Origin of the sequence: Brevundimonas sp., from assembly GCF_032055285.1 — a bacterium.
Lineage (GTDB): Bacteria > Pseudomonadota > Alphaproteobacteria > Caulobacterales > Caulobacteraceae > Brevundimonas.
In genome coordinates this window covers 1-56,548 of sequence record NZ_DAMBRE010000001.1, presented here as the reverse complement: position 1 = coordinate 56,548, position 56,548 = coordinate 1, and the positions used below count along the sequence as shown (strand labels likewise).

The following is a 56,548-nucleotide window of genomic DNA, read 5'->3' as shown; positions in this document are numbered from 1 at the left end:
CTCCGATCCTGCTGCTGGACGAGGCCACCAGCGCTCTGGACGCCGAGAACGAGCGTCTGGTGCAGGCGGCGCTGGATCAGGCCATGGAGGCGCGCACCACCCTGGTTATCGCTCACCGTCTGGCCACCGTCCTGCGGGCCGACCGCATCGTCGTCATGGACGGCGGCAAGGTGGTCGAAGAAGGCACCCACGCCGAACTGACGGCCAAGGGCGGGCTCTATGCGCGTCTGGCGCAACTGCAGTTCCAGGGGACGTAGGCTAAGTCTTTCCTTCCCACTTTGTGGGGAGGGGGACCGCGAAGCGGTGGAGGGGCCGGCGCCAGCCTTAGCGGCCCCTCCGTCTCGACGGCTTCGCCGCCGATCCACCTCCCCATTTCATGGGGAGGAGAGGCGCGGGGTCAGCGCGCACCGACCGCCGCGCCTGGAAAGTCGCTGAACACGGCGTCGACGCCGAGGGCGTAGAAGGCCTTCAGATAGCCGCTCAGGTCGCCGTGGTCGGCGGGGGCGTCGCCTTGGCGGCGTTCCAGAGGCAGGAAGGCGTTTTCGGCGCGCAAGGTCCAGACCACGACCTTGAGCCCCGCTGCGTGGGCGTCCTCGACCAGCGCGGTTGGGGCTAGGCTGCGGGCCATGTCGTCGCGCGGCAGGATCATCCCGGTCTCGACACCGACCGCGTCGGCGTAGGCGGCGACGGCGCGCAGGCCCTCAGACGTGGCCATGGCGGCGTAGGTCAGGTCGGGGCGGTCGGCGGGGCCGCCGGAGAGGCTCATCAACTGCAAGAGGGGGGCGTCGATGCGGGCGCTCAGCCTTTGCAGCGGGCCGACCTCGAAGCACTGGATCAGGATCGGGGCGTCGGGGCCGGTCAGGCCATGCTGCGTCAGCGCGGCGACGAAGGTGTCCTCCATCGGCAGGCCGATGCCGGCGAAATAGGAGGGGTGCTTCAGTTCGGGCGCGATGCCGATGATGCGGCCGGTGCGGGCGGCGGCGTCGCGGGCGATGGCGACCACTTCGTCGAAGGTCAAGATGGCCTCTTGGCCGTCCCAAGCCGTGTTGTTCGGGCGCAGCAGGGGCAGGCGCTCGCGCGCGCGAAGGGTCTTCAGCTCGGCCAGAGTGAAGTCTTCGGTGAACCAGCCGGTGGTCGGGACGCCGTCGATTGTCTTGGTGGTGCGGCGGGCGGCGAACTCGGGCCGTCCGGCCACATCGGTCGTGCCGCCGATCTCGTTCTCGTGGCGGACGACGAACTGGCCGTCGAGGGTCATGACCAGGTCGGGTTCGATGACATCCGCGCCCTGTTCGATGGCCAGAATATAGGCCGAGGCCGTGTGCTCGGGCCGCTCGCCGGAGGCGCCGCGATGAGCGATGACTTGAGGGGCGGGCGCAGACATGGCCGGGGTTCCGCTGAGGAGGAGGGCGGCGCTCAGGATGAGGCGGATCATGCGCTGAGGGTAGGGGGCGGACGTGACGCGCGTGTGATTTCTCCCTCCTCTTGCATGGGGAGGGTGGTCGTCGCGAAGCTGCGAGCGGGTGGGGTGGGCCAGGCAAGCAAAAGGCGGCGGGTCAATGACCGCGCCGCCCCCACCCGGCTTCGCCTGACGGCTCAGCCACCCTCCCCATGAAGGGGAGGGAGATCTTTGAGTTATGCCGCTTGCAGGATCTTGCGCAGTTGCGGCTGCAATTCCGGGTTGGCGGCGACGATCTGTTTGCCGTTCTTCGGGTCGCCGTCGATGTCGATGGTGGTGACCACGCCACCGGCTTCGGTGACGAACAGGATGCCCGCCGCCACGTCCCACGGCTGCAGGTTCCGCTCGAAGAAGGCGTCGTAGCGGCCCGCGGCGACCCAGGCGAAGTCCAGCGAGGCGGCGCCCAGGCGGCGGATGCCGGCGACGCGCTGGCCCACAGCGTGGATGTCCTTGATCGACTGGGCGTGGCCCGACTTGCCGATGAAGGGCAGGCCAGTCGCGATCAGGCTTTCGGACATGTCGCGACGGCCCGAGACGCGGATGCGCTGGTCGTTCAGATAGCAGCCCTTGCCCTTTTCGGCCCAGAACAGCTCGTTCATCACCGGGTTGTAGGTGACGCCGGCGACGATCTCGGACGAGCCGTCGGGATGTTTGCGCTCCAGGCCCACCGTGATGGCGAAGTGGGGCATGGCGTGCATGAAGTTGGTGGTGCCGTCGATCGGGTCGACGATCCAAGTGTGCGACTTGTCGGTGCCTTCGACCAGACCGCGTTCCTCGCCGAGGAAGCCGTAGCCGGGGCGGGCCTTCATCAACAGTTCGTAGAGGGTGTCTTCGGCCTTCAGGTCGGCGGCTGTGACGAAGTCGCCGGGCCCTTTGCGCGAAACCTGAAGCTGGGCGACTTCGCCGAAATCGCGGAGCATGGGGCGGGCGGTCTTGCGCACCGCGCTGATGATGACCTGAACGAGAGCAGAGGCGAGGGCCATGGGGTTCTCCTGGTCCGGCTGTCCTTGAAGGCCCTTTTGGCCCGGAGAGACGGAGAAGCAAAAGGGGCGCGGACCATCCGCGCCCCTGTAGGCTGTTATAGCGCCCGACCTTGGCCGGGGAAGACGGCGTTTGTTAGTCCGCGCGACGGACGTATTCGCCCGAGGTGGTGTCGACGATGATGCGCTCGCCGGCCGACATGTAGGGCGGGATCATGATGCGCACGCCGTTGGAGGCGATGGCGGGCTTGTAGGAGGACGAGGCCGTCTGGCCCTTCACGGTGGGCTCGGTCTCGGCGACTTCCAGGGTGACCTGTTCCGGCAATTCCAGGCCGATCGGACGGTCTTCGTGCATCTCGATGACGACCTTCATGCCCTCTTGCAGGTAGGGGATGCGTTCGTCGCCGACCCAGTCCTTCTGCAGTTCGATCTGCTCGTAGGTGGCGTCATCCATGAAGACCAGGCTGTCGCCGTTGTCGAACAGGTAGGAGAAGTCCTTCTGTTCCAGGGTGACGCGCTCGACCTTGTCTTCCGAGCGGAAGCGTTCGTTCAGCTTGTTGCCGGTCTCGAGGTTCTTGGCCTCGACGTTGGCGAAGGCGCCGCCCTTGCCGGGCTTGACGTGGCTGGCCTTGGTGACGACCCACAGGCCGCCGTTGTGCTGCAGGACCATGCCGGGCTTGATGGTGTTGCCGTTGATTTTCATAGAAACCGCTGGATGTGAGGGCAGGGGGCGGCCCGGCCGCTTCACAGGCGGGCGCGCGAAATCGCGGCGAGCCGTAGAGGAACAGCGGAAAAAGGGCAATGGGGGCGCTGATCGCCGGTCTGCGGATCAGTGCAGGGTCGGCCTGTCGCGAAGCCGGGCCTCGGCCCGGTTGGCCAGGCGGACGCCCATGCCGGTCGGCGAGGCCAGCTTGCCGGCGCCGGGGTCCAGCTTGCGCGCCTCGTGGGCGAAGGCGGCGGCCAGACCGGCCGAGGATATGGCCGCCAGGACCTGGGTCGTCAGGCGCGTCGGACGCACGGCCAGCCAGACGGCGCTGACAGTCTGGGCGGCGAGCCAGAGGGCCATGGCGCTGCGCCGCTCGGGGCGGGCCGGGGCGTTCCATACGCGCACGGCGGACAGGGTGGTGGCCGAGAACATAGCGGGCAGGATCAGGCTGATCGGGCCGCGCGGTCGTTCGGTGATCGGGGCGTCGCCGCCCAGCGGCTGCAGGGCTCGGCGCGGCTGGGGGCGGATCAGCTTTGAGGCCGCGGTCGTGGCCGCCAGGGCGAATCCGGCGGTCAGGGCCAGGCCCAGCCCGACATGAGTCCAGCTACGCCCCTCGGCGTTGAGAAGGCCGGAGGCCTGATCGCGGGCGGCGTCGAGGGCGTTTTCGAAGGACATGGCGGCTCCTGCAAAGGGTCAGGAAATCAAGTCGCGCGCCCCCAAGGCGGTTCCGTCAGTCCGCCTCGTCGCCGCCGGGAGGCTCCAGGTCGGTCGGGTCCAGGTCGTAGTCCAGCAGGTCGCCAGGGCGGCAGCCCAGGGCGGCGCACAGCCGGGCCAGGGTGCGAAAGCGGATGCCCTTCACCTTGCCGGATCTGAACAAGGAAAGTTGGGTCTCGCTGAGCCCGACCTGGGCGGCCAGGTCGCGGGCCTTGATGCCCCTGGCGACGATCAGGGCGTCCAGGGTGACGCGAACGGCCATCAGACCATCTCGTCCAGTTCGGCCTGAACCTCGCTGGCCTGATCGACGACCCGGCCCAGCAGAAACAGGGCGCCGCCGATCATGCCCAGGGTCATCCCCGCCACGTCGAAATGCAGATAGCCGCCCTCCGTGGAGCCGATCAGGCGCAACAGGTTGGTGACGACAAAGACGCTGATCACGCCGCCGAAGCCGAGGGCCAGACCGACCCGGCGCAGGGTCGCGGCCAGGGTTGGTTGTATCAGTCGTCCCTTGGCCAGTTGTCCCATGCCCGCGCCGATCGACCAGACGCCGAACAGGTAGCAGAGGGTTGGGGTGATCCAGATCACGGAGGCGATGACCTCGCGTCCGCTGACCAGGTCGGGGGTGCGCGCCGACAGCACAAGGGGGGCGATCAGACCGCTCCCGGCCAGCAGCAGCCCCACGCTGGCCACCATGAAGACCGCCAGCCAGCGGTACTGACCGCACAGGCGACGGAAACGATCGATGTCTCGGGTCATGCCAGTCTCCAATTCTGACGTTTCTTTAATCTTGACTTAAAGATCGTGCCTTCGCAACTTTATCTAAGAGTTAAATGGAGGCGGCGATGGCCGGTACGGTTGAGACGGAGGGGCTGACGCGGCGCTTCGGCGCGCGGATGGCGGTGGACGGGGTGTCGATGACCGTGCCGGATCAGGCGGTCTATGGCTTCCTGGGGCGTAACGGCGCGGGCAAGACGACGACGTTGAAGATGCTGCTGGGATTGATCCGCCCGACGGCGGGGTCGGCGCGGATCGGCGGCGTCGATGTGGCGCGCGACCGCATGGGGGCGGCGCGCAAGGTCGGGGTGCTGCTGGAGGCGCACGGCTTTTATGGAAACCTGACCGGGCGCGAGAATCTGGATCTCAGCCGTCGCCTGCTGGGGCTGCCGACGTCAGAGATCGACCGTGTGCTCGGCGTGGTCGAGATGCGGGCCGACGCCGGACGGCGGGTCGCGGGCTATTCCCTGGGGATGAGGCAGAGGCTGGGGTTGGCGCGGGCCATGCTGGGCGCGCCGCCGGTTCTGATGCTGGACGAACCGACCAACGGCCTCGATCCCGACGGGATCGCCGAGATGCGCAAGTTCCTGCGCGATCTGCCTGCCCGCACCGGGGTCACGGTTCTGCTGTCCAGCCACCTGCTGGGCGAGATCGAGCAGATCGCCACCCATGTGGGGGTGATCCATCAGGGGCGGCTGGTGCTGGAGGGCGAACTGGCGGCGCTGAAGGCGGCGGGAGCGCCCGAAATCCATTTGCGGGTGGACGATCATGATCGCGCGGCGGCGGTGCTGGCCGGGCACGACCTAGCCGTGACCCGGACCGCCGAGGGCCTCAGCGTGCGGCTGCTCGTGGGGCAGGACCATGATGCCGTGACGGCGCGCCTGAACCGGGCCCTGGTCGAGCAGGGAGTCGCTGTCTTCTCCGTCGGCGCGCGCGCTCATTCGCTGGAGGCGCTTTACCGCCAGGTCACAGAAACCGTTCACCCCCTGCCGGAGGCCGCGTGATGCTGACCGTTCTGTCTGTCGAGGTTCGCAAGCTGAACCGTTCGCTGGCCCTGCTGCTGGCTGTCGCCGCGCCCAGCCTGATCGCCGTCTTCGCCTTCTTCATGATGCTGCGGGCCAAGCAGCCCTCGCCCTGGGAGATGTGGATGGGGACGGGCTCGGCCATCTGGGCCTACTTCATGATGCCGATGGGCGTCACGGCCCTGACCGCCCTGGTGGCGCACATGGAGCATGGGCCGAAGTCCTGGGATCACCTGCGCGCACTGCCGATCCCGCGCTGGAGCCTGTACGCGGCCAAGGCGGTCTGCGTGATAGGCCTGGTGCTGCTGATGAGCGCGGGCGTGTTGGCGCTGACGGCGGCCTCGGTGTCGCTGGCGGCGCAGATCAAACCCGCCGTCGCGCCGACGGGAGCCTTCGACTTGGCGAACTACGCCAGGATGCTGGGGCTGATGGCGGTGGCGGGCACGCTGATGATCGCCATCCAGTTCTGGGTCGCCATGCGGTTCGCCAGCTTCGTGCCGGCCCTGATCGTGGGCATCGGCGGCACCTTCTTCGCCGTCGTCGCGACCTCGGCCAGGCAGGGCGTCTTCATGCCCTGGCAGATGCCGGTCAATATCCTGACCAGCGAGGCTTGGCGGATGCAGACGGCGCTGGGGCTGGGGGGCGGTCTGGGGCTGATCGTCCTGATCCTGGCCGTGATCCATCTGGCTCGCCGCGAGGTGCTGTAGCCTAAGCAAAAGGGGCGGCCGACGAACGGCCGCCCCTCCATTGTTCCGGCTGCGGTACGAGCGGTCAGTTGCCGGTGGCGGCGCCGTCGGTCTTGATCTCGCTCATGGCGGACTGGAGGTAGTTCTGGGCGCCCAGCAGTTCGATCAGTTTGTGCTGGTTTTCGAGGAAGTCGACGTGCTCCTCGGTGTCGGCCAGGATCTTCATCAGCAGGTCGCGGCTGACGTAGTCGTGGGCGGCTTCGCACTGGGTTACGGCGTCGCGCGTGGTGGCGCGGCTGTCGATCTCCAGCTTCAGGTCGGCGCCCAGGCATTCGATCGGATCCTCGCCGACCTTGAGCTTGTGCAGGTCCTGCAGGTTGGGCAGGCCGTCGAGGAAGAGGATGCGCTTGATCAGCATGTCGGCGTGTTTCATCTCGCCGATCGATTCTTCGTAGATGACGTTGCCGAGGTGGCTGAGGCCCCAGCTTTCGAACATGCGGGCGTGCAGGAAGTACTGGTTGACCGCCGTCAGTTCATTGGTCAGCACCGCGTTGAGGGTGCGGATGATCGCCGGATCGCCCTTCATGGTCGTCGTCCTCTTGATGCGGCGGCGCTGGACGACGTCGTCATGACGTCGCGGTTCTCAGACCGCCCGTGACGACTTTCATAGCACGGCTTAAAGGCCGTGGATCATTTGCGAGTTCTTATCACTGCATTGATAATGCGAGTGAAATCGACTTTCAGTTAGCTGTCTTATTCCGCCGCCAGGGCGAAGGCCGCCTGGGTGTCCTGGATCATCTGGCGCATTTCGCAGACGCACTTGGCGCACTGCGGAGTGCATTGATTGGACGCGAAAATATCCTTGGGACGGGTCGCGCCGGCCTCAATGGCCTGGGCGACGTCACGCTGGCGAAGGCCGTTACAGTTGCAGACGTACAAGGCGACAAGCCCCGAAGCAGTTACTGAGAATGGCTCGCTATAGCATTTATTAAGGCGAGTGCAAATCGTTCGCATGGGGTTGCGACATTGACGCCCGACGCAGGGACGGGCAGGGCGGGGGTATGGCTCGTCAACCCGCAACACCGCCCCGTCCGTCCTGTCAGCTGTATCTGATCACGCCCCCGGCCATCGCCGATCTGGAGGCCTTCGCCGGCCTGCTGGAGCAGGCCTTGTCGGCGGGGCCGGTCGCGGCCTTGCAGATCCGGCTGAAGGAGGCTTCGGACGATCAGATCAAGGCCGCCGTGGCGCGGCTGGCGCCCATCGCCCAGGCGCACGACGTGGCGGTGATCCTCAACGACCGGCCGGACCTGGCGAAAGCCGCCGGCTGCGACGGCGTGCACGTCGGGCAGGACGACGCCCCGGTGGCCGAGGCGCGGCGCATCATGGGGCCGGACGCCATGATCGGCGCCACCTGCCACGACAGCCGTCATCTGGCGATGGAGGCGGCCGAGGCGGGCGCGGAGTATGTGGCCTTCGGCGCCTTCTTCCCGACCGAGACCAAGGAAACCACGCATCGGCCCGACCTGATCGAGCTGACCATCTGGCAGGAGACGATGGAGACGCCCTGCGTCGCCATCGGCGGGATCACGGTCGAGAACGCGGCCCAGGTGGCCGTCGCGGGCGCTGACTTCGTGGCCGTCAGCGCGGGCGTCTGGAACCACTCCGAGGGGCCGGCGGCGGCGGTTCGGGCGTTCAACGCCGTGCTCGCCAGCGCCTTCTGACTTCAGAGGATGTTTAGGAAGGTCCGGCAGGATGGGGTGTTAGTCGCGTACATCGGACCCGATCATGACCATGAGCCGAGCGCTCGACAGGGCTGAACCTATTCTCGACGTCGTCCCTGCGGATGACGGCGCGCCTGTAATGACGCCGAACGCCGCCTTCTTCCGGCAGCCCCTCGCTCCGATCCTGACGGCGGTCGGCGTAACCGTTCTGGTCGTGCTGGCGATCAGCTTTGCGCGGACCAACGGCCTGGTCGCCGCCCTTTGGGGCGCGGGGGGTCTGGCGCTGGCCGTCTGGCTGCGGGGCGGACGCGGCCTGACCTATGATCTGGGTTTCGGCGTCCTGGTGACCATGGGCGTCCTGGCGGGCGAGTTCCTGGTGGGCAATGGGCCGCTCCTGTCGGCCATGTTCATGGCGGTGAACCTGTTGGAAATCGTCCTGGCGGTAGTGCTTGTGCGGCGCTTCGTTTCCGGGTTGAGCGTTAATTCCGTCGAGGGGTTGGCCAAGTTCCTGGGGGTTTGCGCGGTCGCGCCGCTGCCCTCGGCCCTTATCAGCGCCTTGGTGCTGGACGCCATGGTCGGGGCCAACTTCATCGATGGTCTGAGAATCTGGTGGTGCGGCCACGCCCTTGGATTTGCGGTGGTCGGCGCTTTCGGCCTGGCGATGCAGAAACGTCATCTGACGATCGTGCGCCAGCCCGCGCGTATGGCCGAGGGCCTGTTGCTGGTCGGGATGATCGGCGCCGCCTGCTATGCGATTTTCTCGCATCTGAGCCTGCCCTACGGCTTCCTGTTGATGCCCCTGCTGCTGATGATGGCGGTGCGTTTCCGGGTGGCTGGGATCGCCGCCGCCCTGGTGGTGGTGACGGTCATGGCGATCGGCGGGACCATGGCTGGGCATGGACCCTATCATTCGTTCGGAGCTGAAAATCGAGCCCTGCTGGCCCAACTTCTAGTGTTGTTGGGTTATATGCCGATCCTGATGGTCGCTGCCCTGCTGGAGGAACGCGACCGCTTGGCCGAGCGGGCGCGGGCCGGGCGCGTGCGGGCCGAGCGGGCCTCGGCGGCCAAGTCGCGGCTGCTGGCCAACGTGGCCCACGAGATCAAGAGCCCTGTGGGCGGCATCATCGGCATCGGTGAACTGTGGGCGGGCGGACAACTCGGCGCGACCTCGGCCGAACAGGTCGAGATGGCGCAGATGCTGGTCAAGACGGCGCGCCAGGTCGAAACCCTGGCCCACGACCTGCTTGACGTCGCGCGCGCCGAGTCCGGGGCGGTCAAGGTCGAACTGCGGCCCACGGATGTGGCGGGGTTGCTGGAAGACGTGCGCCGCGGTCTGATCCTGAAACCGGAAGCCAAGGGCTTGTCGATCGACGTCCTGCTCGAGGGCGACGCCCTGATCGCTCAGGCGGATTCACAACGTCTGGCCCAGGTCATCGGCAATCTGGCCGGCAATGCGGTCAAGTACGGCGCCTCGGGCGGGCGGGTGCAGTTGAAGGCGGCCTGGGCCGACGACCGGGTGCGGATCGAAGTCGTCGACCATGGCCCCGGCCTGTCGGCCGAGAAACAGGCGCAACTGTTCGAACCGTTCAACCGTCTGGGGCTGGAGCGCTCGGCCATTGAGGGTCATGGCATCGGCCTGGCCCTGGCCAAGCGCCTGACCGAGCTTCAGGGCGGCGAGATCGGCGTCGTCTCGGCGCCGGGGCAGGGCGCGACCTTCTGGGTGGAACTGCCGGCCGCTTGACCGTCGGGCGGCCCGGAGGTCAAGGTCACGGCATGAAAACTGTGCTTCTCGCTTCCGTCTTGTTGAGCGCCGCGCCGATGGCGGCTCAGGCCCAATCCCAAGCTCCGTCCCCGAGCGCCGAGGAGCTGACGCGGCTGTTGAACGGAGCCCCGCCGGCAGCGGCGCGACCGACGGCGCCTGTGCAGGCCCCGACGCAGTCTCCGGCGCCGACGACCGCAGCGCCGATCCGGCCGACAATGGCGCCGGCGCCCCGGCCCGCACCTGTTCAGTCAACCCCGGCGCCTGCCCGCGCGACGACCGCAACGCCCCCGCGCGCTACGCCCAGCCCGGCTCCGGCTTCTGCCGCTCCTTCACGGGCGCCGGTCGCTGCGTCGCCCGTCGCTCCGGCCAGGGCGCCGGCTCCCATGCCGTCAGCAGCGCCGCCTTCGACGCCGGCTCAGGCTGTGACGCCGGCCCGAGCGACCCCTGCGGCGCCCGGCGTGCTGAGCCCTGCAGAGTTGGCCAGGCTGCCGTTCAGGATCGAGCTGCCGAGCGGGTTCCAACTGTTTGAAGGCCGGGGCGCACCCGATTCCCACGTCTACTCGGTGCGCAAGGCGGGCAAGACCTTCGCCATGATCTACACCGGGCCGTCGTCGCAGTTCCCCATCTATGACGGCGAGCAGGTGACGGCGGCGGGCCGTGTCTCGGTCGTCGTGCCGGAAGCGACGCGCCGGATCGCCATGGAGCACCTGTTCCAGCGCCCGACGGCGCCGAACGAGATCCATGTCTGGCTGATGAGCCTTGACGGCGCCGATCGCGACGCCGCCGAGCGGATCGCTCAATCCGTCGATCCTAAGTAGCCAGCCGGCCTATTCGGACCAGACGGCCAGGTCGTTGCCGGACGGGTCGCGGAAATGGAACCGGCGTCCGCCGGGGAAGGCGAAGATCGGGTGGGTGATCTCCCCGCCCGCCGCCTGGACCTTGGCCAGCATGGCCTCCAGGTCGTGGGCGTAAAGGATGGGCAGGGGTTTGGGCGTCATGGCCTCGGTGGTGAAGCCGCCGTCCAGCCCCTCGCCAAAGGCCGCATAGTCGGGGCCATAGTCCTGGAAGACCCAGCCGAAGGCCGAGGCGTAGAAGGCCTTGTGCGCCGTCATGTCGGTGGCGGGCAGTTCGAGATAGTCCAGCTTGCCGTCTTCGCGCATGGCGACTCTCCAGAAAATGGAGACGGACGCTTGCACGGCCCGCGACTCTGCGCAAACCTGCGATTAGTTCGCAAACGCAGGAGCCGTCCCATGATCGTCCTGAGCGCCGGATGCGCCTCGCTGGCTGCGCTCATGCGCGAAGCGGAGGCGGTGCCGACTACGACACGGGCGCCGGTCGAGACCGACCGACGCCCGCGCCTGATTTCAATGCATAGCTCTGATCAGCGCGCTGTCTGGGTCTCGCCCGCGCGCCAGACGCGGTAACGCACTTCGACGTCCGACGGGGCGTAGACCACGACCGGCAGGCGCGAGTTGTAGCGGATCAGCGGCTGCTCCTGCGTCGTCACGAAGGCCTGACGCTCCGAGCCCGGCGGGCAGCCCATCATCGTGCTGGCGGCGTTCCCCAGGGTCGGCAGGACGTAATAGTCATAGCCCCAGCCCTCGGCCGTGCGGGTCTCCAGGCGCCCGCCGAAGGCCTGGCGGTTGCAGTCCACCGTCTGGGTCTTGCCCAGGATCAGTTCGACCTTCAGCGCGCTTTCGTCGGTTTGAGCCGGCAGGGTGATGACGTGGCGCGTCTGACCTGCGGCCGCGGCCGGGAAGGCCTTGAGCGCGTCGGTCACGCTGTTCTGGACCGAAGGCGTGCTGTCGGTCGCCGGGCTTTGCGCCTGAGCGGCAGCGCAGGCCGTCAGCGTCAGGGCGGCGACGCCGGCGAAGAGGGAGGGGAGGATTTTCAAGGCGTAGTCTCCACGGCCAAGGTTAGCGTGACCGTGGAGAACGCCATCGGATCAGGGCAGTTCCACGGCCATGGCCACGGCTTCGCCGCCGCCGATGCACAGCGAGGCCACGCCCTTCTTGCCGCCGCGCGCCTGAAGCGCCGCCAGCAGGGTGGACAGGATGCGTGCGCCCGAGGCGCCGATGGGGTGGCCCAGCGCCGTGGCGCCGCCGTTGACGTTCAGCTTGGCGCGGTCGATGCCCAGTTCCTGCTGCGCGATCATGGCGACCACCGCGAAGGCTTCGTTGACCTCCCACAGGTCCACGTCCTCGACCGACCAGCCGGCCTTCTTCAGGGCCTTCTGCATGGCGGGAACCGGGGCGGTGGTGAACAGGCCCGGCTCATGGGCGTGGGCGGCGTGGCTGACGACGCGGGCGACGACGGGCAGGCCCAGCGCCTTGGCCGTGCTCTCGCGGGTCATGACCAGGGCGGCGGCGCCGTCCGAGATCGAGCTGGCGTTGGCGGCGGTGATGGCGCCGTCCTTGGTGAAGGCGGGACGCAGGGTCGGGATCTTGGCGGCGTCGGCCTTGCCGGGCTGTTCGTCCTCGCTGACGGTGACGGGGCCTTTACGCGTGGCGACCTCGACCGGGACGATCTCGGCCTTGAAGGCGCCGGAGGCGATGGCCGCCTTGGCGCGGGTCAGGCTTTCGATGGCGTATTCGTCCATCTGCTCGCGGGTGAACTGATACTGGGCGGCGGAGTCTTCGGCAAAGACGCCCATGGCCTTGCCGGGGGAATAGGCGTCCTCCAGACCGTCCATCATCATGCTGTCGATGATGACGTCGTGGCCGATGCGGGCGCCGCCGCGGTGCTTGTTCATCAGATAGGGGGCGCCGGTCATGGACTCCATGCCGCCGGCGACGATGACCTCGGCTGTGCCGGCCAGCAGGGCGTCGTGGGCCATCATGGCGGCCTGCAGACCCGAGCCGCACATCTTGTTCACCGTCGTGGCTTCGACGTGTTTGCCCAGGCCTGCGCCGATGGCGGCCTGACGCGCCGGGGCCTGACCCAGGCCGGCGGGCAGGACGCAGCCCATGAAGATTTGCTCGACCTTTTCAGGGGCGACGCCCGCGCGCTCGACGGCGGCCTTGACCGCGACGGCGCCCAGGTCGGTCGCCTTGACCGGCGACAGCGCGCCCTGGAAGCCGCCCATGGGCGTGCGGGCGAAGGAGACGATGACGACGGGATCGGTTGCGGCGGTCATGGGGGCGTTTCCAGTATGAATCGTTTGCCGGGGGATTAGGGGAGGCGGAGGGCTGCTGGCAAGGTCACAGCAGCTTGCGGCGCTGGCGGGCCAGGGCCAGCGGGCGGCCGTCCGCGCCCCAGGCGACGGCCTCGTCCACCGACCAGCCGAGGCCGTGATCCAGCAGCCGATACTCAAAGAAGGCCCAGCCGTCAGGCGGGGCCTCGGGCGTCGGATCGGCCAGGAAGTCGTAGCGCAGATCGACGCTGGTCATCATCGGCGGCGCTTTGAAGGCGGTCCAGGCGGGCGGATAGAGGGCGTCCAGCAGATAGGCCATCCGCAGTTCGTCCAGGGGCGCGGCGTCTTTCGTTCGCATCCAGACGCGCTCGACGACGGGCTTGCCCTCGTTGCCGCCCAGGATGTTAGGGCCGCCGTCGAAGCGATAGTCGACGTGCTGCGAGAAGCGTGGGGCCATGGGGCCGCTGAGACCCGGCGCGTCCAGATCCAGCGCGGGCGGCGGAACTAAGAGCGGGCTGAGCGGCTGGGCCGTATCGCCATCGGCGCCATAGGTGGCGCTGGCGTGGTGGGTCAGGCGCGACCCTTGCCCGGCCTCGACCACGGCATAGGCGACATTGCGGCCGCCGCGCAGCAGGCGCGGACGGAAATGGATGGGCTGGCCGTATTTGGCGGCGGCCAGGTACTGGACGCTGAGGCTGCGCAAGGGCGCCTTGATCTCCAGCCCCTGTCGCATCGCCCCGGCGCACAGGGCGGCCAGCAGGCCGCCGAAGGGAAAGCCCGCTTCGGGAGGGGCGCTGATCGGGCCGTTGGAGAAATCGCCCGACAGGTGGGCGCTCAGGCCGTCCTCGGCTGGCGTCAGGGTCAGGGCGTCGTGCAGCAGGTCGGTCATCGGTCCACGCAACAGCAGGCGAAAGAGGCGGGCGGAGACTGAAGCGTCGCCGCCCGCAAGTCGAGGAACGCAAGGACAGCGACCGGGGAGCCGCTAGTTCGTTGCCAAAAGAAACTGACAAACTGCGTCCCGATTGGCAACCCACTTGTCAAAAGCCTGACGCGGGGTCACTTTCCGCTGCATGGGACGCACCGCCGACTATAGCCGCCAGAGCTGCTCGATCGCCGCCACGCTGGAGGTGATCGGCGACCCGTGGACGCTTCTGGTCATCCGCGACGCCTTCAACGGCGTGCGCCGGTTCGAGCAGTGGCAGGACCGGCTGGGCGTGGCGCGCAATGTCCTTGCGGCGCGGCTGAAGTCATTGGTGCAACATGGCGTGCTGGAGCCGCAGCTCTATTCCGAACGCCCGCCGCGCAACGAATATGTCCTGACCGCCAAGGGCAAGGACCTGTACGGCGTGCTGGTGACCCTGCACGCCTGGGGCGAGAAGCACGTCTATGGCGAGGCCGACAGCGGCATCGCCATGGTCCACAAGACCTGCGGCCACGACCTGAAGCCCCGTATCGCCTGCGGCCATTGCAACGAGATCGTCAAACCCCGCGACATCGAACTGACCTGGGCCGAGAACCGCCCGACGGTCGGCGACGTGCTGCCGAAGGATGAGGCGGCCTAGGGCTGGCGGAGAGCATGAAAGCTGCCGAAGCCGTCAAGCATGGCACGAAAACAGTCAACCGCGCGGTCTTTGGCGTGATGTTCGGCATCCCTTTTGCGGGCGGCGCAGTCGCCTTCATCTTGGGGGCGCCCGAACCAGTGGGCGTGGCTGGTCTGCTATTTATTCCCTGCTTGCCGGCAGCGTGGCTGACTTGGTCGGTCTTGGCGCCCCGGTGGCGTGTCTGGGCGTATGAGCGGGTCGACGATCTGGGCGAAATGAAACGCTTGGCGGTTCAAGCCAATCTGATCTGGCCCGACGGGCATATCTTTGAACGCACGGAATGGCGGACGTCCGAGCAGCGGCAACGATTGCTTGAGCTTGAACGTCAGCATCGTGAGACAGGCGCTGCCTTCTAGCTGCGCTCGGCCACCCCAATGAGCAGATTGAGTCCTCCCGCTAGGGGAAAGCTCGCGGGAACGAACAGTCTGACCGGCGGTTGTCGGCTCCGTGTGAAACGCGAGGAGATGGCCGTTGCGTAATGTGATCGGGGCGGCCTTCGTGTCGCTGGACGGGGTGATGCAGGCGCCGGGCGGACCCGAGGAGGACCGGTCCGGCGGGTTCGAGCTGGGCGGCTGGCTGTTTGACTATTTCGACGAGGCGGGCGGGCGGCGGATCGACGCCCTGTTCGGCGGGCCGTTCGACCTGCTGTTGGGGCGGCGGACCTATGACATCTTCGCGGGCTATTGGCCCTTTGTTGAAGGCGAGGAGGCTGGAATAGGCGCGCGGTTCGATCGGGCGGGAAAATACGTCCTGACGCGCGGCGCACAGCCGTTGTCGTGGGAGAACAGCCATCGTCTAGGCAGTTTGGACGCTTTGGCCGAGCTCAAGCGCGGCCAGGGGCCGGACCTGATCATTCAGGGCAGCAGCACCCTATATCCGCAGCTTCTTGCCGCTGGGTTGATCGACCGGCTGATCCTGATGACCTTTCCGGTGGTGCTTGGGGGTGGCAAACGGCTGTTCGACGAGGGCACGCCGCCCCGGTCGATGCGGCTGGTCGAGCACGAGGTCACGCCGCGCGGCGTCGTCATCGCGACCTATGAGCCCGCCGGCCCGGTCGAGCCGGGCGACTTTGGCGTGGACATGACGCCCAGCCCCGCTGAACTGGAGCGCCGCGCCAGGATCGCCGCCGGGACATGGTGACGCGTCCCGGCGTTCAGTTTCCGTCAACCCTCAGTCGTTAACCTTTGGGCCATGTTCTTGTCCCTGACGTCCAGAATCGCCGCTGTCGGCGCTCTGGTGGTGATTGCCTTGGTGGCCCTGGTGGCTTCTCTGGTCGACGCCTCGCGGCAAAGTCGCGAGAGCTTCCGCTGGGTGACGCATTCCGCCGAGGTGATCGAGGCCATGGAAGAGACCATGGCGGGGCTGCGGGACGCCGAATCCGGTCAGCGCGGCTATGTCCTGACGCACAATCCGGGCTATGCGCAGTCCTTTGATCGACGGGTGGCGGACTCGCTACGGTCCTTCTCGGAACTGGTCGAGCTGACCAAGGACAACCCCACGCAGCGCGCGCGGGTTCAGGCGTTCGGCGGCCTGCTGTCGGAACGGACCGAACTGCTGCGTCAGCCGCTGGATCTGGCGCGTCAGGGCCGCTTTGACGAGGCCGAGGCCGCCATCGCCGGCGGGCGGGGGCTGGATTCCATGAGCGAGGTCCTGCTGGCGTCGCAGGACTTTCTCAGCGAGGAGCGCAGGCTGCAGGCCGATCGGATCGAAGCGGCCGAACGACGCCTGGAGTGGGGCAAGCGGCTGGCGCTGATCGGCGGGCCGCTGATCGCCCTGTTCTCGCTGTCGGTGTCCGTCATGGTCATTCGCGGCATCCGACGGCCGGTGCGGGTCATCACCCGCGCCATGACCAGCCTGGGCTCGGGCGATCTGGATCAGCGCATCACCGACCGCATGGGCTCGCGCGAGTTCAATCGTCTGGCCCAGGGCTACAACCAGATGGCGGATCGGCTGGCCGTCGCCTCGACCGATCAAAGGCGCAGCGAGCGCGAGTTGAAGCGGGTCCACGACGAGCTTCTGACCAGCAGCCAGGTGTTGCGTGAACGTGGCGAGGTGATCGAACTGCTGGGCGGCATGGCCCACCGGATGCAGGCGGCCCGCACCGAGGCCGAGCTGGCCCAGGTCATCCACGCCTTCGTACCGCGCGTCCTGCCGGGCCTGCCGGGCGCGCTCTACGCCTACAACAACTCACGCAACCTGCTGGTCCCGCTCTCGACCTGGGGCGAGCATGACGACGACGGCGACGCCTTCGGGCCGGACCAGTGCTGGGCCTTGCGGCGCGGCCAAAGCCATTTCGTCAGCGAGCCGGGGACGGACATCGTCTGCGACCACGTCGGCGACAAGGACCACGCCTATCACTGCGAGCCTCTGCTGGCCTCGGGCGAGGTCATCGGCGTCCTGCATCTGGACGGGGTTCTGGACACTGAAAGCGGTTTCCGCATCAAGGTTCTGGTCGAGAACATCGCCTCGGCCATGGTCAACCAGCAGCTGCAGCGCGACCTGAAGGAACAGACGATCCGCGATCCGCTGACCGGCCTGTTCAACCGCCGCTACATGGAAGAGGCCCTTGCGCTGGAGGTGGCGCGGTCGGCGCGCTCAGGCAGCCCCCTGTGCGTGGTCATGTGCGATGTGGACCACTTCAAGCGCTTCAACGACGAGTTCGGCCACGACGCCGGCGATCTGGTGCTGCAGGCCGTGGCCGCCGAGTTGGGGCATCGTTTCCGCGACGGCGACATCGTCTGCCGCTACGGCGGCGAGGAATTCACCATCATCGCCCCCGGCACGACGCCCGAAGCCTTGCTGCAACGCATCGAGACGGTGCGCCAGGCCATCGCCGGCATCTCCCTGCGTCACCGCAATCAGGCCCTGGGCAGCACCAGCATGTCCTTCGGCGTGGCCTGCTGGCGGCCGGGCATGGACCGCGAGGGCCGCGCCGCCCTGCAGGCGGCCGACGCGGCCCTCTATCGCGCCAAGAAGGAGGGCCGAAACCGGGCTGTCCTCCACCTTGAGGAAGCGGCCTGACGCCTCAGTCGGCCTTGCGCACGTAGCGGTTCAGGAAGGCCAGATAGGCTTCCTGAGCGGTGACGCGGTTGGCGCGGCGCTGGAAGCCGTGGCCCTCGTCGGGGAAGACCACGTATTCAACCGGCACATTGTTGGCGCGGACCTTCTCGACCAGCTCGTCGCTCTCGACCTGAAGCACGCGCGGGTCGTTGGCGCCCTGCACCACCAGCAGGGGGCGACGGATCCTGTCGGCGTGGAAGAGGGGCGAGATGGCGCGGTGGCGCTCCGCGTCCACGGCCGGGTCGCCCATCTCATCGAACAGGGCCACGCGCTGGGCGCCCCACCAGGCGGGAATGGACTGCAGGGTCCGCACCCAGTTGGTCACGCCGAAGATGTCGATGCCCGCCTCGAACTTCTCGGGATGGAAGGCCAGGGCCGCGGCGGTGATGTAGCCGCCGTAGGAGCCGCCCATGACCGCCACCTGATCGTCGGCCACCCAGTCCTGCGCCCGCAGCCAGTCGCCCCCGGCGACGATGTCGCGCAGGTCCGCCTCGCCGTGCTTCTTGTCGTCCATGTGGAAGAAGGTCTTGCCGTAACCGGACGAGCCCCGGTTGTTGGCCCCCAGCACGGCATAGCCATGATTGACCAGGTGCTGGACCATGGCGGAATAGCCCCGCCGCGTCTGGCCGCCCGGCCCGCCGTGAACCAGGACGATCGCCGGGGCCGGGTTGGCCGCCGAGGCGCCCTTGGGTCGATAGAGAACCGCCGGGACCTGCACCCCGCCTTCGCCCGGGTAGCGGACGATGGTCGCCTCGACCAGATCGTCTTCCTTGATGGCCGGGTTCAGGGCGTGGGTCAGACGGCGCGCCTGCCCGGTCGACAGATCGGCCACGAAGACGTCGGCGGGCGAGGTGTCGGACACTACGGTGAAGGCGGCCAGTTCGGCGCCGGGATCAAAGCGGACCCCGGTGATGTCGCCCTCGGGCAGGCCGGTCAGGCGGATCGGCGCGCGGGTCTGCGCATCCTCGATGGTCAGCTCGGTCGAGGCGTCGGCGTTGACCGCCGTGACGCGGTACCGACCGTTGGGCGAGAAGGCGACGTACATGACGTCCCAGTCAGCCTGGGTGGTGCGGTTGTGGGCCTTGTTGGCGATGTCATAGGCGTAGGCTTGGGCGAACTCGCCGTCCTGATTGCTGGTGTAGATCAGGGTCGCGTTGAAGGGGCCGAAATCATTGACCTCATAGGCGACGTCGCCGGTGTGCTGGGAGATCAGATAGGGCGCGCCGCCCGCCTGCAGGTCGGCCAGATAGATGTCGGAGTTGGCGCTGGTGTGGGACTTGGTCAGGGCGACCAGCCGCCCGTCGCCGGACACCGCCGCCAGATCCATGCCGGGGTTCTGGAAGATCAGCTTCCGCTCATAGGTGTCGGCGTCATAGGCGTAGAGGTCGAAGACCTCGGCGTCGCGTTCGTTGCTGGTCAGCCAGAAGGTCTGGCCGTCGTCGCTGAAGCCGACGAAGCCGGCCTTGAGTTTGTCGCCCGGCGTCAGGTCGCGCAGCGTCCCGTTGGTCTCACGCACATAGATGTGGGTCAGTTCATTGCCGCCCTGATCCGCCGCCACCAGGACGCGACGGCCGTCGGGGAAGTAGCTCTGGGCGAAGGTGGCGTTGGCGCTCGAGGCGGTCAGCGGCACGGGATCGCCGCCCGCGACGGGCAGGGCGTAGGCATTGAACACTCCCGTCTTGTCCGACGATATCAGGACGTGGGTGCGCCCTTCGGAAAAGGCCAGGCCGTCCGGGTTGGCCATCGAGAAGCTGGTCGTCTCGAAGAACTGGGCTGCGGTGTAGGGCGTGACGGCGATGGACGCGGCCCGTGGGGGCGCGGCGGATTCAGCGGCGGCGAGGGTGGGGACGGCGGCGGCGAGCGCCAGGACGGAAACCATGCAGGCGAAGGAGCGCATTCTGAGCCTCATTGGGTGCGTGATGACCTTTGGAGGCTAGAGCATGGCCGTATGGATGCGATCTGTCGCGAAAATTAACAATCGCGGTTCTTCGAGCGCGGCTGGCTCGCGGCGAGCCAGGCAGGTTCAGGCGACCGCCGTCGTGCCGCTGATGAAGCCGCCGCCGAGGACGCGGTCGGGGTCGGCCGGGTCATAGAGAGCGCAGGCCTGACCGGGGGCGACGCCTTCCTCGCCCTGCTCGAAGACGACCGAGACGATGTTGTCGTCGTCCAGCGCCAGACGGGCGGGGGAGGGCTGGCGGGTCGAGCGGACGCGGGCCAGGACGGGGGCGCCGTCGCGGGCGGCTTCCTCGATGGTGGCCTGATCGCCCAGCCAGTTGGTTTCCTCCAGCGTCAGGCTGGCGGTCAGCAGGGCCTCGCGCGGGCCGACGATGACGCGGCGGTTGTCGGGGTCCAGCTTGGTGACGAACAGGGGCTCGCCCACGGCGACGTTCAGACCGCGGCGCTGGCCGATGGTGTAGTCGGTGATGCCGCCGTGCTGGCCCAGGACGCGGCCGTCCATGTGGACGATCTCGCCGGCCTCACGCCCTTGCGGACGCAGACGGTCGATCAGGGTGCGGTAGTCGCCCGACGGCACGAAGCAGATGTCCTGGCTGTCCGGCTTGGCGGCGATGCGCAGACCCAGAGCGGCGGCGACGCCGCGTACCTGGGGCTTTTCCAGATCGGCCAGGGGGAAGCGCAGATAGTCGAGCTGATCCTGCGTCGTGGCGAACAGGAAGTAGGACTGGTCGCGCGAATGATCGATCGCCTTGCGCATCTGCGAGCGGTTGCCGACGGCGGCGCGGCGGACGTAGTGGCCGGTGGCCATGGCCTCGGCGCCCAGATCGCGGGCGACGTCCAGCAGGTCGCGGAACTTGACCGTCTGATTGCAGCGGATGCAGGGGACCGGCGTCTGGCCCTTCAGGTAGGAGTCCGCGAACTGGTCGATCACGGCGTCCTTGAAACGGCTTTCGTAGTCGAGGACGTAGTGGGGGATGCCGATGAGCTCGGCGGCCAGACGGGCGTCGTGAATGTCCTGACCGGCGCAGCAGGCGCCCTTCTTCTTGAGCGCGGCGCCGTGGTCGTAGAGCTGAAGGGTGACGCCGACGACGTCATAGCCCGCCTTGTGCAAAAGGGCGGCGACGACGGTGGAATCCACACCGCCCGACATGGCCGCGACCACGCGCGATCCGGCGGGTAGGCCGACCGCCTGTCGCGCGCTCTCGATCGCAGCGTCCATGTCGGCGGCGCCGGACATGGGGGCGATGGTCGGAACGGGGCAAATGTCGTCAGCCAGGGTCATCGCCGCCATATAGAGGCACGCGCGTTCGATTTCGAGGCATGGGGCGGAAAACCACCCTCACCGTCATCCTCGGGTCAAACCCGAGACGGCAGTGGGGGAGGGTGGGCGCAAACGACAAAGGCCGCCTCTGTCGCCAGAAGCGGCCTTTCCTTGGGCCTATCGCGCTTTGCGCTACTTGAGACCTGTTAATCCCGGTAGCTCTGGATGCGCGTGGTGCGCAGCCCTTGCATGCCCCATTTGTCGATCGCCTGTTGCCAGGCGATGAATTCTTCGGCCGTCAGACGATACTTCGTCAGGGCGTCTTCCAAGCTGATCAGACCGCCACGAACGGCGGCCACCACTTCGGCCTTGCGGCGGATCACCCAGCGGTTCGTTTCCGCCGGCGGGAGATCCCGCAGGGTCAGGGGCGTACCCGTCGGGCCGACCACATATTGTTCGCCTCTACTATTTAGGCGTCGCTCTTGCAGCATGGGCTTAAGCCTCTTTCACCACCACCATCGACGCGTACCCTAGGCGCGCCCCGGCTAAGGGGCGTTTAAGCGTCGTGGTGAAGGAATGGCTAAGACGCATCCTTCGTCTCCGGCGCATCGACGGCGCTGGAAACGAAGGATTCATCGAGTCTAACGGAGGCTTACTCATCGATTCCGGTTAGCCGATCAGCGCTTGATGCTGAGCAGTTCGGCCAGCATCTCGTCCGCTGTCGTGATGATCTTGGACGAAGCCGAGTAGGCGCGCTGGGTGGTGATCAGGCTGGTGAACTCGGCCGAGAGGTCGACGGTCGAGGATTCCAGTTGCTGGGCCGCCAGCATGCCGGCGCCGCCCGTACCTGCCGCCTTCAGGTTGAAGGTGCCGCTGTCCAGGCTGACCCGGAAGGCGTTGCCCGAGACCTGGCGCAGGCTGTCAGGGCTGGGGAAGGTGGCGATGGCGACCTGGGCGATCCGGCGCATGACGCCATTGTCGAAGATGGCGGTGACGAAGCCGCTCTCGTCGATCTTGATTTCAGACAGGTTGCCGAAGGCCGTGCCGTTGGTGACCGTCGATTGCACAATCGAGGCCGTATTCAGCTGGCTGAGGCCGCCCGCCGAGGTGTTCAGGTCGAGGGTCAGGACCTGGTCAGAGATCCCGAGGCCGTCCGCCCATTTGATCCGCTGGCTATTGGCCGGCAGCGTCAGATCGACGGCGGAATCCGAGGCTTCGAAGTTGATGGTGGCGTTGTTGGGGTCGTCAAACAGGCCCGTGCCGGCGGGCCAGCCTTGCATGGTGGAGACGTCGAGGCGGCCCGAGGGGGTGAAGGCGATCAGGCCCTTCTTGATCTGGCCGTTCGAATAGGCGCCGCCGGTGAGCACGTCGTCAGCCGGAACGGCGACGATTTCCGCATACCATTGGTTCGCTACGTCGCTCTTGAGCAGACGGACTTCGACGTTGCGCTGTCCGCCCTTGGAGTCCGAGACGGGGATGTTGATCTTGAAGTCGGGCTTGATGCCGATCGGATTCTCATCGTCGCCATTGTACATGGCCATGGAATTCAGGGTCGAGTCGTACTTGGTCTTGGCGATGTTGTCGCTGGCGATGCCCAGGCCGGGGGATCCCATGGCGACGGTGACGCCGCCGCCCAGGTCCAGGTCGGTCAGGGACTGGGCCACGCCGCCAACGGTGAAACCGGTCAGGGCGCCAGCGGCGTCATAGGTGGCGACGCCGTTGATGGTCTGGGCGCCGCTCTTGACCGTCACATTGTATTCGCCCGTCACGCCGGTAGGCGCGTAGCGGACAGAGAAGTCTTTCGGACCCGAGGCGGCCGGCACCACGGCGACGTTGGTGTATCTTTGCGGGCTCGCGGCGGTCGAGACCACCTGACCGGAATAGAGGTTGGCGTTGATCTGGGCGCGGGTGGTCTTTTCGGCCGTGCCGCCGACGGTGCCGATGTTGATCGAGCGCAGGCGCGTCAGGTCGGACGGGTCGGTGGCGATGTCGCCGTTGGAATCGACCGGCCAGCCCTGCAGATACAGGCCGGCGCTGTTCTTCAGATAGCCCAGGTTGTCGATGCGGAAGGCGCCCGCGCGGGTGAACAGGCGGCTGTCGGTGGCGCCGACGCCCTCGGCCTTCTCGGTGGTGACGAAGAAGCCCTGGCCGTCGATGGCCAGGTCGGTGCTCTCGGTCGTGCGCTGCAGCTGGCCTTCCTGGCTGATGAAGTGGCGCGCCGTGGTGATGACGCCGCCCGCCGCATAGCCGCCGCCGGTCTTGGCCTGGCTGTTGACCAGGGTCTGGAACTCGCCCTGGGTGCGCTTGTAGCCGATGGTGTTCACGTTCGCGATGTTCTGAGAGATCGCGGCCAGGGCGGCCGAGTTGGCGGAAAGACCGGAAACGCCGGCCTGCATGGCGCTGTTGATGCTCATTGTGTCGGCTCCTTAGGCGGAAATAGGGGAAGCGAGAGGGGCGCCGTTCAGGCGTCGGTCTCGGGATCTGTGGGCAACGGCGTCGGGGTCGGGTCCGGCGTCGGTGGGTTCACGCTGGCGTTCTTCTCGTCGAGCGCGATGATGCTGGAGAGCGGCATGACCGAGTTGCCGATCGTGACGTAGGCCTCGTCGGCGTACATCTCGACGCCGGTGATGCGACCGCGCATCAGGACCTGGGCGTCGACCTTGCCCGTGCCGTCCTTGGCCGCGACCTTCAGGGTATAGACGCTGCCGTCCTCGCCCCCGGTCCAGTTGAAGTCGTGGACGCCTGAAGTGTTGCCGCCTTCGGGCGCGGGGCCCTTCCAGACGACCTGGCCGGCGGCGTTCAGAACCTGAAGCTCGACCTCGGTGGCGTTCGTGCCCAGTTCGTAGCTCCAGGTCGCCTTGCCGTCGGCGGCCTTGGTCGCGTCCCATACGGCGGTGGCGTTCTTGCCGATATAGTTCGAGGCGTTGGCCAGGCCGTCGCCTTCCTGGCCGTTCAGAAGCGCGGTCAGCAGCTGGTTGGACAGCAGTTGCTGCTCGACCCCGGCCATCTGGGTCAGCTGGGCGGTGAACTGGTTGGAGTCCATCGGCGACAGCGGGTCCTGGTTCTTCAACTGAGCGGTCAGCAACGAGAGGAAGGTCTCGAAGTTCGACGCCAGCATGGTCGAGCCGGTGTTGATCTTGCCTGTAGCGGTGTTTGCATTGACGGCGGTGACCATCGTCAGACCTTCAGATCGACGCGGTCGCGCGTCTGCGAGAGGGAAGCCCAGGCGCCGGGAGCGGGCAGGGCGGTGTCGGCCTCGGCGGCCAGGCGGGCGGCGCCCGCAAAGGCGCGACGATCAGGGGTGCGGTCGAAGGCGCCGCCGCCGCCGAAACCCGAGGAGGGATTGCGTTCCGAGAACTCGAGCGAGTCCTGGGTCAGTTGGAAACCGGCGTCCTGAAGCTGGCGACGTAGTTCGTCGGCGCGGGCGCGCAGGTCGGTGGCCGCCGCCGGGTTGTCGAAAGCCAGGCGGGCGGCCAGGCGACCGTCGGAATCGATTTCCAGGCTGACGTCGACGCGGCCCAGGCCTTCGGGCGACAGGGCCATGTCGAAGCGGGTCGAGCGGCCTTCCAGCTTCTTGAGAATCTGAGCGGCCAGATGGGCCGTGGTCTCAACGGTGGCGCGCGACAGCTGCGACAGGCCCAGATCGCGTTGAGCGCCCGGCATCGTGGTCTGCGCGTCGAGTTGCTGGTGCGTAGGCGCGGCGTCAGTCTGGACATCCAGCGGCGCAGCGTCGGTCGGCAGAACCGGGGCGGTCGCGGCGACCGCGTCAACGACGGCGGCGGCAGGTGCGGACGGTGCTGCGACGGACGGGCTCGAGGGCGACAGGACCGTCCGAGCGCCGCCGATGTCGACCTTGGCCTCAGTGGGGGCGTTGGCGGTTGCGGCGTTGGAGCGACGTTCGTCGAGACGCGCCGCGCCGTTGCGCACGGGCGCGGCGGTCGGGGGCGACGAGGCCTGGGATGACGAGAGCTGGGGCGGGGTTTCGTCTTCAGCCTCGGTCGACGCCGTAGCGGAAGCGACGAGAGTTTCTGCGGGGTCCGCAGCCTCGACCGAGGGGGCGGGGTGTTGGATGGCTGGAGCAGCGGTCAAAGTTGGCTTGGCCGGCGCTGCCGCGGCGTCTTGCCGAGGACCCGCCGTGGCGACGGGAGCGGCAGCGGAAAGCACGATCGGTTCGACCGACTTGGTCCCCTGGGGCGTCTGGGCGGCAGTCGGCGTCGTGGGCTCGTCTGCTGCGAGCGGCGCGGCTGCGACGGGCGTGGCGGTCGCGACGGTTGCGGCGGGGACGGAAGTGGCCGTCATGGTGACCGTTTCACGGGTCTGGGCGGCGGCGCGCGGTGCTAGGGCGTTCTCGGGGTGCGGCTCGGCCGGGCTGTCGGCGGTGATAGGGGCGATCGCAGCGGGGGGCGTCGGTGTCGGCGCGATGACCGCCCCGCGTATCGCCTGTTCAGGTTGAGCGGGCGCTTGACCGGGGGGGGCGGCGGCGAGCGACGTCTCAGCCGTGGCCGTGGCCGTGGCCGTGGCCGTGGCCGTCGGGCGCGGAGCGTCGGGTAGAGGTTGGGCTGGCCGGGCGTCGGCTGGCGCGGCGCCGAGAAGGGGAGCAGCCGCGGCCACGCCAGCGGGCTTGGCCAGAGCGGTGACGTCGGCCAACGGCGCCGGGGCGGCAGCCGGCGCGTCGTTTGCGGCAGGCGCAGCAGCCGTCGGCGCTTGGGCTTCCTGCGGCGGAACCGGCGACGGCGGCGTGGGGGCGGGGGACGATCCGGCCGGGACCGCCTCTTCCGAAGCCGAAATCTCTGCGGGGGGCGCGACCGGCAAGCGGGAAGGGGCAATCAGGGGCAGGGGCGGCCAGGCGGGAGCTATGACGGCCGTGATGTCCAGCGGGGGCGTGTCGGCTGCGTCCGCCTCTTTGACGGTGGCCTCCAGGATCGGGGGGCTATCTTCGCCCTGGGTGTCGGGCGACGTGGCGGCGACTGCGACCAAGCCGGCGAACAGGCCCTCATCCGCCGCCGTTTCCACGGATGCGGCGGCGCCGACCGGAGCGGTCGGGGCGATCAGGGACATGACGCTGAGCGCGGACATGAGCGGCGATAGGGCTTTCGCTGGGTGGGCGGCGCCTACTGCGCTCAGGTGGTTCGAATGGCGCGGCGCAAGGCTCGGGCCAAGTTGGGGGCGCTAATTAATATATTGATTTAAAAGATTATTTTTAGTCCACGGGTGTGCCGTGCGCCGCCGTTCGCTCGGCGGTTCTTGCCGCGCCGCTACGTTTTTTGCCGGGCGGGCCAGGCGCCGAACGGGCTGGCCCGCGAATTGCGCCTTGATGGGCGAACGCACAGGGCCTGAAAAGCCGATGATCAAGAAAATCAAGGAGTTGGCTAGAATGGCTAACCGAAACGCCGGGCAAGATTTGCGCGCAGGCCAGCAAGGCTTGCCGGGCGCGCCCCTGTATGGAGCTCGTTTCTGATGTCCCTGAACTCGATCATGAACATCGCTACGTCGGGCATGAATGCGGCCCAGACGCAGCTGCGGGTGGTTTCGGACAACGTCTCCAACGTCAATACGCCCGGCTATATTCGCAAGATCGCTGATCAACAGTCCTGGGCCAGCCAAGGCGCCGGCGCCGGCGTTGAGATCGCGCGCATCCGTCTGGCCACCGACCGTTTCCTGCAGGCCGCCAGCCTGAACGCCGGCGCCGACGCCGGGCGTCAAACGGTGCGAGCCGAGCTCTACAACCATATTCAGTCGCAGTTCGGCGACCCTGGCGCGGACACTGGCTTCTTCGCCCAGATCGACAAGATCTTCTCGGCCTTCTCGACCTCGGCCGAAAACGCCACCTCGGGGCCGCTGCGTCAGGACGCGATCTGGAAGACCCAGGCCATGTTCGACGAGGCTGCGCGTGTGGCCAAGGAGATCCAGAGCACTCGCGAGGAGGCCGACGGTCGCCTGCGCACCGCCGTGGACAGGGTCAACGGCCTGGTTGAACAGATCGAGAAACTGAACGTCGACATCGCCAAGGCCAATGTCGTCGGCACGGACTCCACAGGCGCGGAGACAGCTCAGGCGGCTCTGGTCAATGAGCTGTCAGAGCTTCTGGACGTGCGGATAACCACCCGGTCTATTGGTGGAATCGAGGTGCGCACCGGCGCCGGCATCCTCTTGGCGGGCCAGGGTGCGTCCAAACTGGAATATCAGCGCGCCGGAGCGGTTTCGCCTGAGACCGTCTTCAACGAGATCATGATCACCGAGCCTAATGGTCAGCGCCGGCCGCTGACCGATGGTCTGGCGTCGGGCGAGATCAAGGGGTTGCTGGAGTTGCGCGACGTGGACGCGCCTGCGGCTGCTGATCGTCTGGCTGAACTGATGACGCGGCTGGCTGACGAGTTGAACCGCGCGCACAACGCCTCTTCCGCCGTGCCGCCGCCCCAGGTGTTGAATGGCCGCAACGTGGGGCAGTCGCTGGAGACGGCGCTGACCGGCTTCACCGGAACGACCACGATCACCACGGTCAATGATCAGGGCGTGATCCAGAGTTTGGCTGAGATCGTCTTCTCCGGCGGGACAATGACGATCAACGGCGTGGCGGCGACGCCGGCGACCTTCCTGGCCACTCTCAATGGTCAACTGGGCGGGGCCACCGCCAGCTTCGTCGATGGTCGCCTGAGCATTGAGGCGCCGGCAGGACAAGGGGTCGCCATCGCCGATGACGCCGCCAATCCCAGTAGCAAGGCGGGGCGCGGCTTTTCCCACTACTTCGGCCTGAACGATCTGGTCACGACGGGGCGCCCGGCGCTCTACGACACCGGTCTGACGCTGGGCTCGCAGCATGGGTTCACGCCGGGCGAGACGCTCAAGTTCCGCTTCACCGACGCCTCGGGGTCGCGCATCCGGGACATCTCAGTGGCCGTGCCGGCGGGCGGGACGATGTCGGATCTCCTGGCGACGCTGAACGATCCCGTCAGCGGGGTCGGAAACCACGGCAGCTTCAGTCTGAACGGCGCCGGAGAACTGATCTTCACCGGCCACGGAGCGCCGCCTTCAACCATGTCGGTCGTGGAGGACGCCACCCGTCAGGTCCCGTCAGGCGTGTCGATGAGCGAGTTGTTCGGTCTGAGCGGCGCCCGCGCGTCGCGCGCCGGGGGCTTCTCGGTGCGCGCGGACATCGTCAAGGATCCAACCAAGCTGGCCTTGGCGCAACTGAACCTCGGCGTGGCGCCGGGAACGGCGGCGCTGAGCAAGAACGACGGCAGCGGCGGGCGTCTGCTGGCCAAGGCGGACCAGAACGCCACCGCCTTCTCGGCGGCCGGCGGGGCGGGCAGCGTCTCCATGTCCCTGTCGCGCTACGCGTCCGAATTCTCGGGCGAGATCGGCGGCAAGGCCACCATCGCCAAGAACCGCTCGACCAACGCCACGGCCTTGTATCAAGAGGCGGCCGCGCGACGCAGTTCCGTCGAAGGCGTCAACATGGACGAGGAACTGGTGCTGATGACCACCTATCAGCAAGCCTTTAACGCTTCGGCGCGTCTTATTCAGGCGGCGTCTGAAATGTACGACACCCTGATCGGAATGATGCGATGACCCGCGTTTCGACCTTTGGAAACTATCAGTCGGCCCTGCTGCACCTGATGAACGCGCAGGCGCGCGGCGAGGAGGCGCAGAACAAGGTCAACACCAAGAAGAACGCCACCAGCCTGGTCGGCTTCGGGCGGCAGTCGGAAACGGTGATCGCGCTGAAGTCCAGCCAGACGCGCATCCAGGGTTTCATCGACACCAACAAGACGGTGGCCGATCGCCTGACGATGCAGGATCTGGGGCTGGGGCGCGTCGCCGACGCGGCGACCGCCGGGCGCCAGGCCATCGCCAACGCCATCGCCGCAGGACGTGTGGACGGGCTGATGTCCGAGATGGAGACCATCTTCAAGATGGCCCAGGACGGCCTGAACATGAAGCATCAGGGCAAGTTCCTGTTTTCTGGCGGGGCCGTGGACCAGCAGGCCGTCGTCTTGCCGAACGTGCCGCCTGGCGCCACCGACCTGGAAAAGCTGGCCGCCATGCCGGGCGTCGGCGGGGCCTTCATGAACGATCAGCTGAAGCAGTCGTCAGTCTTGGACGAGACGGTCACCATGGACACCGGCTTCCTGGCCAGCGACGCGGGTCAGGCCCTGTTCGACGTCTTCCGCGATCTGCAGATCTTGCATCAGACGGACCCGATGAACGGCCAGATGACGGACACCCAGAAGACCGCGCTGACGACGCTGATGACGCGCTTCGAGACGGCGGCCAAGGACGTGGTCAACATCCAGGCCAAGAACGGCTCTATGCAGGCACGGGTAGACAGCCTTCTAGAGGCGCAGGAAACGCGCAAAATTTCGATCGACACCATGCTGTCGGGCAAGACCGACGCCAACATGGCCGAAGCCGTGACCGAGCTGGAAATGGCGCAGATCGCGCTCCAGGCCTCAGCCCAGGTCGTCAGCCAGCTGCGCCAGGTGTCTCTGCTAGACTATCTGCGTTGATCACGACCGCGTTCGGCGGAACGAAACAGCGTCGCTGACGTTGATAAAGCTGCGCCGTAGTCTGGGAGGGCGAGCTTGCAGGTCGAGCGAGGAAAGTCATCGAGCGTTGACAGCCGCCGCGCGGCTCGGTCTAAGCCTTGCCATGCGCCTTCTTTTGCAAGCGTCGAAGACTGATCAATGAGCCGAACGGCGCAGTATCATATCCGGGATGACGATGGAGCGACGGCGGTCCTGCGTCTGACGGGGGATTGGTCTTCAACGGGCATCGGCCGTCAGGGAGACCGCTTGGAAGTCGATCTCGCTGGCCGCGCTGTGGGCGCCTTGGACCTGAGCGAGCTTGGCCGGTTCGATACGGCTGGGGCTTGGGCGATTGCTCGGGCGACGTCGCAGCCTATCCCTGAAACGGCTTGGTCGCAGAGGCCTGAGGCCGGGCGCATCTACGCCATGATAGAGACGCTCGACCGTTCCTCCTGTGCGCCCCCGCGCCGGTCGCATCCGATCACGCGCACCTTCGCCAAGATCGGCCTGGGGGTTTACGACTTCCTCGCCGAGGCCATGTTGTCGCTGGCCTTCCTGGGGCGGCTGATTGTGGCCGTGGGCTCGGCGCTGAAACACCCCGGCGCTATCCGCTGGCCCGCATGGTTCAGCCAGGCCGAGCGATCCGGGCTGGACGCCATTCCGATCATCGCCGTGACCAACTTCTTCATCGGCGCGGTCATCGCCTTCCTGGGGGCGAACCTGCTGACCCAGTTCGGGGCGGGCGTGTTCACAGTCCAACTGGTCGCCGTTTCGGTCCTGCGCGAGTTCGCGGTGGTCATCACCTCGGTCCTGCTGGCGGGCCGTTCGGCCTCGTCCTTCGCCGCCGAGATCGGATCGATGCGGATGAACCAGGAGGTCGACGCCATGCAGGTCATGGGGGTCAACCCCTTCCAGGCCCTGGTGATCCCGCGCCTGGCGGCCATGCTGGTCATGCTGCCGCTGCTGACCTTCGTCGGCATGATCGCCGGCCTGTTCGGCGGCATGCTGGTGACCTGGAGCGAACTGGCATACGGGCCCGCCTTCTTCATCCAGCGCATCACCGAAGACCCGATGATGGACACGCACCTGATGGTCGGTCTGGTCAAGGCGCCGGTCTTCGCCGTGGTGGTGGCGGCCATCGGTTGCCGTCAGGGCATGTCGGTGGCCGGCGACGTCGAGAGCCTGGGACGCCGGGTGACGGCGGCGGTGGTGCAGGCCATCTTCGCCATCATCTTCCTGGACGCCGTCTTCGCCATGATCTTCCTGGAGCTGAACCTGTGACGCCTCGCCAGGAAAAGCCCAGGCGTGACAACGTCATCGAGGTGCGCGGCCTGTTGAGCCAGTTTGGCGACCGGGTCATCCATCAGGATCTCGATCTGGACGTGCGGCGTGGCGAGGTTCTCGGCGTGGTCGGCGGCTCCGGCACCGGCAAGACGGTGCTGTTGAACTCCATCATCGGCCTGAAGCAACCCGAGGGCGGTTCGGTGAAGTTGTTCGGCTATGAGCGCGACGAGATGACCAAGGCCGAGGCGGCTGAGGTCGAGCGACGCACCGGTGTCCTGTTCCAGCAAGGTGCCCTGTTCTCGTCGTTGACGGTTCTGGACAATGTGGCTTCCCCCCTGGTCGAGCACACCAATCTGCCGAGCCATGTCATCCGCGAACTGGCTGAGATGAAGATCGCCATGGTCGGGTTGAAGCCCGAGGCTCGATATCTGAAGCCGGCCGAACTGTCAGGCGGGATGCGCAAGCGGGTCGGTTTGGCCCGCGCCCTGGCGTTGGACCCAGAGCTGATCTTTCTTGACGAACCGACGGCAGGGCTGGACCCCATTGGCGCGGCCGCTTTTGACGATCTGATCCGCCAACTGTCGGACGACCTGGACCTGACGGTCTTCATGATCACCCACGACCTCGACAGCCTGTACGCCATCTGTGACGAGGTGGCGGTGCTGGCCGACAAGCATGTCGTCGAAAAGGCCACGGTTCAGGAACTGGAACGTTCCGATCATCCGTGGATCAAGGAATACTTCCTGGGGCCGCGCGGACGCGCCGCTCACCAGAGCGCCGCCTGAGGAGAGCGGGACGAGATGGAAAGAGACGCCCACTACGCCGCCGTCGGCATCGCTACAGTCGCGCTTCTGGCGGCCTTGGCGGTGTTCACGATCTGGCTGGCCCGCCTGCAGTTCAACAACGACTTCGATGTCTATGACATCGTCTTCTACGGCCCGGTGCGCGGCCTGTCCGAGGGCGGCGAGGTCCATTTCAACGGCATCCGCGTCGGCGAGGTCACGGCCCTGAATCTGGACCCCAAGAAGGGGGATCAGGTCATCGCCCGTGTGCGCCTGAACGGCACCACGCCGGTGCGCGTCACCTCGCGCGCCCAGCTGGAGCCGCAGGGCATCACCGGCCTGAACTACATCCAGATCACGGCCGGCGAGCCGAGCAGCGCCCTGTTGAAGGATCAGTATCCCGACAACGTCGTGCCGGTGATTCAGAGCCAGCCCAGTCCCATCGCGGAACTGCTCAGCGGCTCCGGCACGGTGCTGGCCCAGACGGTTGATGCGCTGAATCGAATCAACCGGGTCATGTCGGACGACAATATCCGCAGCTTCTCGTCCAGCGTGAAGAACGTCGAGGCCCTGACCGCCGAGCTGGAGGCCCGCAAGGGCATGTTCCAGCAGCTGGAAGAGACCATCACCAAGGCCAACGCCGCGGTCGGCGAGTATCAGCAGCTGGGCGCAACGGCGCGGCAACTGGTGGATACGGACGGTCGTCAGGCCATCGCCAACATCAACAAGGCGACAGCCGAAGCCCAGGCCGCCATCGCCTCGATCAACCGCTCGGCTACCGGTCTGGAAGGTCCGCTGGGCGACTTCGGCACCCAGACCGTGCCGCAGCTCAACGACACGATCCGCCAACTGGATCAGGCGACGCGCTCGTTGCAGTCGCTGGTCGACAATGTGCGTGAAAGCCCGCGCGATTTCATCGCCAAGGCGCCGTCCAAGGAAATCGAGGTGCAGCCGTGATCCGTTCTTCTCTTCTGATCGCCGCCGCCTCGGTTGCTCTGTCCGGCTGCGCCCTGCTGGCCTCGCCCGATCCGGTCCAGCTCTATCGTTTCGGCGGGGCCTCGGCCTATGCCGGGACGGGGGCGACTTCGGCCTGCCCGGATGTTCATGTCGCCATGCGACGGGTGGACTTTCCCGAGGCCGCGCGCGGCGACCGCATCCTGGCCGTGACCGGGGCCGAGGCCGCCTACATCAAGGGCGCGCGCTGGGTGTCGCCGGCCGAGACCCTGTTCGAGGAAGCCTTGCGCAACGCCTTCGCTGACGGCGGGACCTGCACGGTGCTGAGCGGCGGTCCGCTGACGCGCGACGGCCTGCTGTTGAGCGTGGACGTGCGCAGGTTTGAAGCGGCCTACGCCGCGCCGGGCGCCGTGCCTGACGCCAATATCGTCGTCCTGCTGCGGCTGATCCGACCAGGCGACCGCACCATCGTGGCCGAGGACCGCATCACGGTCAGCGAGAGCGCCGGAGAGAACCGTCAGTCGGCCATCGTCGCCGCCTTTGATCGCGCCACCGCCGAGGTCAGCCGCCAGATCGTCCTGTGGACAGACCAGCAGGGCTTCCGGGCGACGCGGGGTTCCTAGTTTGTCATCCCGGCCGTAGCCGCAGGCGAAGAGCCGGGACCGCTCAGGACGCTGCGTTTCTAGCGGTCCCGGATAGCGGCTGCGCCGCTTCCGGGATGACAGACAAAGAAAAACCCCGGCGGCCTCGCGGTCGCCGGGGTTTCTGTATTCAGCAGGGCACGGCGGTTCAGCCCAGGTTGGCCGCCACCGTGTAGTCGGCCTCGGTCTTGGCCGCGACCTCGTCCAGGGTCACGCCCTCGGCCAGTTCGATCAGCTCCAGACCCAAGCCGTCCGGCTTGACGTCAAAGACGGCCAGATCGGTGATGATGCGGCTGACCACGCCCGTGCCGGTCAGCGGCAGACTACATTCTTTCAGGACCTTGGACTGGCCGTGCTTGTTGGCGTGCTCCATGACCACGACCACGCGCTTGACGCCCGCGACCAGGTCCATGGCGCCGCCCATGCCCTTCACCAGCTTGCCGGGGATCATCCAGTTGGCGATGTCGCCGTTCTGGGCCACTTCCATGGCGCCGAGGATCGACAGGTTGATGTGGCCGCCGCGGATCATGGCGAAGCTGTCGGCGCTGCTGAAATAGGCCGACTCGGGGATCTCGGTGATCGTTTGCTTGCCGGCGTTGATCAGGTCGGGGTCTTCCTCGCCCTCATAGGGGAAGGGGCCCATGCCCAGCATGCCGTTCTCCGACTGCAGGGTCACGACCATGCCTTCGGGGATGTAGTTGGCCACCAGGGTCGGGATGCCGATGCCCAAGTTCACGTAGAAGCCGTCCTGCAGCTCCTTGGCGGCGCGTTCAGCCAGTTGTTCGCGAGTACGAGCCATTTATGCGGTCTCCCGGCTGCGGACGGTGCGCTGTTCGATGCGCTTCTCGGACACGGTCTGGATCAGGCGGTCGACATAGACGCCCGGCGTGTGGATGTGGTCGGGGTCTAGGGAGCCGACGGGGACGATCTCCTCGACCTCGACAAGCGTGACCTTGCCGGCGGTGGCCATCATCGGGTTGAAGTTGCGGGCGGTTTTGCGGAACACCAGATTGCCGCGTTCGTCGGCCTTCCAGGCCTTGATGATGGCCAGGTCGGCGATCAGGCCGGTTTCCATGACGTAGTCGCGGCCGTTGAAGTTGCGCACTTCCTTGCCCTCGGCGACCAGAGTGCCGACGCCGGTGGCGGTGAAGAAGGCGGGGATGCCCGCGCCGCCCGCGCGGATGCGCTCGGCCAGGGTGCCCTGGGGGTTGAACTCCAGCTGGAGCTCGCCGGCCAGGTACTGGCGCTCGAACTCCTTGTTCTCGCCGACGTAGGACGAGATCATCTTGGCGATCTGCTTGGTCTCCAGCAGTTGGCCCAGGCCGAAGCCGTCCACGCCTGCGTTGTTGGAGATGACGGTCAGTCCCTTGACGCCCGAGGCCTTCAGCCCCGCGATCAGGTTTTCGGGAATGCCGCACAGGCCGAAGCCGCCGGACATGACGGTCATCCCGTCAAAGGTCAGGCCCTCCAGCGCGGACGTGACGTCAGCGTAGATCTTGCGCATCGCTCTCCCTTTTTCACCGTCTGATGAATATTGCGGTCTTATCCGTCCTTAAAGCGGGCGAGGGCATGGGGCAAGCGTCTGCGGGCGGACAGCGGCATTGAAGCGGCGCCTTTCCGGTTGACCCTTGGGCAAGCCGCCGCCAAACCAGAGCGCCGTAGAGTTTCGGCATGCAATAATCTTGGGGGAAGCGTTCCATGCGTCGTCAACTGTTGAAGCAGGCCCTGCCTGCTCTGGTCATTCTGGCCGCCGTGCCGGCCCTGGCCATGCCCGCCGCCGCCCAGGCGCCGGCCGGCCCGACCTATCAGCAGCCGCCCCAGCCGATCGCGCAGATTCTGGACTCCAAGCCCAATCCGACGGCCAGCCTCAGCCCGGACCGCAAGACCCTGCTGCTGCAGGAACGCTCCAGCCTGCCCAGCATCGCCGAGCTGGCCGAGCCCATGCTGCGTCTGGCTGGATACCGCATCAACCCTCAGAACAATGGCCCGGCCAACAGCCGCGTGACCTGGCTGACGGGCCTCAGCTTCAAGACCGTTGACGGCGGCGCAGCTCGGGTCGTGGCTGGTCTGCCCGCCAACGCCCGCCTGACCAATGTCAGCTGGGCGCCGAACGGCAAGGCCGTGGCCTTCCTGCTGAACACCCCGACCGGCCTTGAGCTGTGGACCGCCGACGTGGCTTCGGCCCAGGCGCGCCGCCTGACCGGGCCGACCGTCAACGCCGCGAACAGCGCGGGCTTCAGCTGGCTGCCCGACGCCTCGGGCCTTCTGGTTCAGGCCGTCCCGGCTGGTCGTCGCGCCGCGCCGGACGTGACGCGTCCGCCCTCGGGACCGACCGTGGCCGAGACCGGCGGCCGCGCCGCCCCGGTGCGCACCTATCAGGACCTGCTGTCCGACGCGGGCGACGAGGCCCTGTTCGAGCACTACTTCACCAGCCAGCTGACCATCGTGCCGCTGAACGGTCGCGCGCGGACTATCGGCCAGCCGGGCGTCTTCCTGAACGCCTCGGTGTCGCCGGACGGCCGCTACATCCTGCAGACGCGGGTCAAGAAGCCCTATTCCTATGTCGTGCCCGCCAGCCTCTTCCCGGCTGACGTGATCATCACCGATCTGAACGGACGCGAGGCGCACCGCGTGGCCGACCTGCCGCTGCGCGACAACGTGCCGACGCCGTTCGACGCCGTGGCCCCCGGTCCGCGTTCGGCTCAATGGCGCGCCGACGCCGACGCCACCCTGGTCTGGGTCGAGGCCCAGGACGGCGGCGATCCGCGCAACGTCGCCGAAGTGCGCGACCGCGTCTTCATGTTGCCTGCGCCGTTCAACGACCGTCCGCGCACCCTGGTGGACCTGAAGGAGCGCTATTCGGGCGTGCAGTGGGGCCGCGATGACGTGGCCATCGTCAACAGCCGCTGGTTCAACACCCGCCACGAGACCCGCACCCTGGTCGACCCGTCGAACCCCGGCGCCGGCCGCGTCCTGGTCGATCGCAACTATCAGGACCGTTACAATGACCCCGGCGCGGTGGTGGTGGAGCCGAACGCGCGCGGCCGTTCGACCATCCGCTTCACCGCCGACGGCTCCAAGGTCTTCGTCGAGGGCGACGGCGCCACGCGTCAGGGCGAATATCCCTTCCTCGATACGCTGGATCTGAAGACCGGCGAGACCGAGCGTCTGTGGCGTTCGGCCCAGGGCGAGTTTGAAACCGTCGTCGGCATCCTGGACGACGCGGGCCGCAAGCTGATCACCTACCGCGAAAGCCGTACCGATCCGGCCAACCTGCGCCTGCGCGATCTGGACGGCGGCGTGACCCAACTGACCCAGTTCCCGGACCCGGCCCCGCAACTGGCCGACGTCAAGCGCGAACTGATTGCCTACACCCGCGATGATGGCGTCCAGCTGTCGGGCACCCTCTATCTGCCCGCCGGCTACGACAAGGACCGCGACGGTCCGCTGCCGCTGCTGATGTGGGCCTATCCGGCCGAGTTCACCGACGCCGCCGTGGCCGGCCAGGTCGTGGACACCGAAAACCGCTTCGTGCGTCCGGCGGGCATCAGCCACCTGTTCCTGCTGACCCAGGGCTACGCCATCCTCGACAACCCCTCCATGCCCATCGTCGGCAAGGACGGGGCCGAGCCTAACGACACCTACATCGAGCAGTTGTCGGCCAGCGCCAGGGCGGCGGTCGATGCGGTGGTGGCCCTGGGCGTCGCCGACCGTGACCGGATCGCCGTGGGCGGTCACTCCTACGGCGCCTTCATGACGGCGAACCTGCTGGCCCACACCGACCTGTTCAAGACCGGCATCGCGCGTTCGGGCGCCTATAACCGCACCCTGACGCCGTTTGGTTTCCAGGCCGAGCAGCGCTCCTACTGGGAGGCGACCGAGACCTATACGGAAATGTCGCCCTTCACCTACGCCAACAAGGTCAATGAGCCGATCCTGCTGATCCACGGCGGCGCCGACGACAACTCGGGCACTTTCCCGGTGCAGTCCGAGCGCTTCTATGCGGCGCTGAAGGGCAATGGGGGGACGGTGCGCTACGTCGTCCTGCCGCTGGAAGCCCACGGCTACCGCGCCCGTGAATCGGTCGGCCACACCCAGTGGGAAATGGCCACCTGGCTGGACCGCTACCTGAAGCCCAAGGCGACGACGGCGGCGCAGTAAGAGACGAAACCGAGCCCCTTCTCCCCCGCGGAGGAGGGGTTCTTCACTTGTCCCATTTTGGCACATCACCGTAGAGGCCGGCCAGAAACTCGACAAAGGCCCGCACCCGATTTTCGGCGCGGGCCCGCCCTGCAGTCAGGGCGTAGATGGCCACGTCCGAGGCCCCCGCGTATTGCGGCAGGACCCGCATCAGCCGTCCGCCGCGCAGTTCCTCGCCCACGTCCCAGGTCGAGCGCAGGGCGATCCCGGCCCCCGCCAACACCAGTTCGCGCGCCACTTCGGACGAGTTGGTCCGCACCCGGCTGCGGGCGCGGAAGGTGACGGGACCGTCGGGGCCTTCCAGTCGCCAGGCCGACTGGTTTTCGGCCGCCAACTGGGCGTGGTGGCGCAGGTCGTCCAGGGTCTGCGGCGCGCCGTGCTCGGCCAGATAGGAGGGCGCGGCGCACAGGACGCGCCGGTTCGGGGCCAGGCGGTGCATAGACGGATCGCTCGCCTCATAGCTGCCGATGCGTACGGCCACGTCCACGTCCTCGGCCATCAGGTCGACGAAGGCGTCGCTGAGGTTCAGTTCCAGCGTCAGTCGCGGATGGGCGTCGAGGAAGGGCGTCAGCAGCGGGGCCAGCCGACGCCGCCCGAACGAAGTCGGGGCCGAGACCCGCAGCAGACCGCGCGCCTGGGTGGTGCGGCGCGACACCAGGGCCTCCAGGTCCTCGACCCCGTCGAGAAGCTGCATGGCCCGGTCATAGACCAGCCGCCCGGCCTCGGTCGGGGCCAGCCGCCGCGAGGTGCGCTCGAGCAGCCGCACCCCCAGCCGGTCCTCCAGCCGCGCCAGCCGTCGCGAGGCCACTGCGGGCGAAAGGTCCAGCCGTCGGGCGGCGGCGGACAGGCTGCCTTCCTCCAGCGCCCGGACGAAGATCTCATACTCGGCCAGCATGGCGCGGTCTCAACGTTGCATTTTTCGCAAAGATAAACGTCGATCTTCGCCGTGGCTAGGCTGAGGGCGCGGGGCTAGGGTACAGGCTCAAGGAGAATGCGCCATGACCACCCCCTATGTCCGCCACGGAAGCCTGAGCGTCGCCGCCGAACTGGACGCCTTCGTGCGCGACGAGGCGGCGCCGGGCACGGGCGTGACGCCCGACGTCTTCTGGGCCGGGGTGGAGGGACTGCTGGTCGAGCATGCGCCGAAGAACCGGGCGTTGCTGGCGCGCCGTGACGAACTGCAAGCTCGGTTGGACGACTGGCACCGGGTCCATCCGGGGCAGCCGGACCTCGAGGCCTATCAGGCCTTCCTGCGCCAGATCGGTTACTTCGAGCCGGAGCGGGCCGACATCCACGCCGAAACCGCCAATGTCGATCCCGAGATCGCCGCCATGGCCGGGCCGCAACTGGTCGTGCCCCTGACCAACGCCCGCTATCTGCTGAACGCCGCCAACGCCCGCTGGGGCAGCCTGTATGACGCCCTCTACGGCACCGACGCCCTGGGCGAGGCGCCGAAGGGCGGCGGCTATGACCCTGAGCGCGGGGCGAAAGTCATCGCGCGCGCCCGCGCCCTGCTGGATATGGCAGCGCCCCTGGCCGAGGGCGGGCACGCCGAGGCGGTGGAGTATCGTGTCGAGGGCGGACGGCTGGTCGTCGCCCTGTCCGGCGGGCGGATCACGGGGCTGGCCGATCCGGCGGCCTTTGTCGGTCATGCCGGTGAGGCGGCGGCGCCCTCGGGTGTCCTGTTGCGCCACAATGGCTTGCATCTGGAGATCGTCATCGATCGCGCCCAGGCCATCGGCGGCGCCGATCCGGCGGGCGTGGCCGACGTCATGGTCGAGGCGGCCCTGTCGGTCATCGCCGACGCCGAGGACAGCGTCGCGGCGGTGGATGCCGAGGACAAGCGGCTGGTTTACGCCAACTGGCTGGGCCTGATGCGCGGCGACCTGTCAGCCGCCTTCGCGAAGGACGGCCAGGCGATGCAGCGGCGCATGAACGGCGACCGTTCCTATACCGCGGCGGACGGTTCGAGCTTGTCTCTGAAAGGGCGCAGCCTGCTGATGGTCCGCAACGTCGGCCTGCACCTGACGACCGACGCGGTGCTGGACGGGGAGGGGCGGGAAGCTCCCGAGAGCCTGATCGACATCGCCATGACCGGCCTGATCGGCCTGCATGATCTGAAGCGGCCCGCAGCGGAGCGCAACAGCCAGGCTGGCTCCATCTACGTCGTTCGGCCCAAGATGCACGGCTCGGAGGAGGTCGCCTTCGCCGATACCGTCTTCGGCGCGGTCGAGGCCATGGTCGGCCTGCCGCCGCTGACGCTGAAGATGGGCATCATGGACGAGGAGCGCCGCACCAGCGTCAACCTGATGAACTGCATTGCGGCGGCCAAGGGGCGGGTGGCCTTCATCAATACCGGCTTCCTGGACCGCACCGGCGATGAAATCCATTCGGTGATGGAAGGCGGGCCGGTCGTGCGCAAAGAGGCGATCCGCAACACTGGCTGGATCAAGGCCTATGAGGACCGCAACGTCGATATCGGCCTGAAGGCCGGGCTGGCGGGCCGCGCCCAGATCGGCAAGGGCATGTGGGCCGCGCCCGACCGCATGGGCGAGATGCTGGCGACCAAGGCGGGGCATCCGCGCGCCGGGGCCTCGACCGCCTGGGTCCCGTCGCCGACGGCGGCGACCCTGCACGCCCTGCATTATCATGAAGTCGACGTCTGGGCGCGTCAGGCCGAGATCGCCGCGCGTCCCGCCACGGGATTGACGGCTCTGCTGACTCCCCCGTTCGCGGCGCAGGCCCCGAGCGCCGAGGAGATCCGTCAGGAGCTGGAGAACAACGCCCAGGGCATCCTCGGCTATGTCGTGCGCTGGATCGACCAGGGCGTGGGCTGCTCCAAGGTGCCGGACATTCACGACGTCGGCTTGATGGAGGACCGGGCCACGCTGCGCATCTCCAGCCAACACCTGGCCAACTGGCTGCGCCACGGCGTGGTCACGGAAGCCGAGGTGAGGGCGGCGCTGGAGCGCATGGCCGTCGTGGTGGATCGCCAGAACGCGGGCGATCCCGCCTATCGCGCGTTGGCGCCGGCCTTCGACGGTCCGGCGTGGAATGCCGCCTGCGACCTGGTGTTCAAGGGGCGCGAGCAGCCCAACGGCTATACCGAACACCTGCTGACCGCTTGGCGGCGTCGCGCCAAAAACGGTTGATTTTCAACGCGGATGATATCCGCGGTGTCCCAAAATGAGGCGAAAGCTTGCCAAAGGTTAACGGTGCCCGTAGAACGGCGCTCGTTAACGTTTCATTAACCCTCGCGGCTGGGGGCCGACGCCGCGCCTGCTGTGAGGGTGTGCCATTTTGGGATGGCACATCTCTTGGAACGCTGACCAACGAACCCCCTCCTGGTGGCGGGGGCGCCGCGACGAGGCGGCTGTGGGAGGCGAATGGTGGGCTGGTTTCTGACCCCTTCACAAGTGAAGTGCGCGGCGGCGCGTCCGATGACGCGCGTCGGCGGTCTGATGGCGCTGGTGGTTGCCGCGGCTATCGCTTCGACCGCCTCGGCCGAGCCGGCCAACGACAGCGGCCTGGTGGGCAGCCTGGACGTCGTCGTCAAGGGCAAGATCACCGCCAGCTGCCGTCTGTCGGGCGGCGGCGATATCGATTTCGGCGAACTGACCGGCGGTCAGCAGGTCGAGGCCGACTTCGGCCTGGCCTGCAACGTGCCCTTCGACATCAGCTTCCAGTCGCAAAGCGGCGGGCTGGCTCATGTCAACAAGCCGCGCGGCGAGGGCTCGTTCGCGGGGCGGCTGGGCTACACGCTGAACGTCGCCATCCCGACCATCAACCCTCAGGCGGCGACGCTGGCCGGCAGCTTCGCCAGCGAAAACCTGATCGCCAAGAAGACCTTGAGCAGCGGCGAAGGCATCGCTCAGGGCGGCGGGCGCATCCAGATCCTCACCGACCGACCTGAGGGCGTTGGGCTTCTGGCGGGTGAGTATTTCGAGGTTCTCAACATTACGCTGGCGCCGCGCGTCTAGTTGTTGAGCCAGCAAGCTTAACTATAAAAATCAGATTTGATGTAAATTAAGCGGTCGCTCATTTGTTGGGCGATCGCCTTTTGTGTATATGCGAGAAGAAATATTTCTCGCCTACGAGTTGAATTGAGATGATCATGCCTAACGGCGGTCTTTTTTCGTTGACTTGTATTTTTACGCTTTGTTATGTTGTTTGCAGATCGGGGGCTTGTTCATCTCGGTCGACAAGTTTCGTCAGAACCTCACCTGGAGAATTCCTATGAAAATCGCTTCGATTCTGGCCGGCGTCGCCGTCGCCGCCCTGACCGCCTCGGCCGCTTCGGCCGGTGAAATCAACCAAGGCCAGTTCACCCTGCAGGGTCTCGGCTTCCCGTTGGGGTGGGCCAACGACACGCATAACGCTCCGCTTACGATCCCGGGCACTAACATCGGTTTGGATCTCGGTGCGAACAAGGCTAATGCACTTAACGGCGCATCGCCCGTCTCGTCGTGGCACGCCAACGGCCAATCGGGCGCCAACAACGGCAACGCTGCTGTTTCGGACGGCGCGACCTTCACCCTGAACGGCAATGTTTCGACGGACTGCGCCTACTACTCGGGCACCGGCAACCACACGCTGAATTTCGGCACCATTGGCATCTACGCCAGCGATGACACCGGCCCGGCCGCCGCCTTCACCATGACGGACTCGGCTGAACTGAAGATCCAGACCAACCTGGCCGGCTGCAACACCAAGAACACCGTCAAGATTTCGAAGGTGAACATGGTCAACGCCGTCACCACCGGTTTCGACGCTCTGGTCTTCCAGAACGACCTGCCCTTCTCGGTTGACGCCAAGTATAAGGCCGGCCCGATCAACACCACTGTCGCCACGAACCAGATCCTGCCGCTGGCCGCCAACGCCACCGCGCCTGCCACGCGTCAGCATGGCGCCTGGAAGTCGCCGATGACGCTGGACATCAAGATCGCCCAGCAGCCCAAGGCGCTTTTGGCTGGCGACTACACCGGTTCGGTGTCCGTCGAGATCAAGGCCGATCTCTAAGCCTCTGAAGATGAACGACTTCGGGGAGGGCTTTGCAGCCCTCCCCGTTTTCGTTTCGGTGACCATTGCTCGCTAGGTTATCGGGCGTGCGTCGGAGGCGAGCTTGCGCTTCCGAATAGTTTCTAGAGGCGGCGGTCCATGGACGGCCTCGGGGGAATAGAGATTGATGCTGCGACCTGGTTTTCGATTTATGCGGTTCGGTCGGCTGAGCGCTGTGTTCAGCGGCCTGGCTATCGGTCTGTTCGCCATGACCGCCGCCTGGGCCATGCGCGTATCGCCCATGGTGTCTGAGCTGACCACCACCGGCGCCGGATCGGCCGCGCGGATTGAGGTCGGCAACATCGGCGCTGCGGCTCTGCCGTTCGAAACCATGATTACTCGTGTGGATATGGGTGCCGATGGCGACATTGTCGAAACCCCCGCGGACGACGACTTTCTGGTCTTCCCGCCACAGGGGTTGGTGCCCGTCGGCGGTCGTCAGGTCGTGCGCGTGCAATGGATCGGTCAGCCGAACATCGAGTCCTCACACGCCTATTATCTTTGGGTGAAGCAACTTCCGGTACAGACCGACCCGATGGCGGCGGACGAGGGCGGGGCCGTCACGGTTCAGGTCCTCTACACAATGAAGGCGTTAATCGTGGTCGCGCCGCCAGGGGCTCAGCCCAAGGTCGAAGTTGTCTCAGTGAAGCCGACCATGGTCACGCCTCCTGCGCCCGACGTTGATCCTGCCGTGAACGGTGAAGCTGCCCCGCCGCCTGCCGCTGAGCCGGGTGTCGAGATCATCGTCACCAATACCGGAAAGCGCTACGCTCTGATGAGCGGCGCCACCTGGATCGTGGAAGGCACCGACAAGACTGGCCAAGCCTTCCGTCGTGAGTACAGCAGCAACGAAGTCTCGCAAATGGTCGGCGTCGGCTATCTGGCGCCTCTGGACGGCAGGCGGACGTTCAAGCTGACGACCGGGGTCGAATTGGACCCGGCCAAGCCCGTCAGCGTGCGATTCGCACGATGAAGCCGACGGGGGGGAAGGCGTTGCGGGGCGCAGCGTCGAAGATCGCGCTGGCCACGGCTGTCATGGCGACGCCGGGCGGCTGGGCGCACGCTCAGGCCTTGGGCTTGATGCAGGCGGCGTCGCAGGTCGCGGCTCAGGCGGCCGAGGCCATGGCTCCGGCTCAGGCCGCGCCGGCGGCCGCTCCGACGGCGCAGACGCGTCCGAACATCAACCCGTACGACCGCGACATCGCCATGACGGTGCCGCTGAACTTCAACCGGCGCGTGCTGGGCGAAATGCCGGTGCTGCTGACGCGCGACGACCGCTTCATCGTCGAGAGCGCCGGGTTCCGGGCGCTGATCGATCCCCTGCTGACGCCCGAGGCGCAGGCCGAGCTGAAGGCGCGGCTGGAAGGCGTGGAGTCATTTGCCCCGGAGGAGATCAACGCCACCGGCATTTCGCTGGACTATGACCCGGATCAGCTGGCGGTCCTGGTGCTGCGCATCGATCCGACCAAGCGCTCCGTCGAATCCCTGTTCCAGGGCGGTCGGCCCGAGGAGCCGGGCGAGGCGGCGGAAGACTTCAGCGCCTATCTGAACACCAACCTGGCCGTGTCGCGCCGTCAGTCGACCGGCGACGTGACCTCGCCCAGCGTCTTCCTGAACGGCGCCGTCCGCTACAAGGGTCTGGTGTTCGAGGCTGACGTGCAGGGGCGCGAGGAGCAGTTTTCGGGCAATTATGAAGTCGAGCGCCGTTATGCGCGCTTCGTCTTCGACCAGCCGGCGGAGTACCGCCGCTGGTATCTGGGCGACTTGAACGTCGAGACGCGCGGCCGTCAGGGCTTCGCCGAAATGGGCGGCGTTGGCGTGACGCGCCAGAAGCAGCGCTTCGACAGCTTCCGCAACAACGTCCTGTCGGGCGGTCGCCAGTTGGTGCTGCAGGAATCCTCGACCGTGCGTGTGCTGCGCAACGGGGTCTTCGTGCGCGAATTCCGTCTGGACCCGGGCCAGTACGACCTGTCCAACCTGCCGCTCGACGCCGGTTCGAACGACGTCCAGCTGGAAATCCAGAACGAGTCAGGGCGCCGCGAGACGGTGTCCTACAGCGCCTATCTGGACTCGATCGAGCTGGAGCCGGGGGATTACGAGTACGGCGCCTATCTGGGCGTGACCAATTCCGGGACCTTCGGCTCGCCCGACTATTCCGACGGCTCGTTGGCGTTCAGCGGCTTCTGGCGCAAGGCCTTCATGAACAAGCCGGCCGTCGGTCTGGGCTTGCAGGCGTCCGAAACGGTCCAGAACGTGACCGGGCAGACCCAATTCATCCTGCGCAACGGCGCGCGGCTGCAGGTCGACGCCTCGGCCAGCAACGGCGACGTGGGGGCGGGCTACGCCTATGCGCTGAGCTATGACCACTTCGTCGATCTGGGCGAGACCTACGATAGCTGGACGGTCGTGGCGGACTTTACGTCCGAGGACTACGCCACCCTGGGCAATGAGGGCGGGGTCAACTCGACGTCATGGGTGTTCACCGGGGCCTATTCGCATCAGTTCTCCGAGGTCTGGGGCGCGACGATGAGCGCCTCCTATCGCATGGGGCGCGGGGCAATTGGCGACGCCTACTCGGTGAGCGCGCTTACCTCCTATCGCTTCACTCCGCAGTGGAGCGTTCAGGCTGGCGCGGAATGGGTCGATTTCGGCAACAACTTCGGCACGGGCTCCAGCGACGGCATCGGCGTGACCGTCGCGCTGGTCTGGCAGCCGCGCTACGACCGTCGTGGCGAGGCGCGCTACAGCTCCGCCCGCAACAGCGGCAGCCTGCGGTTCCAGCAGTCGACGGAAAACCGCGTGGGATCGTTCGGCTACTCGGTGGCTTCGACCTATGACGACGGGCCCGGTACGCTAAGCGGCCAGCTCGACTATGTGGCCAACCGCTTCGACGCCAGCCTGACGCATACGACGTTCGGTCAGAGCTTCAGCAACATCACCGACGAGCAGGTGACCTCGCTGCGCGTCGGCACCTCGATCTCGACGGCGGGCGGCAAGGTCGCCATCGGGCGCAACATCTACGACAGCTTCGCCATTCTTTATCCGCACCAGTCGCTGGACGATAAGCCGGTGATCGTCGGCGAGTCGTTCGAGCGCGGAAACTACACCTCGCGCAGCGGCGCCCTGGGGCCGGCGGTGTCCAACACCCTGACCTCCTATGTCGATCAGTCGGTGCGTTATGACGTGCTGGGCGTGCCGCCGGGCTACGACATCGGCGAAGGCGTGCGGCGCGTCCGGCCCGGCTACAAGAGCGGCTACGCCATCCAGGTCGGCAGCGACGCCTTCGTCTCGGCTCTGGGGCGGATGGTCGGCAACGCCGGCAAGCCAGCGGCGTTGATCTCGGGTCGCGTTCGTTTGCTTGATGATCCCACGGCCGAGCCGGAGCTGTTCTTCACCAACTCGGTCGGGAGGTTCGCCATTCAGAAGCTGATCCCGGGCAAGACCTATCGGGTCGAGCTCTTCACTTCGCCCGCCGCCGGGTTCGAATTCACGGTTCCAGCCGACAATGAAGGTCTGCTGGATCTCAAGACTGTCGCCGTGTCGGTCGACATCACCGACCAATGAACGGAAGGAAGACGATCATGGTCTCCACCCTCTCGAAATCCTTCGCCGCCGTTGCGGCCCTTGGTCTGTTGGCGCTGATCCCCGGTCAAGCCTTGGCCCAGGATAAGTGCAATCTGACGATCCAGCCGGCGCTGGATCAGTGGGTGATCCGCTACAACCCCCTGGAAGACGAAATCGCCCAGCGCACCTTCGACGTTCTGCTGGTGAACAGCGGGAGGACCCCCTGCAACGGCAATATCCTGGCCTCGCTGCAAGCCGAAGCGTTCGGTCTGACGACCCCGGGCGGCGCCAACCGCGTGCGCTATACGCTTGTCGATGTCGATTACGGCGGCGTCGATATCACGCCGCGATCAGGCGAGAGCGCAAGGCGGAACGGGACCAGCGTCTCGATCAAGCAGGGCGAACAACTGCCGGCCCGCATCACCTTCGCCGCCTTCCCTGAGGCGGGCGTAGCTCAGGGGCGATATGCCCAGGTCGCTAATTTGTTCGTCGAGCAGGCCAATGGGACGATCCACGCCACGCGTCCGGTGACTCTGTTGCTTGATCTCGCCGCCGCCGCCGCCATAGGCCTCAAGGGCGAGTTTTCGCGTCCCAACGGCACGCCTGTTATCGACCTGGGCGAACTGACCGAGGGTGCGCGACCGTTGAATACCGCCCTCTATGTCCACAGCACGGGCGGGTATCGCGTCTCGATCACCTCGGCCAATCGCGGGCGACTGCGTCAGGGTGGGACGGCCTGGTATGTAGATTACAACCTCAAGGTCGGGGCTCAGGACATCAACCTGCAGCGGACCGCCACCATCAATGTCGTATCCCAGACGGCGCGGCGCGACGACTATCCGCTGACCGTGCGGATCGGCAATGTCGCGGGCAAGCGCGCCGGCGAGTACAGCGACACCCTGACCTTCACCGTCGCGGCCATCTGACGCCGCGATCATTTCGCCGGAAACGAAAATGCCCCGCAGATCCTGCGGGGCGTTTCAGTATTCAGCCTGTGCTCAGCCTAGATGGGCTGGATGGTCAGAGCCAGGATCAGCGGTTGTTCCAACTCGACCTCGTCGAAGCGATAGTCGACGGTGCGGATCGTCGCCATGTTGGAGCGGCGCAGTTCCAGCATGCCGCTCTTGGCCAGGTTCAGCGAGCGGTCGCCATAGATGATCTTGGCCTTCTCGCTGTTGGCGAGCGGGCGGTACTGGGCCGAGACAGTGAAGCCACCGGGGCTGTTGCAGGCCTCGACGACAGAACCCATGCGACCGTTTTCGGCCATGATCGTGCCGGTGGGACGTACCCAGCAGGCGACCGGCACGGTGGCGCGCAGTCTATAGGTGTGGCCGCCGGTCGGTCCGGCCGAAGCGATCTGCGGCGCTAGAAGGGCGGTCAGACCGGCGGCGATAGCAAGAAAACTGCGGCGTTTTGCCGTGAACAGCTTGGTCATGACGTCCTCATCACCCTTGATTTCAATGGGACGATACTTGGCGGCTCTTAACTTCACGCGATCAGACAGGCTTAGCGGGCACTTAAGCGCCATCGTAAACCGTCGCTAACCTTGTTGACCTGGGAGCGCCTGATGCGGCGATGGTCGGGGTCTGGAACGCATGAAAAAGGGGGCGCGATCCGAATCGCGCCCCCGATAAGATGGGTTAGCCTGAATGGGTGGCGTCAGGTCTTGGCGCCCGCCCGGCCGCGGCCCAGCTCGCGGTTCAGCCACAGGGCCAGCAGGGTGCAGACGGCGCCCGACAGCAGATAGCCGCCGCCCGCGATCAGGCCGAACTTGCCCGACAGGGCCAGGGCCGCCAGCGGGGCGAAACCTGCGCCGAACAGCCAGGCCAGGTCGGACGTCAGGGCCGAGGCGGTGTAGCGATTGCTCAGGCTGAAGCTGGAGGCGATGGAGCCGGAGGCCTGGCCGAACGACAGGCCCAGCAGGACGAAGCCCAGGATCATATAGGCCAGCTCGCCGGCGGGGCCGCCGTCCAGCATCTGGGGCGCGAAGCCCGAGAAGGCGGCGATGCCGGCGGCGGTGACGGCCAGCAGGGCGCGACGGCCGTTGCGGTCGGCCAGCCAGCCCGAAGCCAGGATGGCGGCCAGGCCGAAGACGGCGCCGACCAGTTCGATCATCAGGAAGCGGCTGGGCGCCTCCTCGGTGTAGAGGAAGACCCAGGACAGCGGGAACACCGTCACCATGTGGAACATGGCGAAGCTGGCCAGGGGGGCGAAGGCGCCGATGACGATGCCGCCGCCTTCTTCACGCACGGTCTTGCCGACCGGGGCGGGGTGCAGCTCCAGAGTCTCGAAGGCGGCCTGGAAGGCGGGCGTCACCACGATGCGCAGGCGGGCGAACAGGGCCACGACGTTGATGGCGAAGGCCACGAAGAAGGGATAGCGCCAGCCCCAGTCGAGGAAGTCGGCGGCCGACAGCTTGCTGAGGAAGTAGGCGAACAGGGCGCTGGCCACGATAAGGCCGAAGGGCGCGCCCAGCTGCGGCACCATGGCGTACCAGCCGCGACGGTTCTCGGGCGCGCTGACGGCCAGAAGCGAGGCCATGCCATCCCAGGCGCCGCCCAGGGCCACGCCCTGACCGATGCGCAGCACGATCAGCATGACCGCCGCCCAGTGGCCCGCCTGGGCGTAGCTGGGCAGGAAGCCGAGGCAGACGGTGGACAGACCCAGCAGGAAGAGGGCGATGGTCAGCTTCGTCCCGCGTCCGAAGCGTCGGTCGATCTCGATGAACAGGGCCGTGCCGAGGGGGCGAGCCAGGAAGGCCACGGCGAAGACGGCGAAGGACAGCAGGGTCCCGCCTAGCGGCCCTGCATAGGGGAAGACCAGCTGCGGGAAGACCACGACCGAGGCGATCGCATAGACGAAGAAGTCGAAGAACTCCGACGTGCGACCGATGATCACGCCGATCGCGATTTCTCCGGCGTCGATTTTGCCGTGTCGCGCGTTGATCTGGCTGGCGTCCCGCTCAAGGGACTCTGAAGAAGGCGCGCCGCTGGTGGCGTTCATGACCGATGACGTTCCCTGGACCCGGGCGCGACACGCGCGCCGACATGGTAAGAATGACGAAAGCCGCCATTTGCTCCCGATCGGCGTCGGGGGGGATAGGACGGATTGTCCAATGTCGCCTCTTGGCGGCCGGGGGTAGGGGCGGCGCACAATGACCGTGCCAGAGCCTCATTTCCGGACAGGAGCCTTCGTGCGCCGCCTGCGACCCCTTCTGTTGTTGCCCTTGCTGGCCCTGTTGCCCGGCTGTGAAGCCGTGGTGCTGTCGCCGGCCGGGGATATCGCCGCCCAGCAGCGAGACCTGCTGCTGATGTCGGTCTTCCTGATGCTGATCATCATCATCCCGGTGATGGCGCTGACCATCTTCTTCGCCTGGAAGTATCGGGAGTCGAACAAGGAAGCCCGCTACGAGCCGGACTGGGATCACTCGACCCATCTGGAACTGGTGATATGGGCCGCGCCTCTGCTGATCATCATCTGCCTGGGGGCCATCACCTGGTCTGGCACCCACCTGCTGGACCCCTACCGCTCGCTGGACCGGGTCAACAAGGGCCAGGCCGTCGCCGAAGGGGTGGAGCCGCTGCAGGTCAACGTGGTCGCCATGGACTGGAAGTGGCTGTTCATCTACCCCGAGTACGGCATCGCCACGGTCAACGAACTGGCCGCGCCGGTCGATCGGCCGATCCGCTTCCACATCACCTCGACCGGGGTGATGAACTCCTTCTACATCCCCGCCCTGGCTGGTCAGATCTATGCCATGCCGGGCATGGAGACGAAGCTGCACGCCGTCATCAACCGTCCGGGCGAGTATGTCGGCTTCTCGGCCAACTATTCGGGCGACGGCTTCTCCAATATGCGTTTCGCCTTCCATGGCCTGGACGACGCCGGCTTCGACCAGTGGGTCGCGGGCGTTCGCGCAGCCAGCAAGAGCCTGGATCGCGATACCTATCTGGAGCTGGAAAAGCCCAGCGAGAAGGTGCCGGTCATCCATTACGCCTCGGTCGACGAGGGCCTGTTCGACGCCGTGCTGAACATGTGCGTCGAGCCGGGCAAGATGTGCATGGGCGAGATGATGGCCATCGACAAGAAGGGCGGCCTGGGCCTGACCGCCGTCCACGCCACCTGGCCGCTGGCCTATGACAAGTACGCCCGTCGCGGCGAGGCCGTTCTGGGCTCGGGCGACTCCTACGTCATGGCCGTCTGCACCCCGCTGGAGGCCGAGAAGGCCGCCGTCGACGCCGCCCGCCGTCGCCAGCAACTGGCCGCCGAGATGACCCGGTCGACGCCGACCGCTCGCGTCATGGGGGCCGGCCTGGCGCGTCCGGGCCAGGCGACCGAACTGGCCCAGTCCGCCCCGTCCTTCGTCTCCGCCTTCACCGCGCCTGCCGCCGCCGACGCGCCCGCGTCGCAATCCTGAGCGCCTGACCCACATGTCTACTGATCAAATCGCATCCATGATCTTCGGAAGGCTGACCTGGGACGCCCTGCCGTTCCACGAGCCCATCCTGGTGGTCACCTTCGCCGTCGTCGTTCTCGGCGGCCTGGCGACCCTGGCCCTGATCACCCGCTACAAGCTGTGGGGCTACCTCTGGACCGAGTGGTTCACGACGGTGGACCACAAGAAGATCGGGATCATGTACATGATCCTTGGCCTCGTCATGTTCCTGCGAGGCTTCGCCGACGCGCTGATGATGCGCCTGCAGCAGGCCATGGCCTTCGGCGGCGCCGAGGGCTACCTGAACGCTCACCACTACGACCAGATCTTCACCGCCCACGGCGTGATCATGATCTTCTTCGTGGCCATGCCCATGATCACCGGCCTGATGAACTATCTGGTGCCGTTGCAGATCGGGGCGCGCGACGTCTCCTTCCCCTTCCTGAACAACTTCAGCTTCTGGATGACGACGGCCGGCGCGATCGTCGTGATGATGTCGCTGTTCGTCGGCGAATTCGCGCGCACGGGCTGGCTGGCCTATCCGCCGCTTTCCGGGATCGGCTACAGCCCCGGCGTCGGGGTCGACTATTACATCTGGGCCCTGCAGATCGCGGGGGTGGGCACGACCCTGTCCGGCATCAACCTGATCGCGACCATCGTGAAGATGCGTGCGCCGGGCATGGGCCTGATGAAGATGCCGGTCTTCACCTGGACCTCGCTGTGCGCCAACGTCCTGATCGTGGCTTCCTTCCCGGTGCTGACCGCCGTTCTGGCCCTGCTGTCGGCCGACCGCTACATCGGCACCAACTTCTTCACGAACGACTTCGGCGGCAACCCGATGATGTACGTGAACCTGATCTGGATCTGGGGTCACCCCGAGGTCTACATCCTGATCCTGCCGCTGTTTGGCGTCTTCTCGGAGGTCACCTCGACCTTCTCGGGCAAGAAGCTCTTCGGCTACACGTCGATGGTCTATGCGACGGTGGTGATCACCATCCTGTCCTACCTGGTGTGGCTGCACCACTTCTTCACCATGGGCTCGGGCGCATCCGTGAACTCCTTCTTCGGGATCACGACGATGATCATCTCGATCCCGACAGGGGCCAAGCTGTTCAACTGGCTGTTCACCATGTACCGCGGCCGCATTCGCTTCGAACTGCCGATGATGTGGACGGTCGCCTTCATGCTGACCTTCGTGATCGGCGGCATGACGGGCGTCATGCTGGCGGTGCCGCCGGCCGACTTCGTGCTGCACAACTCGCTGTTCCTGATCGCCCACTTCCACAACGTCATCATCGGCGGGGTGCTGTTCGGCCTGTTCGCCGCCATCAACTACTGGTGGCCCAAGGCCTTCGGCTTCAAGCTGGACAAGAAGTGGGGCCTGGTCAGCTTCTGGTGCTGGGTGGTCGGCTTCTGGGTCGCCTTCATGCCGCTGTACGTCCTGGGCTTCATGGGCGTGACGCGCCGGATGCGGGTCTTCGACGATCCGGCCTATCAGATCTGGTTCGTCATCGCGGCGGTCGGCGTCGGCATTATCGCCGTCGGCATCCTGGCCATGCTGATCCAGTTCGCCGTCTCCATCATCAACCGCGACAAGCTGCGCGACGAGACGGGCGACCCGTGGCACGGCCGCACCCTGGAGTGGTCCACCTCCTCGCCGCCGCCGGACTACAACTTCGCCAAGACGCCGATCATCCATGACTCGGACGCCTGGTGGGACATGAAGGCGCGCGGCTATGAGCGCCCGACCGACGGCTACAAGCCCATCCACATGCCGTCCAACACGGGCGCGGGGGTGATCCTGGCCGGCCTGTCGACGGTCATGGGCTTCGCCCTGATCTGGTACATGTGGTGGCTGGCGGCGCTGAGCTTCTTCGCCCTGATCGCCTACGCCATCTTCCACACCTTCAACTACAAGCGCGACTACTACATCCCGGCCGAGACGGTGCAGGCGACGGAAGACGCGCACACCAAGACTCTGGCCAAGGCCCTGGCGGCCGCCGCGGCGAAGGGGTGATCCGATGAGCCACGCTTCCTCTCTGAACCCCGACTACGTCGACGAGGCCGGGCGGCCGATCTACCACCCGGTCGAGGAGCCGCATCACCCGGAAGGCCACAGCACCATGCTGGGCTTCTGGATGTATCTGATGAGCGACTGTCTCATCTTTGCGATGCTGTTCGCCGTCTATGGGGTGATCGGCGCCAACTACGCCGCCGGGCCTGCGCCCAAGGACCTGTTCGACCTGCCGCTGGTGGCGCTGAACACGTCGATGCTGCTGTTCTCGTCGATCACCTACGGCTTCGCCATGCTGGCCATGGTCAAGAACCGCACGGCCCAGATGCAGGCCTGGCTGGCGATCACCGGCGTCTTCGGCCTCTGCTTCCTGGGGATCGAGCTCTATGAGTTCGCCCACATGATCCACCTGGGCGCCACGCCCCAGCGCAGCGGCTTCCTGTCGGCCTTCTTCGTTCTGGTCGGCACCCACGGCCTGCACGTCACCTTCGGCACGATCTGGCTGGTCACGCTGATGGTCCAGGTCTGGCGGAAGGGCCTGATCCCGGCCAACAAGCGCCGCCTGATGTGCCTCAGCCTGTTCTGGCACTTCCTGGACGTCATCTGGATCGGCGTCTTCACCTTCGTCTATCTGTTCGGGATGCTGCGATGAGCGCCGAGGCCCACAACGACCACGCGGTCGATCACCACGATCACCACGGCGACGACCACGATCACGGCTCGTTCAAGACCTATATGATCGGCTTCCTGCTGTCGGTCGTGCTGACGGCGATCCCGTTCTGGCTGGTCATGACCGGCGCCCTGCCGGCGGCGGCGACGGGTCTGATCATCACGGCCTTCGCCGTGGTGCAGATCATCGTCCACATGATCTTCTTCCTGCACATGAACCATAAGTCCGAGGGCGGATGGAACATGCTGGCCCTGATCTTCACCATCGTGGTGGTGGTGATCGCCGTCGCGGGTTCGGTCTGGGTGATGTATCACCTGAACGTCAACATGATGCCCACCCACGACATGCAGACCATGGGCTGAGCCTGACAGGGCGAGGCAGGGGAGAAGCGCCATAGAGCCGTCGTCGCGACCCGCCCGGCCGCCGCGCAGCATGACCGCCCTGATCCTGGGCGCGGTGATGTTCGCCGTCCTGTTCGCGGGCTTCTCCGCCTTGGGCGTCTGGCAGGTGCAAAGGCTGGCCTGGAAGCAGGAGCTGATCCGTCAGGTCGACGCCCGCATCCACGCCGCGCCCGTCGCCGCGCCGCCGCCGGAGCAGACCATTACGCGTCAGGCCGATCAGTATCGAAGGGTCGTCGTCAGCGGCCGCTTCGATCATCGGCGCGAGACGTTGGTGAAGGCGGTGACGGACCTCGGCCCCGGCTATTGGGTCGTCACGCCGCTGGTGACGGATCGCGGCTTCACCGTCCTGATCAACCGCGGCTTCGTCCCCTCCGAGCGCCAGAAGCCGGCGGATCGCGCGTCGGGCCAGGTCGAGGGGCAGGCCAGGGTCGTCGGCCCGCTGCGCCTGACCGAACCGGACGGCGGCTTCCTGCGCGCCAATGACCCGGCGGGCGATCGCTGGTTCTCTCGCGACGTGGCGGGGATCGCCAGGGCGAGGGGGCTTGCCGGGCCGGTCGCGTCCTATTTCATCGACGCCGACGCTGCGCCCAATCCCGGCGGCTGGCCGCGGGGCGGGCTGACCGTGGTGAGCTTCCCCAACAGCCATCTGATCTACGCCCTGACCTGGTTCGGGCTGGCCCTGATGTCGGGGGCGGGTTTCGTCCTGTTCTGGCGTGAGGAAAAGCGCCGGAGAGCGATGCGATGAGCGCGGCCAGCTTCGCACGCAGCCTGCTGGGCCTGGACGACCGGGCCGAGGCACCGGTGTCGCCGGGCGCTGCCGGACGGCGCAACATGCTGCTGCTGATCCAGCTGCGCTGGCTGGCGGTCATCGGTCAGGTGGTGACCATCGCCGTGGTCCACTGGGGGCTAAAGATCCCGCTGCCGCTGGGGGTGTTGCTGCTGGCCCCGACCGGGCTGGCGGTGATGAACCTGGCCAGCGCGCCGGTCACCTTGCGGCGTCAGAGCGTCACCGACCCCGAACTGATGCTGGCCCTGTTTGTGGACGTGGCCGCCCTGACCTGGCTGCTTTTTTTTAGCGGCGGCACCAGCAATCCCTTCGCCGCCCTCTATCTGATGCAGATCGCGCTGGCGGCGGTATTGTTGCGCCCGCCCTATGCCTGGGGCTTCGTCCTAGTGACCAGCGGCTGTCTGGCGTGGTTGGCGGTCTGGCACCAGACCTTGCTTCTGCCGCCGGGCACCGACGCCCACATGGGGCTGATCCAGGCCGGGGCCTTGGTCAACTTCATCCTGATCGCCGTGCTGTTGGTCGCCTTCGTCACCCGCACCACCCAGAACGTCCGCGCTCGCGACGCCTACCTGGCCGACGCCCGGCAGCAGGCGGCGGAACAGGACCACATCGTCCGCATGGGCCTGCTGGCCTCCGGCGCCGCGCATGAGTTGGGCACGCCCCTGGCCTCGCTGTCGGTCATCCTCAGCGACTGGAAGCGTATGCCGGCCCTGACCGCCGACGCCGATCTGACCTCCGACATCGCCGAGATGCAGGCCGAGGTCGAACGCTGCAAGACCATCGTCACCGGCATCCTGATGTCGGCGGGCGAGGCGCGCGGCGAAGCGCCGACCATCACCACCCTGGGCGGCTTCCTGTCCGAGATCGTGGCCGACTGGTGTGAAAAGTCGAACGACGCCATGGCTGTGGTCCTGCGCGGACCGACGCCGCGCGATCCACGCATCATCGCCGACCCGGCTCTGAAACAGGTCTTCAGCGCCCTGCTGGACAACGCTCACGAGGCGGGGGCTGAGCGTATGGTCATCGCCGCGTCTCTGGACGACGAACTGCTGTCGGTCGAGTTCAACGATGACGGCCCAGGATTCGCGCCCGAAATCCTCGAACGCATGGGCCAGCCCTATCAATCCACCAAGGGCCGGGCAGGGGCGGGGCTGGGCCTCTTCCTGCTGGTTAATGTGATGCGCAAGCTGGGCGGCGGCGTCGCGGCCCGCAACCGACGCGACGGCGGCGCCTGCGTCCGTCTGACACTGCCTCTGGAGGCCTTGGCTGCGAAATGACCGATCCGATCGACGCCCCCCGCCAGTTGCTGATCGTCGAGGACGACGAGGCCTTCGCCAAGACCCTGCGCAAGTCGTTCGAGCGGCGCGGCTATGAAGTCGTCTCGGCTCGCAGCCACGACCAACTGGTTGAGTTGTTGCAGGTGCATCACCCGCGCTACGCCGTGGTGGACCTGAAGCTGGGGGCGGCCTCGGGTCTGACCTGCGTTCAGACCCTGCACGCCTTTGATCCTGAGTTGGACATCGTGGTCCTGACCGGCTTCGCCAGCATCGCGACCGCCGTCGAGGCCATCAAGCTGGGCGCCCGTCACTACCTGGCCAAGCCCGCCGGCACCGACGAGATTGAGGCCGCCTTCGCACGGCAGGACGGGGATCCCGATGCCGCGCTCAGCGCCCGCCCGACCTCGATCAAGACGCTGGAGTGGGAGCGCATCCACGAGGTCCTGGCGGAGACCAATTTCAACATCTCCGAGACCGCGCGCCGTCTGGGCATGCATCGCCGCACCCTGGCGCGGAAGCTGGAGAAGCGTCAGGTGACTTAATCGGAGTAATCCGTCAGCTTATAGCGCCGCAGCGGTGATCGACTTAATTTCATTGAGAGGATGAGCTATGCGGGGACCCTAGACTCAGGATTCATAGCCAGAAGAGCACGGTTGCGGCGAGTGCTATGGCGGAGAGGAAGACGTTCGGGCAGCGATCATAACGGGTTGCAATGCGCCGCCGGTTAGCCGCCCAAACATGATCTCAATGCGGTTGCGCCGTTTATAGCGACGTTTGTCATAGCGAACGGGCTCTGTGCGGGATTTGCGGCCTGGGATGAAGGCTGTAATGCCCCTTGGCCTGCAGGGCGTCCTGAACCCGTCTGCGTCATAGCCCCGATCTCCCAGCAGCCGTTGCGCCCGGGGCAGACTGTCCAGCATCGCGGCGGCACCGATGTAGTTGCTGACCTGGCCTGCCGTCATGAACAGACTTATCGGGCGTCCGTTCGCATGGGGCCCGGCGTGCAGCTTGGTGTTCATTCCACCTTTCGTGCGTCCGATCAGTCGTCCGAGGCCCTTTTTTTGGCTGATCTGCTCCCCGAAAACTGGATCACGGGACGTTAGAGTTTTCCGCTGAGATTT

The 56,548-nt window shown here is 66.7% G+C and carries 53 protein-coding genes and 1 pseudogene (1 of these 54 cut by a window edge); 30 read left to right on the top strand and 24 right to left on the bottom strand.

The genetic code is table 11. The features are described 5' to 3' along the window. A protein-coding gene (locus RTY13_RS00270) for an ABC transporter transmembrane domain-containing protein (RefSeq protein WP_312780311.1) crosses the window boundary here: on the top strand, positions 1–257 show its 3' portion. The gene continues 1,597 nt to the left of window position 1, outside the view; only the last 257 of its 1,854 coding nucleotides appear in the window; the start codon falls outside the window, past its left edge; the stop codon is at positions 255–257. 140 nt (positions 258–397) lie between these two features. On the opposite strand, the gene RTY13_RS00265 is transcribed toward RTY13_RS00270, so the two are convergent. The 6 genes from RTY13_RS00265 to RTY13_RS00240 all read right to left on the bottom strand — a co-directional run bounded on the left by RTY13_RS00265 (position 398) and on the right by RTY13_RS00240 (position 4,615). Further along, positions 398–1,432: a glycerophosphodiester phosphodiesterase gene (locus tag RTY13_RS00265; protein WP_409450261.1), complete on the bottom strand. Its 1,035-nt coding sequence runs from the start codon at positions 1,430–1,432 to the stop codon at positions 398–400. Positions 1,433–1,632: 200 nt separating this feature from the next. Then, on the bottom strand, positions 1,633–2,439 hold the full coding sequence (locus RTY13_RS00260; protein WP_312780307.1) for an inositol monophosphatase family protein: 807 nt from the start codon (positions 2,437–2,439) through the stop codon (positions 1,633–1,635). Positions 2,440–2,572: 133 nt separating this feature from the next. Next, complete coding sequence (efp, locus tag RTY13_RS00255; protein ID WP_312780305.1) at positions 2,573–3,139, bottom strand: elongation factor P; 567 nt, start codon at positions 3,137–3,139, stop codon at positions 2,573–2,575. 126 nt (positions 3,140–3,265) lie between these two features. Further along, complete coding sequence (locus RTY13_RS00250; protein ID WP_312780304.1) at positions 3,266–3,817, bottom strand: TspO protein; 552 nt, start codon at positions 3,815–3,817, stop codon at positions 3,266–3,268. A gap of 55 nt (positions 3,818–3,872) precedes the next feature. Beyond that, positions 3,873–4,118 carry a helix-turn-helix transcriptional regulator gene (locus tag RTY13_RS00245; protein WP_312780303.1) on the bottom strand — a complete coding sequence of 82 codons (246 nt, stop codon included), beginning with the start codon at positions 4,116–4,118 and terminating at the stop codon, positions 3,873–3,875. Next, complete coding sequence (locus RTY13_RS00240) at positions 4,118–4,615, bottom strand: DUF2975 domain-containing protein (RefSeq protein WP_312780302.1); 498 nt, start codon at positions 4,613–4,615, stop codon at positions 4,118–4,120. The genes RTY13_RS00245 and RTY13_RS00240 overlap by 1 nt, the downstream gene beginning before the upstream one ends. A gap of 86 nt (positions 4,616–4,701) precedes the next feature. Between RTY13_RS00240 and RTY13_RS00235 the strand changes: the two genes are divergently transcribed. Both RTY13_RS00235 and RTY13_RS00230 read left to right on the top strand, forming a co-directional pair. Then, positions 4,702–5,637, top strand: coding sequence for an ABC transporter ATP-binding protein (locus RTY13_RS00235; protein WP_312780301.1), 936 nt, complete (start codon positions 4,702–4,704; stop codon positions 5,635–5,637). Next, positions 5,637–6,362 carry an ABC transporter permease gene (locus tag RTY13_RS00230; RefSeq protein WP_312780300.1) on the top strand — a complete coding sequence of 242 codons (726 nt, stop codon included), beginning with the start codon at positions 5,637–5,639 and terminating at the stop codon, positions 6,360–6,362. The genes RTY13_RS00235 and RTY13_RS00230 overlap by 1 nt, the downstream gene beginning before the upstream one ends. A 64-nt stretch (positions 6,363–6,426) precedes the next feature. On the opposite strand, the gene bfr is transcribed toward RTY13_RS00230, so the two are convergent. Together bfr and RTY13_RS00220 are read right to left on the bottom strand one after the other, a co-directional pair. Then, positions 6,427–6,927 (bottom strand): bacterioferritin, encoded by a 501-nt coding sequence (gene bfr, locus RTY13_RS00225; protein WP_312780299.1) that lies wholly within the window; start codon positions 6,925–6,927, stop codon positions 6,427–6,429. Positions 6,928–7,094: 167 nt separating this feature from the next. Beyond that, on the bottom strand, positions 7,095–7,280 hold the full coding sequence (locus tag RTY13_RS00220) for a (2Fe-2S)-binding protein (protein ID WP_312780298.1): 186 nt from the start codon (positions 7,278–7,280) through the stop codon (positions 7,095–7,097). A 122-nt stretch (positions 7,281–7,402) separates the two neighbouring features. Between RTY13_RS00220 and thiE the strand changes: the two genes are divergently transcribed. The 3 genes from thiE to RTY13_RS00205 all read left to right on the top strand — a co-directional run bounded on the left by thiE (position 7,403) and on the right by RTY13_RS00205 (position 10,642). Then, entirely contained in the window at positions 7,403–8,062 is a 660-nt protein-coding gene (gene thiE / locus RTY13_RS00215) for a thiamine phosphate synthase (protein ID WP_312780297.1), read from the top strand. Between the two features lie 64 nt (positions 8,063–8,126). Then, a complete protein-coding gene (locus RTY13_RS00210) occupies positions 8,127–9,803 on the top strand; it encodes an ATP-binding protein (RefSeq protein WP_312780296.1) in 1,677 nt (558 codons plus the stop codon). Positions 9,804–10,282: 479 nt separating this feature from the next. Further along, entirely contained in the window at positions 10,283–10,642 is a 360-nt protein-coding gene (locus RTY13_RS00205) for a hypothetical protein (protein ID WP_312780295.1), read from the top strand. Between the two features lie 9 nt (positions 10,643–10,651). On the opposite strand, the gene RTY13_RS00200 is transcribed toward RTY13_RS00205, so the two are convergent. The 4 genes from RTY13_RS00200 to RTY13_RS00185 all read right to left on the bottom strand — a co-directional run bounded on the left by RTY13_RS00200 (position 10,652) and on the right by RTY13_RS00185 (position 13,846). Beyond that, positions 10,652–10,984, bottom strand: a complete 333-nt coding sequence (locus tag RTY13_RS00200; protein ID WP_312780294.1) for a VOC family protein — start codon at positions 10,982–10,984, stop codon at positions 10,652–10,654. Positions 10,985–11,205: 221 nt separating this feature from the next. Further along, a complete protein-coding gene (gene eco, locus RTY13_RS00195) occupies positions 11,206–11,718 on the bottom strand; it encodes a serine protease inhibitor ecotin (protein ID WP_312780293.1) in 513 nt (170 codons plus the stop codon). A gap of 51 nt (positions 11,719–11,769) precedes the next feature. Then, complete coding sequence (locus tag RTY13_RS00190; RefSeq protein ID WP_312780292.1) at positions 11,770–12,960, bottom strand: acetyl-CoA C-acyltransferase; 1,191 nt, start codon at positions 12,958–12,960, stop codon at positions 11,770–11,772. Positions 12,961–13,024: 64 nt separating this feature from the next. Then, a complete protein-coding gene (locus tag RTY13_RS00185) occupies positions 13,025–13,846 on the bottom strand; it encodes a thioesterase family protein (RefSeq protein ID WP_312780290.1) in 822 nt (273 codons plus the stop codon). Positions 13,847–14,027: 181 nt separating this feature from the next. Here RTY13_RS00185 and RTY13_RS00180 point away from each other — a divergent pair, with 181 nt between their 5' ends. From RTY13_RS00180 to RTY13_RS00165, 4 genes are all read left to right on the top strand, one after another. After that, entirely contained in the window at positions 14,028–14,519 is a 492-nt protein-coding gene (locus tag RTY13_RS00180; protein ID WP_312780288.1) for a helix-turn-helix domain-containing protein, read from the top strand. Between the two features lie 14 nt (positions 14,520–14,533). Then, positions 14,534–14,914, top strand: coding sequence for a hypothetical protein (locus RTY13_RS00175; RefSeq protein WP_312780286.1), 381 nt, complete (start codon positions 14,534–14,536; stop codon positions 14,912–14,914). A gap of 124 nt (positions 14,915–15,038) precedes the next feature. After that, positions 15,039–15,698, top strand: coding sequence for a dihydrofolate reductase family protein (locus tag RTY13_RS00170; RefSeq protein WP_312781740.1), 660 nt, complete (start codon positions 15,039–15,041; stop codon positions 15,696–15,698). Between the two features lie 51 nt (positions 15,699–15,749). Continuing rightward, on the top strand, positions 15,750–17,579 hold the full coding sequence (locus tag RTY13_RS00165; RefSeq protein WP_312780284.1) for a diguanylate cyclase: 1,830 nt from the start codon (positions 15,750–15,752) through the stop codon (positions 17,577–17,579). A gap of 4 nt (positions 17,580–17,583) precedes the next feature. Here the strand turns inward: RTY13_RS00165 and RTY13_RS00160 are convergent, their stop codons facing one another. The 6 genes from RTY13_RS00160 to RTY13_RS00135 form a co-directional block, all read right to left on the bottom strand. Further along, positions 17,584–19,515: a S9 family peptidase gene (locus RTY13_RS00160; protein ID WP_312780283.1), complete on the bottom strand. Its 1,932-nt coding sequence runs from the start codon at positions 19,513–19,515 to the stop codon at positions 17,584–17,586. A gap of 126 nt (positions 19,516–19,641) precedes the next feature. Then, positions 19,642–20,865 carry a tRNA 2-thiouridine(34) synthase MnmA gene (gene mnmA / locus RTY13_RS00155; RefSeq protein WP_312780282.1) on the bottom strand — a complete coding sequence of 408 codons (1,224 nt, stop codon included), beginning with the start codon at positions 20,863–20,865 and terminating at the stop codon, positions 19,642–19,644. A gap of 176 nt (positions 20,866–21,041) precedes the next feature. Next, positions 21,042–21,326 carry a DUF1153 domain-containing protein gene (locus tag RTY13_RS00150; RefSeq protein WP_105563033.1) on the bottom strand — a complete coding sequence of 95 codons (285 nt, stop codon included), beginning with the start codon at positions 21,324–21,326 and terminating at the stop codon, positions 21,042–21,044. Positions 21,327–21,512: 186 nt separating this feature from the next. Next, positions 21,513–23,249, bottom strand: coding sequence for a flagellar hook protein FlgE (gene flgE / locus RTY13_RS00145; protein ID WP_312780281.1), 1,737 nt, complete (start codon positions 23,247–23,249; stop codon positions 21,513–21,515). Between the two features lie 47 nt (positions 23,250–23,296). Further along, positions 23,297–24,010 carry a flagellar hook capping FlgD N-terminal domain-containing protein gene (locus RTY13_RS00140; RefSeq protein ID WP_312780280.1) on the bottom strand — a complete coding sequence of 238 codons (714 nt, stop codon included), beginning with the start codon at positions 24,008–24,010 and terminating at the stop codon, positions 23,297–23,299. Between the two features lie 2 nt (positions 24,011–24,012). Then, the gene (locus tag RTY13_RS00135; protein WP_312780278.1) at positions 24,013–25,911 is read right to left on the bottom strand and encodes a flagellar hook-length control protein FliK; all 1,899 of its coding nucleotides are present in this window, start codon (positions 25,909–25,911) and stop codon (positions 24,013–24,015) included. Positions 25,912–26,310: 399 nt separating this feature from the next. On the opposite strand from RTY13_RS00135, the gene flgK reads away from it, so the two are divergent. From flgK to RTY13_RS00105, 6 genes are all read left to right on the top strand, one after another. Next, positions 26,311–28,404: a flagellar hook-associated protein FlgK gene (gene flgK, locus RTY13_RS00130; protein ID WP_312780277.1), complete on the top strand. Its 2,094-nt coding sequence runs from the start codon at positions 26,311–26,313 to the stop codon at positions 28,402–28,404. Beyond that, positions 28,401–29,342 (top strand): flagellin, encoded by a 942-nt coding sequence (locus tag RTY13_RS00125; protein WP_312780276.1) that lies wholly within the window; start codon positions 28,401–28,403, stop codon positions 29,340–29,342. Before flgK ends, RTY13_RS00125 begins: the two co-directional genes overlap by 4 nt. Positions 29,343–29,519: 177 nt before the next feature. After that, positions 29,520–30,641: an MlaE family ABC transporter permease gene (locus RTY13_RS00120; protein WP_409450260.1), complete on the top strand. Its 1,122-nt coding sequence runs from the start codon at positions 29,520–29,522 to the stop codon at positions 30,639–30,641. Continuing rightward, entirely contained in the window at positions 30,638–31,429 is a 792-nt protein-coding gene (locus RTY13_RS00115; RefSeq protein ID WP_312780274.1) for an ABC transporter ATP-binding protein, read from the top strand. Before RTY13_RS00120 ends, RTY13_RS00115 begins: the two co-directional genes overlap by 4 nt. 15 nt (positions 31,430–31,444) lie before the next feature. Next, a complete protein-coding gene (locus RTY13_RS00110; RefSeq protein WP_312780273.1) occupies positions 31,445–32,383 on the top strand; it encodes an MlaD family protein in 939 nt (312 codons plus the stop codon). Next, positions 32,380–33,003 (top strand): ABC-type transport auxiliary lipoprotein family protein, encoded by a 624-nt coding sequence (locus RTY13_RS00105; RefSeq protein WP_312780272.1) that lies wholly within the window; start codon positions 32,380–32,382, stop codon positions 33,001–33,003. The genes RTY13_RS00110 and RTY13_RS00105 overlap by 4 nt, the downstream gene beginning before the upstream one ends. A gap of 166 nt (positions 33,004–33,169) precedes the next feature. Here the strand turns inward: RTY13_RS00105 and RTY13_RS00100 are convergent, their stop codons facing one another. Both RTY13_RS00100 and RTY13_RS00095 read right to left on the bottom strand, forming a co-directional pair. Next, on the bottom strand, positions 33,170–33,820 hold the full coding sequence (locus RTY13_RS00100; protein WP_312780270.1) for a 3-oxoacid CoA-transferase subunit B: 651 nt from the start codon (positions 33,818–33,820) through the stop codon (positions 33,170–33,172). After that, positions 33,821–34,525, bottom strand: coding sequence for a CoA transferase subunit A (locus RTY13_RS00095; protein ID WP_312780268.1), 705 nt, complete (start codon positions 34,523–34,525; stop codon positions 33,821–33,823). 194 nt (positions 34,526–34,719) lie between these two features. Here RTY13_RS00095 and RTY13_RS00090 point away from each other — a divergent pair, with 194 nt between their 5' ends. Then, the gene (locus RTY13_RS00090) at positions 34,720–37,182 is read left to right on the top strand and encodes a prolyl oligopeptidase family serine peptidase (protein WP_312780266.1); all 2,463 of its coding nucleotides are present in this window, start codon (positions 34,720–34,722) and stop codon (positions 37,180–37,182) included. A gap of 43 nt (positions 37,183–37,225) precedes the next feature. Here the strand turns inward: RTY13_RS00090 and RTY13_RS00085 are convergent, their stop codons facing one another. Further along, entirely contained in the window at positions 37,226–38,116 is an 891-nt protein-coding gene (locus tag RTY13_RS00085; protein WP_312780264.1) for a LysR family transcriptional regulator, read from the bottom strand. Between the two features lie 103 nt (positions 38,117–38,219). On the opposite strand from RTY13_RS00085, the gene RTY13_RS00080 reads away from it, so the two are divergent. From RTY13_RS00080 to RTY13_RS00055, 6 genes are all read left to right on the top strand, one after another. Then, positions 38,220–40,373, top strand: a complete 2,154-nt coding sequence (locus RTY13_RS00080; RefSeq protein ID WP_312780262.1) for a malate synthase G — start codon at positions 38,220–38,222, stop codon at positions 40,371–40,373. A gap of 234 nt (positions 40,374–40,607) precedes the next feature. After that, positions 40,608–41,201, top strand: a complete 594-nt coding sequence (locus RTY13_RS00075) for a hypothetical protein (protein ID WP_312780260.1) — start codon at positions 40,608–40,610, stop codon at positions 41,199–41,201. Positions 41,202–41,457: 256 nt separating this feature from the next. Continuing rightward, positions 41,458–42,240, top strand: coding sequence for a hypothetical protein (locus RTY13_RS00070; RefSeq protein WP_312780258.1), 783 nt, complete (start codon positions 41,458–41,460; stop codon positions 42,238–42,240). Between the two features lie 247 nt (positions 42,241–42,487). Continuing rightward, on the top strand, positions 42,488–43,252 hold the full coding sequence (locus RTY13_RS00065) for a hypothetical protein (protein ID WP_312780256.1): 765 nt from the start codon (positions 42,488–42,490) through the stop codon (positions 43,250–43,252). A 20-nt stretch (positions 43,253–43,272) separates the two neighbouring features. Next, a complete protein-coding gene (locus tag RTY13_RS00060) occupies positions 43,273–45,843 on the top strand; it encodes a hypothetical protein (RefSeq protein WP_312780254.1) in 2,571 nt (856 codons plus the stop codon). Positions 45,844–45,860: 17 nt separating this feature from the next. After that, positions 45,861–46,769: a hypothetical protein gene (locus tag RTY13_RS00055; protein ID WP_312780252.1), complete on the top strand. Its 909-nt coding sequence runs from the start codon at positions 45,861–45,863 to the stop codon at positions 46,767–46,769. A gap of 77 nt (positions 46,770–46,846) precedes the next feature. Here RTY13_RS00055 and RTY13_RS00050 read toward each other — a convergent pair whose 3' ends face one another. Then, entirely contained in the window at positions 46,847–47,278 is a 432-nt protein-coding gene (locus RTY13_RS00050; protein ID WP_312780250.1) for a hypothetical protein, read from the bottom strand. 224 nt (positions 47,279–47,502) lie between these two features. Continuing rightward, the gene (locus RTY13_RS00045) at positions 47,503–48,846 is read right to left on the bottom strand and encodes an MFS transporter (protein WP_312780249.1); all 1,344 of its coding nucleotides are present in this window, start codon (positions 48,844–48,846) and stop codon (positions 47,503–47,505) included. Positions 48,847–49,036: 190 nt separating this feature from the next. On the opposite strand from RTY13_RS00045, the gene cyoA reads away from it, so the two are divergent. From cyoA to RTY13_RS00010, 7 genes are all read left to right on the top strand, one after another. After that, positions 49,037–50,260: a ubiquinol oxidase subunit II gene (gene cyoA, locus RTY13_RS00040; RefSeq protein ID WP_178826039.1), complete on the top strand. Its 1,224-nt coding sequence runs from the start codon at positions 49,037–49,039 to the stop codon at positions 50,258–50,260. 37 nt (positions 50,261–50,297) lie between these two features. Continuing rightward, positions 50,298–52,295 (top strand): cytochrome o ubiquinol oxidase subunit I, encoded by a 1,998-nt coding sequence (gene cyoB, locus RTY13_RS00035; protein ID WP_312781738.1) that lies wholly within the window; start codon positions 50,298–50,300, stop codon positions 52,293–52,295. Between the two features lie 4 nt (positions 52,296–52,299). Next, positions 52,300–52,944 (top strand): cytochrome o ubiquinol oxidase subunit III, encoded by a 645-nt coding sequence (gene cyoC, locus RTY13_RS00030; protein ID WP_178826035.1) that lies wholly within the window; start codon positions 52,300–52,302, stop codon positions 52,942–52,944. Next, positions 52,941–53,324, top strand: coding sequence for a cytochrome o ubiquinol oxidase subunit IV (gene cyoD, locus RTY13_RS00025; RefSeq protein ID WP_178826032.1), 384 nt, complete (start codon positions 52,941–52,943; stop codon positions 53,322–53,324). Before cyoC ends, cyoD begins: the two co-directional genes overlap by 4 nt. A gap of 70 nt (positions 53,325–53,394) precedes the next feature. Continuing rightward, positions 53,395–54,108, top strand: a complete 714-nt coding sequence (locus tag RTY13_RS00020; protein WP_178826030.1) for an SURF1 family protein — start codon at positions 53,395–53,397, stop codon at positions 54,106–54,108. Beyond that, positions 54,105–55,427: an ATP-binding protein gene (locus tag RTY13_RS00015; protein ID WP_178826028.1), complete on the top strand. Its 1,323-nt coding sequence runs from the start codon at positions 54,105–54,107 to the stop codon at positions 55,425–55,427. The genes RTY13_RS00020 and RTY13_RS00015 overlap by 4 nt, the downstream gene beginning before the upstream one ends. Then, positions 55,424–55,969, top strand: a complete 546-nt coding sequence (locus tag RTY13_RS00010) for a response regulator transcription factor (protein WP_178826026.1) — start codon at positions 55,424–55,426, stop codon at positions 55,967–55,969. Before RTY13_RS00015 ends, RTY13_RS00010 begins: the two co-directional genes overlap by 4 nt. A gap of 91 nt (positions 55,970–56,060) precedes the next feature. Here the strand turns inward: RTY13_RS00010 and RTY13_RS00005 are convergent. Then, positions 56,061–56,548: pseudogene (locus RTY13_RS00005) on the bottom strand (IS5 family transposase); the annotation flags it as partial.

Coding starts and splice junctions, on each gene's coding strand:
- RTY13_RS00265 (WP_409450261.1), bottom strand. CDS start 1,432: ATGATCCGCCTCATCCTGAGCGCCGCCCTCCTCCTCAGCGGAACCCCG.
- RTY13_RS00150 (WP_105563033.1), bottom strand. CDS start 21,326: ATGCTGCAAGAGCGACGCCTAAATAGTAGAGGCGAACAATATGTGGTC.
- RTY13_RS00190 (WP_312780292.1), bottom strand. CDS start 12,960: ATGACCGCCGCAACCGATCCCGTCGTCATCGTCTCCTTCGCCCGCACG.
- RTY13_RS00240 (WP_312780302.1), bottom strand. CDS start 4,615: ATGACCCGAGACATCGATCGTTTCCGTCGCCTGTGCGGTCAGTACCGC.
- RTY13_RS00200 (WP_312780294.1), bottom strand. CDS start 10,984: ATGCGCGAAGACGGCAAGCTGGACTATCTCGAACTGCCCGCCACCGAC.
- RTY13_RS00095 (WP_312780268.1), bottom strand. CDS start 34,525: ATGCGCAAGATCTACGCTGACGTCACGTCCGCGCTGGAGGGCCTGACC.
- RTY13_RS00090 (WP_312780266.1), top strand. CDS start 34,720: ATGCGTCGTCAACTGTTGAAGCAGGCCCTGCCTGCTCTGGTCATTCTG.
- RTY13_RS00120 (WP_409450260.1), top strand. CDS start 29,520: ATGAGCCGAACGGCGCAGTATCATATCCGGGATGACGATGGAGCGACG.
- RTY13_RS00110 (WP_312780273.1), top strand. CDS start 31,445: ATGGAAAGAGACGCCCACTACGCCGCCGTCGGCATCGCTACAGTCGCG.
- thiE (WP_312780297.1), top strand. CDS start 7,403: ATGGCTCGTCAACCCGCAACACCGCCCCGTCCGTCCTGTCAGCTGTAT.
- RTY13_RS00075 (WP_312780260.1), top strand. CDS start 40,608: ATGGTGGGCTGGTTTCTGACCCCTTCACAAGTGAAGTGCGCGGCGGCG.
- mnmA (WP_312780282.1), bottom strand. CDS start 20,865: ATGGCGGCGATGACCCTGGCTGACGACATTTGCCCCGTTCCGACCATC.
- RTY13_RS00050 (WP_312780250.1), bottom strand. CDS start 47,278: ATGACCAAGCTGTTCACGGCAAAACGCCGCAGTTTTCTTGCTATCGCC.
- RTY13_RS00140 (WP_312780280.1), bottom strand. CDS start 24,010: ATGGTCACCGCCGTCAATGCAAACACCGCTACAGGCAAGATCAACACC.
- RTY13_RS00235 (WP_312780301.1), top strand. CDS start 4,702: ATGGCCGGTACGGTTGAGACGGAGGGGCTGACGCGGCGCTTCGGCGCG.
- RTY13_RS00135 (WP_312780278.1), bottom strand. CDS start 25,911: ATGTCCGCGCTCAGCGTCATGTCCCTGATCGCCCCGACCGCTCCGGTC.
- efp (WP_312780305.1), bottom strand. CDS start 3,139: ATGAAAATCAACGGCAACACCATCAAGCCCGGCATGGTCCTGCAGCAC.
- RTY13_RS00100 (WP_312780270.1), bottom strand. CDS start 33,820: ATGGCTCGTACTCGCGAACAACTGGCTGAACGCGCCGCCAAGGAGCTG.
- RTY13_RS00010 (WP_178826026.1), top strand. CDS start 55,424: ATGACCGATCCGATCGACGCCCCCCGCCAGTTGCTGATCGTCGAGGAC.
- flgE (WP_312780281.1), bottom strand. CDS start 23,249: ATGAGCATCAACAGCGCCATGCAGGCCGGCGTTTCCGGTCTTTCCGCC.
- RTY13_RS00185 (WP_312780290.1), bottom strand. CDS start 13,846: ATGACCGACCTGCTGCACGACGCCCTGACCCTGACGCCAGCCGAGGAC.
- RTY13_RS00085 (WP_312780264.1), bottom strand. CDS start 38,116: ATGCTGGCCGAGTATGAGATCTTCGTCCGGGCGCTGGAGGAAGGCAGC.
- RTY13_RS00065 (WP_312780256.1), top strand. CDS start 42,488: ATGACCGCCGCCTGGGCCATGCGCGTATCGCCCATGGTGTCTGAGCTG.
- RTY13_RS00020 (WP_178826030.1), top strand. CDS start 53,395: ATGACCGCCCTGATCCTGGGCGCGGTGATGTTCGCCGTCCTGTTCGCG.
- RTY13_RS00160 (WP_312780283.1), bottom strand. CDS start 19,515: ATGCGCTCCTTCGCCTGCATGGTTTCCGTCCTGGCGCTCGCCGCCGCC.
- RTY13_RS00055 (WP_312780252.1), top strand. CDS start 45,861: ATGGTCTCCACCCTCTCGAAATCCTTCGCCGCCGTTGCGGCCCTTGGT.
- RTY13_RS00180 (WP_312780288.1), top strand. CDS start 14,028: ATGGGACGCACCGCCGACTATAGCCGCCAGAGCTGCTCGATCGCCGCC.
- RTY13_RS00165 (WP_312780284.1), top strand. CDS start 15,750: ATGTTCTTGTCCCTGACGTCCAGAATCGCCGCTGTCGGCGCTCTGGTG.
- flgK (WP_312780277.1), top strand. CDS start 26,311: ATGAACATCGCTACGTCGGGCATGAATGCGGCCCAGACGCAGCTGCGG.
- RTY13_RS00070 (WP_312780258.1), top strand. CDS start 41,458: ATGAAAATCGCTTCGATTCTGGCCGGCGTCGCCGTCGCCGCCCTGACC.
- RTY13_RS00250 (WP_312780304.1), bottom strand. CDS start 3,817: ATGTCCTTCGAAAACGCCCTCGACGCCGCCCGCGATCAGGCCTCCGGC.
- RTY13_RS00045 (WP_312780249.1), bottom strand. CDS start 48,846: ATGAACGCCACCAGCGGCGCGCCTTCTTCAGAGTCCCTTGAGCGGGAC.
- RTY13_RS00210 (WP_312780296.1), top strand. CDS start 8,127: ATGACCATGAGCCGAGCGCTCGACAGGGCTGAACCTATTCTCGACGTC.
- RTY13_RS00175 (WP_312780286.1), top strand. CDS start 14,534: ATGAAAGCTGCCGAAGCCGTCAAGCATGGCACGAAAACAGTCAACCGC.
- RTY13_RS00230 (WP_312780300.1), top strand. CDS start 5,637: ATGCTGACCGTTCTGTCTGTCGAGGTTCGCAAGCTGAACCGTTCGCTG.
- RTY13_RS00080 (WP_312780262.1), top strand. CDS start 38,220: ATGACCACCCCCTATGTCCGCCACGGAAGCCTGAGCGTCGCCGCCGAA.
- cyoB (WP_312781738.1), top strand. CDS start 50,298: ATGATCTTCGGAAGGCTGACCTGGGACGCCCTGCCGTTCCACGAGCCC.
- RTY13_RS00125 (WP_312780276.1), top strand. CDS start 28,401: ATGACCCGCGTTTCGACCTTTGGAAACTATCAGTCGGCCCTGCTGCAC.
- RTY13_RS00245 (WP_312780303.1), bottom strand. CDS start 4,118: ATGGCCGTTCGCGTCACCCTGGACGCCCTGATCGTCGCCAGGGGCATC.
- bfr (WP_312780299.1), bottom strand. CDS start 6,927: ATGAAGGGCGATCCGGCGATCATCCGCACCCTCAACGCGGTGCTGACC.
- RTY13_RS00015 (WP_178826028.1), top strand. CDS start 54,105: ATGAGCGCGGCCAGCTTCGCACGCAGCCTGCTGGGCCTGGACGACCGG.
- RTY13_RS00260 (WP_312780307.1), bottom strand. CDS start 2,439: ATGGCCCTCGCCTCTGCTCTCGTTCAGGTCATCATCAGCGCGGTGCGC.
- cyoD (WP_178826032.1), top strand. CDS start 52,941: ATGAGCGCCGAGGCCCACAACGACCACGCGGTCGATCACCACGATCAC.
- cyoC (WP_178826035.1), top strand. CDS start 52,300: ATGAGCCACGCTTCCTCTCTGAACCCCGACTACGTCGACGAGGCCGGG.